This is a genomic window from Methylothermaceae bacteria B42 (assembly GCA_001566965.1).
Classification (GTDB): domain Bacteria; phylum Pseudomonadota; class Gammaproteobacteria; order Methylococcales; family Methylothermaceae; genus Methylohalobius.
On record LSNW01000034.1, the window covers coordinates 1 to 51572 of the forward strand.

The following is a 51572-nucleotide window of genomic DNA, read 5'->3' on the forward strand; positions in this document are numbered from 1 at the left end:
ATCATGAACGCCATGATTAAAAATAACACCCCTTGGACGCCAAAAATGGCTTGACAGGGAACACGGTTGCTCTCCCTGTGGGAGAGGGGAGTAATGTTTGGTTTTCCGCCACTTCTGTCGTTGGGCGGAGAACAACCCGCATCCCCCTTCCTCGCCGGCACGGCAGGGTCAGATAATCCACCCTTGCCCCCTCCCCCGCTTGCGGGGGAGGGCCGGGGAGGGGGAGGATAATGCGGAATGATCGTGCGTAACATCAGATAGTCAGTTAACAGTGGTTGATAGTGCCCCTTTTGCGTTGGAAACTCTGCAAATGCGGGTTCTTCCTAACCTTTTTCCCCCGGCAAAATTCTCCCAGCCGCGTAAGCCTGGTCGATGACCCGATCCGCCAGCCGTGAGAATGGCAGGCTTTGAATCCAGACGCTGCCGGTGCCCGAGAGAGTGGCGAGGAAAATGCCTTCGCCGCCGAACAGCATACTCCTGAGTCCGCCGGAAAGGGCAATGCGGTAATCGATATCTGCGGTAAATGCCACCAGGCAGCCGGTGTCGAGACGCAGGGTTTCATCTGCCAGATCCTTGCGAATGACAGTACCGCCGGCATGGAGAAAGGCCATGCCATCGCCGCTTAATCTTTGGAGTATGAATCCCTCGCCGCCAAAAAAGCCGGTTCCCAGCCGTTTTTGAAAGACCACATCCACATCGGTTCCCAGCGCCGCCACCAGGAAAGCATCGTGCTGGCAAATGACTTCGTTGCCGTATTCAGCCAGGTTCAAAGGGATAATGGAGCCAGGGTAGGGGGCGGCAAAGGCGACTCTGCGGGGATGACTGCCTTTATTGGTGAAGTGGGTGAAAAATAAAGATTCTCCGGTCAGCAGGCGTTTTCCCGCTTTCCATAATTTTCCCATGATACCCTCGGAACCGTCTCCCATCCGGGTTTCAAAGGCGATATCCTGTTCCATGTAGGTCATGGTGCCAGCCTCGGCAATGACGGTCTCGCCAGGGTCCAAGGTGACTTCCACCATTTGCAGGTCATGGCCGATAATTTGGTAATCCACTTCATGGGATTGCATTATTGTCTGTCCTTCTCCTCTCGCAGGTTTGATGGCGAATTTCAATAGCTAAAAACATAACCCAAGGTAATGTTCCTATTGAAAGCTGCTCTAATGACATAACTACTAATATACCATTGACCTTGGCCATGCATTAGCGCTTTAATTGTCAAAAGCGTCAAGATGGGGGAGGAAACAATGGCTGATTTAAATCCAGAAAAAGTAAACCGCCGGGGTTTTTTCCGGCGTTTGGCGGGTTTGACGGTGGGGGGCGTTGGTTTAACGGCGTTGGCGGGGAAGGCTGAACCAAGCAACACACCGCCTTTGCTGGAGAAAAAAAAGCAGGGTTACCAAGCCACTGAACATATCAAGAAATACTACGATACCGCCCGAGATTAGGAGAGAGTGAGCATGAAACTGAGACGGGTGGATCCCACAGAAACCGAAGACAGCGGCATTGACCGGCGCACCTTCCTTTACCAAACCGCGGTAGCTACCACCGGCGCGACCCTGGCTGGCGCGCTGCCCTTGAGATTCATGCGCAAGGTGGAGGCTCACGAGGGCCATCATCACGGTCCCGATGATTACCGTCAGGTGCGCACCATTTGCACCCATTGTTCGGTGGGGTGCGGGATTATCGCGGAGGTCAAAAACGGGGTCTGGATTGGTCAGGAACCGGCCTTCGATCACCCCATCAACCTGGGGGCTCATTGCGCCAAGGGGGCGTCGGTGCGCGAACACGGCCACGGGGAAAAGCGCCTGAAATATCCCCTGAAAAAGATTAATGGCGAGTGGCGCCGGATAACCTGGGAACAGGCTATCGAAGAAATCGGCGACAAGCTCCTTAAAATCCGCGAAGAATCGGGGCCGGATTCAGTGTATTGGCTGGGTTCTTCCAAACACAATAACGAGCAGTCTTATCTGCTGCGCAAGTTTGTCGCCTTGTGGGGTACCAATAATGTGGATCATCAGGCCCGCATTTGCCATTCCACCACCGTGGCCGGGGTAGCCAATACCTGGGGCTACGGGGCGATGACCAATTCTTACAACGATATCCACAACAGCAAGGCCATTTTCATTATCGGCGGCAATCCCGCGGAAGCCCATCCCGTCTCCATGCAGCATATCTTCCGCGCCAAGGAGCGGGGCGCCCGCCTGATTGTGGTGGATCCACGTTTCACCCGCACCGCCGCCCATGCCGATCAGTACGTGAGGATTCGTCCGGGGGCGGATGTGCCTTTCATCTACGGCATTTTGTGGCATATTTTCAAAAACGGCTGGGAAGATGAAACCTTTATCCAGCAGCGGGTTTACGGCATGGAAGCCATCCGCAAGGAAACCGCCAAATGGACGCCGAAAGAGGTGGAAAACGTCACCGGCATTCCGGAAGAGGAGGTGTTTAAAGTTGCCAAGATCCTGGCGGAAAACCGGCCCGGCACGGTGGTATGGTGCATGGGTATCACACAGCATCACCACGGCAACAACCAGACCCGGCTGCTTTGCATTCTGCAGTTGGCTCTGGGCAATATGGGCGTGGCCGGAGGCGGCACCAATATCTTCCGCGGTCACGATAACGTTCAGGGTGCGACAGATCTTGGTCCCAATGCCCATACCCTGCCCGGATATTATGGTTTGAGCGAAGGGGCTTGGCGCCATTGGGCGGCGGTTTGGGGACTAGACTACGACTGGCTTTCCAGCCGTTTTGACCCGGCCGAATACGACGATGGCAATGGCGGCAAGAAACGCACCATGTTCCAGTCCGGCATTCCCGTCTCCCGCTGGATAGACGGGGTGTTGGAGAAGAAGGAAAACCTCTCCCAGCGGGACAACCTGCGCGCCATGATCTTCTGGGGCCACGCCCCCAACAGCCAGACCCGGGGGCCGGAAATGAAGCGGGCCTTCGAAAAGCTGGATTTGCTGGTGGTGATTGATCCCTATCCAACGGTGTCGGCGGTGATGCACGACCGGCAAAACGATACTTACCTGCTACCGGCCTGTACCCAATTTGAAACCTACGGTTCGGTGACCGCTTCCAACCGCTCGGTGCAATGGCGCGACCGGGTGATAGAACCCCTGTTCGACTCCAAGCCCGACCACGTCATCATGTACCGGTTCGCGAAAAAACTGGGGTTTGCCGGCGAATTGACCAAAAACATCCAGGTCAACGGCGATGAACCGTTGATTGAGGATATTCTCCGGGAAATCAACCGGGGCGCTTGGACCATCGGTTACACCGGCCACAGCCCAGAGCGGCTGAAACTCCAGCAACAGAACTGGGCCAGCTTTGATACCACCACCCTCAAGGCGGAAGGCGGCTTTTGTGACGGCGAATATTATGGTCTCCCCTGGCCGTGCTGGGGTAAGCCGGAAATGGGCCATCCAGGCTCGCCCGTTCTTTACGACTTGAGCAAGCCGGTGGCCGAAGGGGGGCTGCCTTTCCGTGCCCGGTTCGGCGTTGAGCATAACGGCATCAGTTTATTGGCGGACAAATCCTACCCCAAGGGTTCTGAAATCCAGGATGGCTACCCCGAATTCGACGATAAACTGTTAAAGAAACTGGGGTGGTGGCATGAATTGACCCCGGAAGAACAAAAGGCCGCCGAGGGAAAAAACTGGAAGACCGATCTTTCCGGCGGCATTCAGCGGGTAGCCATCAAGCACGGCTGCGCCCCATACGGCAACGCCAAGGCCCGCTGTATCGTTTGGATCTTTCCCGATCCGGTTCCGCTGCACCGCGAGCCGCTCTATGCCAAGCGTCGGGACCTGGTGAAAAAATATCCCACCTACCCCGATCGGCAACATTATTTCCGCCTGCCAACCCGTTATGCCTCCATTCAGCAGATTAATTTCAGCAAGGAATTTCCCTTGCAGATGACTTCGGGCCGGTTGGTGGAATATGAAGGCGGTGGCGATGAGACCCGTTCCAACCCTTGGCTGGCGGAGCTCCAGCAGGATATGTTCATTGAACTGCACCCTGCCGATGCCAATAATGCCGGCGTGCGTCACGAAGAGATGGTCTGGGTGGAAGGGCCGGAAGGCGGCCGCATCAAAGTGATGGCTTTCGTGACCCGCCGGGTGCCGCGGGGAACGGTGTTCATGCCGTTCCACTTTGGTGGATGGTGGGAAGGGGTTGACCTCAAGGGGAAATATCCCGAAGGGAGCGAGCCTTATGTCCGGGGGGAATCTTGTAATGTCGTCTTTACTTACGGTTATGACTCGGTCACCATGATGCAGGAAACCAAAATCTCCCTGTGCCGGATCCGGCGGGCGGGGGATTAGTCATGGCACGGATGAAATTTCTTTGCGACGACGAACGCTGCATCGAATGTAACGCTTGTGTCACTGCCTGTAAGAATGAGCACGAGGTGCCTTGGGGCGTCAACCGCCGCCGGGTGGTGACCATCAACGATGGCCAGCCTGGGGAAAAATCCATTTCCGTGGCCTGCATGCATTGCAGCGATCCTCCCTGCGCCGCGGTGTGTCCGGTGGATTGTTTTTATATCACCGATGACGGCCTGGTGCTGCACGACAAGGATATCTGTATCGGCTGCGGCTATTGTTTCTACGCTTGTCCCTTCGGCGCGCCGCAGTTTCCTCAGGATGGCGCGTTTGGAGTGCGGGGCAAGATGGATAAATGCACCTTTTGCGCCGGGGGGCCGGAGGAAGATAATTCGGAAGAGGAATTCGAAAAATACGGACGCAACCGCCTGGCCGAAGGCAAGTTGCCGTTGTGCGCGGAAATGTGTTCCACCAAAGCCTTGTTGGCGGGAGACGGCGATGTCATTGCCGATATCTTCCGCGGCCGCGTGGTCCGCCGCGCCGACCGGGAGGAGGAACCTCCTAAACCAGCCGCCCCTTGGGGATGGGGGAAAGCCTACGGAGACATGTCCTCATGAAACAAGTGGGGTTGATGGTAATGGCAACGTTAGTGCTGATGGGATGCGGTGATCAAGCGCGGGAAATGCTCGATAAAAATCCCGAGTACGCGGGCAAGCGGGACAAGCACGCTAACGTCATCCCAGAAAAGGATAAGGTGCTGCGCCGCCGGGTTCTCATGGGACAAATGGACCGTTAGGGAGAATGACCACGGCGGCAACGATGGCAGCGGCGGATCACAGTAACAAAATCAAATGGCTGGCGGGTTTGCTTGCCCTGCTGCTGATTGGTGGGGCCGTTTGGGCTGCAAATGAGTTTGCTTTTCAAATCTCCCGTGCAGATTTGTGGCGGATGGTGCGGGAAGGGGTGGCAGGCTATAGCGCCGTCAAAGGCCAGGAAACGGGGGAGTTGATCCAGGCTTCGGGAGAAATCTGGCGCCGGTGGCGCAACGGGCCATTATTCAGCGGGGGCGCCATAGCACTGGGGGCAACCTTGGCCTTGTTGGCTTTGTTTTATCTTCTCCGCGGCCAAGTCAAGTTGGAAAAACCACGTACCGGCATCAAGATTCCACGCTGGAATCTAGGGGAGCGGGTACTCCATTGGTTTGTGGCGGTTTTGTTCATCCTCCTGACGGTGACGGGTTTGACGTTACTTTATGGCAAAGCCGTACTGTTGCCTTGGCTGGACAAGGCGCAGTTTGCGCATTGGGCTCAGTGGGCCAAGTGGCTGCACAATCTCTCAGGGCCTTTGTTTATTGCCGGCTTGGTGCCCATGATTTTGATTTGGTTCAAGGATAATCTTTGGCGGCCCGGCATCGATGGGGCCTGGTTCAAGGCCTTGGGCGGATTGGTGGGCCGCGCGCATCCCCCGGCGGGACGGATGAATGCCGGTGAAAAGGGTTGGTTTTGGCTATTGATGACGGTAGGTGGCGTGCTTTCGGTCACAGGGTTGCTGCTGGATTTACCCCTGTTCGGCCTAGAGCGGGAATCCATGCAAATCGCGCATCTCCTGCACGTGGTTTCTGCTTTTTTGGTGATCGTTGGGGCATTGGGACATATCTATATCGGCACCATTGGCACGGAAGGGGCGTTGGAAGGGATGATAACCGGGGAAGTGGATTTATCCTGGGCCCGTCAGCATCATGATTTATGGCTGGAAGAGTTGGAGAAAGCAGGAAAATTCACTTTATTGAAGGGTGAAACCGAAATTCAGCGGCCAGCTTCTTTTTTCAAACCGGAAACTTAGCGCTTGTCTCGATTAGTTGGAGATTTCCTATTAGATTAGAGATGGGTATGTAACTTGCTTACTTCTCTGGATTCCCGCTTTCGCGAGAATGACGCTCGGTTTCCCCCTGAATGGTCACGGTAGAAGTTCCGTCAGCGGAATCGGTTTGGCAATGCCGTAGCCTTGACCATAATCCAGGCCGATTTCCTTGAGCTTCTCCAAAATGGCTTCATTTTCCACATATTCGGCCACGGTTTTCAGCCCCAGGGAATGGCCAATGTCATTCATGGATTTCACAATCACGGCATCGGCGGGGCTGTTGACGATGTCCTTGATGAAGCTGCCGTCAATTTTCAGGTAATCAAAATCCATGTGCTTCAAATAGGCATAAGAAGCATAGCCGGTGCCAAAATCATCCAGGGAAAACTTGCAACCCAGGCGTTTGATGCGGCGTATGAACTTGGCGGCCTGGTGAAAGTTATCCACGGCGGCGGTTTCGGTGATTTCAAAAGTTAATTTTTTTGTCAGGTGATTGTAGCGGTAAAGCAACTTCTCAAGGGCAATCAGGAATTTTTCACTGGTTACTGTCTGGCCGGAAAGATTAATGGAAAACCCGCCAATCTTTTCCAGTTTATCTGGGTTGGTGAGCATCCAGCCCATGGTCTTTTCGATGACCCATTTGTCCAGCTCGGAGGATCGCTTGAAATGTTCGAGGGCGGGAATGAAGCCGTCGGGCGCCAGGAATTTACCTTCCTCGTCATTGGCGCCAATCAGAATTTCGTAATGACCCGGGCTGTCGGGATTGAGCGGGGCGATTTGCTGGCAACGGAGAAACAAGCGGTTTTCCTTGAATAGGCTGTTGAGCTTGCCCGCCCACAATAGAAGTTCTTGCTGCTTTTTGATCTGCGCGTCATCTTCCCGGTAAACTTCAATGGCGTTGCGTCCGCCGTCCTTGGCCTTCATACAAGCGGTATTGGCATTCAAAAGTATGTCTTTAACTACATCCTGCGGTGAAAAGACAACCAGCCCGACATGGGTATCGATGGTGTATTCATGATCACCGCACTTGAATTCAAAGGCGATAATTTCATCCCGGGCTCTGGTTATCACAGGGAGGGCGCTGTCGAGATCATAATCTTCCAAAACCAAACCTATGGTATTTTCCCGTAAACGGGCAATCTTGATGGTTTCGGGAAGGTGGGCATGGAGAATTTTCAGTATATGGGTGAGAAACGACTCTCCCGATGTGGCACCACAGACGGAAGCAATGACTCGAAACAAATCAAATTCCATTTGACACAATATATGCGTGCCACTCCTTCCCCGCGATTTGAGAAGTAATCCTTTGAGGTAGTGGTTGAAATTCTCTGAGTTAAGGAACCCTGTTCTAGCGTCGGGCTTTAGATCTTGCTCGACAATATTGTCATATAACTGGTGCAATATCCGGTCAGAGGCCCGGTCCATCAAGGGAAAGTCCCGGTTATGGGTTCTTTTCGCCCGCCCATCCGCCAGCATTTCCGCCAACTGCTGGCTATTCAGTTCCAACTTTTGGGTATTGGTGGCGTCGATAAAGACAAAAAGCGGGGGAAATTCGCCAATCCATAATAATTTATAGGGACGAACCTCGCCTTGATGTTTTATCTCCAGCCAATCACCAACGGCGACTTCCGTCAGCTCATCCGTTGAGGGCATGGCGATGTAGGCCGCAATGGAAGGATCGGCAAAATGACCTGGATCAAAGGTGACCAGTTTGGGTTGTTTTCTGATCATAGGTTCTCCCGTGCCAATCAAATGGGCAGAGAGTTCGTCCATAATTTCCCGGTGGCGGACAACATCGCCACAAACCCGGGCCAGATCATTATCAATATTTTCCAGCAAAGAGAGAATTTGCCGTTGTGGCAATTGTTTTTCTGAATCCGTGGAAAGCCATGCCAAAAGTTTGTCCAACGCACCCAGCCGGTGTTTCCATAGCTTGCTTTCCCTGCCATGACGCAATAATGTCAGTACCAGAAGATGCTGCCAGCCGGCATCGGAGAGATTGACCAGGATTTCCGGTACTGGTTGACCGGCCAATCTTTTGATAACTTCTTGATATACCTGGCGCTTGGAGAGGGCGATCTTCTGGCGGCCTTCGTAACTATTGATCAGGCGTTGGGTCAAGTGACGCTGTTTTTTTACTAGTGGTGCCAGTAAGCGGCGCAGTCTTGCATTGGTTTTTTCGAGGGTAGACTGGATATCCGAGTCTTTCTGCAAGAGCCGTTTTGAGGCATGTTCCAAAAGCTGGGTGATTTGATTGAATTTGACTGGGTTTTGGGCCAGATACTGATCGAGCCGCCCCAGATAATTGATCATTTCCGTGGCCGGAGAGTTTTCATCTTCCAATAGATCGGGATGGGTCAAGGCAATTTTGACCAGCGGCAGACGCAGCTGGCCTAGCTGGTTCTGAATGGTTTGGCTACGTCCTGCCTCGTCCACCAAAGCCTCGGAAAGCTGACACGATGCCTGGATGAATCCTTTGGCTTGTATGTCCAGATCCGGATTTTCCATGCCATTTTCGGCCGCCATGGCCAGAATTTGTTCTTCGAGCTGTTTCGCATCCCAATCCTGCTGAGCTAATTGTTGCAGTTTGGGTAGGAAATCAACCACTTGCTGAGGAGGGAGAAGTTGTCCGGGAGTGGTATTCGCCCCTTGGCTGCGCTGTACACTTTGTTGCAGTTGATGAGCGAAACTTTGCAGAATGCCCGAAGGCAGGTTCGACAAATTCTGAGAGGACGGTGCCGGTGTTTGCGGAGAAACACCGGGCATCGGGTTTGGGTCTTGGGTTGGAGACTGCGCTTCAGGCGCTGAATCATCGGTGTTTTCTTCGTCCTCTTTATTTTCCCCCTTAGCTGGAGGTTTGGAGGCGGTATTTTTAGCCGGCTTTTCAACAGGCGGCAGTTCATCCAGCGGAATGCCGAAGTTTTTTGCAAAAGCGTTAAGGGTATCTGTATAGGGTTGAAACAGAAGTTCGCTATAAGTGCGATAAATGACTTTTCTAACATTTTTATCCTGAATTTCCACCGACTCCAAGGCTTTGCGCAGGCACTCGAGCAGTGCCGTCGGTATCAAGGGGGCTCTGGCGCTATCCAGGCTGCGCTGGGTAGCAGCGGCGAAAATATAATCCAGCTTGCGTAAAACCTGTTGGTAATGGCTTTCTATGGGAGCGGCGCTTTCCGATAAATTTAACCAATCCTCAAAATTATTTTGATCAATCAGGCTTAATGAATAACCGGACGGAGCACTTTTATTGTTGGCATAAAACTTCAAAGAAAAAAATTCTTCAACCTTTTCCTCAAAAGCTCGCGTGAACTGTTGTTGAATTGTTTCTGAATGTTGCTTGCAAAGAGCGCTGGCATCGATGTAGGCGATTTTTTCCGTGTTATTTTCCGCCATATCAGATGCATCAAGCAGTTGTGCTTCTATGCCTTCCATCAGGCGTCGGGCTGTATTTTGGATTAACCCTTTTCCTGTGGAGAGGCAGAAATCCCTGAGGGTTTGGCTGTCCGGTATTTCCCCTGTTTTGGGAACGGGGCGTTGGGTGGCTTGAGCCAACTCATGAAATGCTTCAAACAGGGATTCTGATAACTCCTCAAGAAAGGCAATGCCCACGCCATTATCAGTGGCTCGTACTATCCGGGCCTCCAGGGTATGAACCTCTTGTCCCTGTTCGGATAGTGAAAATACTAGTTTCAAAGGAGTACCGCGTGGCGGGGTCGGGGACAGGGAATGTTGCAGCTGGCAGAAAACCCCGCCTTGGCAAAAGTTGCGAATCACGCAGGGCAAGGACAGCACTTCAGAAAATTGCAATGAAGCCTGTAATTCGATGGGATGCCGGGGATACCGCCTTCGATCCTGATTTTCCGCTTGTGACTGATCTGATTGGAGTTGGGTGGTCATTGACAAGAGTAATGATTGTTAACGAAGGCTTGTATCAAATAGGCAAAATGTTGAAATATCAGGGTATTACCTTATGTCAATGAAAGTACCAGTGATACAGATTGGCCCATGTCCCTTGCTATTTCAGGTAAATAGAAAGCTATACAGATAAATTTAGTAGATTTTGGTAATTTTGCCTTAGCTGAAATTGCCCTGTAAGGGTAATGCTACGTCCATCACAATTGAGAAACCCTACCGTTCAGCATACAATGGGCAGATTTTAAGAAAGGCAGGATCAGGGAGATTTCACGATGACTGAAGAGAGTCTGCATCCCCATATTTCCAAACAGTTTGACCAAGAGCTGGAAGACCTCCGCAATCGGGTGCTGGTGATGGGGGGAATGGTGGAAGAGCAAGTGGGAAACGCCATTCAAGCATTGTTGGAGAACGATGTAGTGCTTGCCGAGCAGGTGATTGCCAACGATTACAACGTCAATGCCATGGAAGTGGAAATCGATGAAGAATGCACCCAGATTATTGCCCGCCGCCAACCGGCCGCCCGGGATCTGCGTTTGGTGCTGGCAGTCATTAAGATGATTGCCGATCTCGAGCGCATCGGCGACGAGGCTCGCCGCATTGCCCGTCAGGCATTGGATTTAAACGCCCACTATCCCAAGAAAAATCAGCTCAGTGAATTGGAGCAACTGGCCAGGCACGTCAAAACCATGCTCCACGATGCCCTGGATGTTTTCGCGCGGATGGATGTGGAACACGCGCTGAAAGTGGTGGAGCAGGACGAGCAAGTGGACAAGGAATATGAAAGCATTCTACGCCAACAGATCACTTACATGATGGAAGATGCCCGCAGCATCCCCGTCGCCCTGGATATTATGTGGTCGGCGAGGGCCTTGGAGAGGATTGGCGACCGTAGCTGTAATATTTGCGAATACGTGATTTATTACGTGAAGGGCAAAGACGTTCGCCACATCAGCTTGGAACAGTTGGAAAAGAAAGTCAGAGAATAAAAATAACTTAAGTCTTCCTCCTCTTTACTCTCTATTCGAGGGGATCCTACCGGAGTCCAATGAAATTCCTCAATTGTTTAGTGTTGCTTGCCTTTCTGTGGGTTCGTATCGTCTTGGCGGATGAACCGTTTGTCATCGAAGACATCCAGGTACAAGGCTTGCAAAGGGTGACCGCGGGTACCGTTTTCAATTATTTGCCTATCAAGCCGGGTGAACGCTTTGATCGTCGGGTGGCCGCCCAGATAATTCGTCAGCTGTATAAAACCGGTTTGTTCAAGGATGTTAAATTGCTGAGGGAAGGCAATGTTTTGATTGTCGATGTGGTGGAACGGCCCGCCATTGCGGCGATTAAAATTATCGGCAATAAGGATATTAAGACCGATGATTTAAAGAAAGGCTTGAAAAGTGTCGGCCTTTCCGAAGGCAATGTCTTCAACCGCAAGTTGCTGGAAAAAGTGGAAAATGAGCTGCGGCGGCAATATTACAGCCATGGCAAATATGGGGTAGAGATCAAGACGGAAGTGACGCCGATTACTCATAACCGGGTAGCTATTTTGATAAAAATAGCAGAAGGTAAGGCCGCCAAAATCAAGCAAATTAACATTGTGGGCAACCGGGCTTTCAGCGACAAGGAATTGCTGAAGGTTTTTGAGTTGGGTACGACGGGTTGGTTGTCTTTTTATACCAAAAATGACCAATATGCCAAGCAAAAACTGGCGGCGGATCTGGAGCGTTTGCGTTCCTTTTATATGGATCAGGGCTACGTGAAATTTGACGTAAAATCGACCCAGGTTTCCATCACGCCGGATAAAAAGGATATCTATATCACCATCAACGTGGATGAAGGCGATGTCTATACCGTGGAAGAGGTGAAACTGACGGGGAAATTGATTGTGCCGTCTGAAGAGTTGATTTCCCTATTTAAGATCGGACCTGGCGAAAGGTTCTCACGCAAGCGGGCCACGGATACTTCCCAGGCAATCAGTGAAAGGTTGGGTGATGAAGGGTTCATGTTTGCCAATGTCAATATGGTGCCGGAAATCGACGACGAAACCAAAACCGTCAAATTGACTTTTTTTGTCGATCCAGGCCGACGGATCTATGTTCGCCGAATCCATATCAAAGGCAATACCCGCACCCAGGATGAAGTGATCCGCCGGGAAATGCGACAGATGGAAGCGGCGGTAGCGGCCACTTCCAAAATCCAGCGATCCAAAACCCGCCTGGAAAGATTGGGATATTTTAAATCAGTCAATGTGGAAACGCCCACGGTGGCAGGTACCCTGGATCAAGTTGATGTTAATTATACGGTGGAAGAAAAACCTTCCGGAAACCTCACCGCAGGGTTGGGGTTTTCTCAGGTACAAGGCTTGATCTTCAATGCCAGCGTGACGCAAGACAATTTCCTGGGGACCGGAAAAAGAATCAGCTTTAATTTCAACAATAGCCGGGTTTCCACCATTTACCGGGTGGCCTATTTCAATCCTTACTTTACCCTGGATGGGATCAGTGCCGGTTTTGATATCAGTTACCGCAAAACCGATGCCAGTCAAGCCAACGTGGCCAGGTATACTACCGATACGTTAACGGGGGGACTGAGTTCAGGCATTCCTTTAAGCGAATATGACCGTTTTCAAATGAATCTGGATTTTGAGCGGACCAAATTAAAAACTTCCAAAAATACCTCCGACCAAATTATCGATTTTGTCAAACAAAATGGCAAGATTTACAATGTCTTATCCATGTCTTTTGGTTGGGTGCACGATAACTTGAATCGGGCGGTTTTCCCCACCAAAGGCGGCAGGCAAACGCTGACTGCGTCCGCTTCGGCCCCCATAGGCGATTTGAGCTTCTATAAGCTTCGCTACAAGTTCCAGCATTATGTCCCGTTGGCTAAGGATCTGGTGTTTGCTCTAAAGTGGGATATTGGCTATGGTGACGGCTATGGCAGTACCAAAACGCTTCCATTCTTTGAGCATTTTTTCGCGGGCGGTGTTCAATCGGTTCGAGGATTCAGGCAAAATACCCTGGGTCCTAGGGATTCCCGTAATGACCCGTTCGGTGGAACAACTAAGCTGGTGGCCAGCGCGGAATTATTTTTCCCCGTGCCGTTTCTGGATGAAGAGCTGCAATCTTCTTTCCGGCTTGGGGTGTTTTTTGACGCCGGTAATGTATTTAACGACTTTGGAGCCAAAAAAGATAAACCAGATATAGGAGAGCTTCGTTATTCGGCGGGCATTTCCGCGCAATGGCTATCCCCTTTTGGACCATTGTCTGTGAGTTTGGCGCAGCCCCTCAATGCCCAGGGGAATGACAAGGTGCAAAAATTCCAGTTTTCTTTTGGATCTGGTTTTTAATTGTAATTAGGAGTTTGAATTTCATGTTGAATGTTATAAAAAGTTGTGTCGCTATAATCGCAATATGGGTGATTGCTGCTCCCAGTTGGGCGGAGGAGATCAAAATTGGCTTTGTGAACGTGGCGCGGGTGTTGGAGAAAGCACCTCAGGCCGCAAAGGCCAAGAAAAAGCTGGAACAGGAATTTTCTCCTAGAGACAAGAAGTTGGTGGCGCAACAAAAAGAGCTGAAAAAATTGGAGGAAAAACTAGCCAGGGATGCGGCGGTTATGAGTGAGTCGGAAAGGCGCAAAATCGAACGGGAAATTCTTTCCAAGCGTCGTGAACTGCAAAGGGCCCAGGAAGAGTTTCGCGAAGATTTCAATATTCGCCGTAACGAAGAACTGGCCAAGCTGCAAAAACAGGTCTTTGAAGCCATTAAAGCTTTGGCCAAGGAAGAAAAATATGATTTGCTTTTAACCGATGGCGTCGTTTACGCCAGTGACAAAGTGGACGTGACGGAAAAGGTACAAAAGAAACTTCAATGACAGATTAGTGTATAGACATATCATTTTGTAATTATCAAGATTTCGAAAAGGACAGGGCTTTTGGATATACAAAAAATCATGAAATTTTTACCCCACCGCTACCCCTTTCTATTGGTGGATAAGGTTATAGAGTGTATTCCAGGGGAGCGCTTGGTGGCGATAAAAAACGTGTCTTACAACGAGCCTTATTTTCAAGGCCACTTCCCAGACCAGCCAATCATGCCCGGTGTCCTGATTATGGAAGCGTTGGCGCAGGCCACAGGCCTGTTGGCTTCTGAAAGCGCCCCTGAGGCGCTTGGGGAGAAAGAGATGATTTATTACCTGGTGGGTCTCGACAAGGCGCGCTTCAAGCGCCCTGTTTCTCCTGGGGATCAGCTTCGCCTGGAAGTGAAATACCTACGCCATAAACGCAATATTTGGGCATTTTCCTGTCAGGCGGACGTGGATGGAGAATTTGTAGCCAGCGCAGAAATCATGTGTGCGGCGGCAGAGCGGGAAGTTTGATTGACCCAACGGCGGTGATTGCCGGGGACTGTGTCCTGGCCAGGGATGTCCAAATAGGCCCTTACACGGTCATAGGCGCCAATGTGGAAATCGGCCCAGGAACCATTATCGGTCCCCATGTGGTTATTCGAGGCCCAACCCGCATCGGTGCTTCAAACCGGATTTTTCAGTTTGCCTCAGTGGGTGAAGATCCCCAGGATAAAAAATACCGAGGTGAAAGGACAACCCTGGAAATTGGGGACTTCAACACCATCCGCGAGTATTGCACTATTCACCGGGGTACGGTTCAGGACCGGGGGAAGACTTCGGTCGGCAGCCACAATCTGCTGATGGCCTATACCCATGTGGCCCATGATTGTGTGATTGGGAATCACGTAGTGATGGCCAATGCGGCCTCTCTTGCCGGTCACGTACATCTTGAGGATCATGTGACATTGGGTGGATTTACCCTGGTTCACCAGTTTTGCCGGATTGGTTGCCATGCTTTTTCAGCCATGGGAAGTCATATCAATAAGGATATTCCGCCTTTTGTCATGGTCGGCGGTCAACCGACCCGGCCCCGTGGGATCAATCAAATCGGATTGGAGCGCAGCGGCATGCCTCCGGATTCCATCCGGGCCATTCGCCAAGCCTACAAATACTTATATAAATCCGAACTGCGCCTGGAAGAAGCTTTGGAACGTATCGAAAACTTGGCGAAAGAGGCGGACGTTATTCGGCCAATGCTTGATTTTTTGCATCATCGAGGCCGCAGCTTGTTGCGATGAAAACATCTTTAACCGCTGGCGTTGATGAGGTTGGCCGGGGGTGTCTAGTGGGGGCAGTAGTTGCCGCCGCAGTCATTCTGCCTGAGGATTGCGCCATCGCCGGGTTGGCGGATTCAAAATCCCTTTCCCCCCAGCAACGGGAACAACTCAGTCAAGAGATTCAATATCACGCGATAGCTTGGGCCACTGGCAGAGCGGAACCTTCAGAAATTGACCACTTTAATATTCTTCAGTGCACACTACTGGCCATGCAAAGAGCCGTAACAGGATTATCTGTCCGGCCCGACCGGGTGCTGGTCGATGGCAGGCACTTGCCTGCGTTGCCCATGCCTGTGGAAGCGGTTATTGGCGGCGATGGCCTTGTTCCTGTCATTTCCGCCGCTTCCATTATTGCCAAAGTAGCGAGGGATAGAGAAATGACTGTGCTGGATCGTTTAGCCTGTGATTATGGTATCTGGCGGCACAAAGGTTATCCCACGCAATTTCACCGTCAGCAACTTCAAAAACAAGGCCCTTCCTTGTGGCACCGCTATTCTTTTGCGCCAGTCAAGCGGGTGGTGGGGCAGTTGAGAAAGGGTTCGGGACGGGCGACGCCATAACCTTGGACATAGTCCACGCCAATTTCCCGCAGGACCGCGACGATGTCATTATTTTCCACAAATTCCGCAATGGTCTTCAGGCCCATGGCGTGGCCGATTTGGTTGATGGATTCCACAAACACCCGGTCCAGTGGATCGGTGGCAATATCTTTGACGAAATACCCGTCAATTTTTAAATAATCCACCGGCAACGACTTCAAATAGGCAAACGAAGACAGGCCGCTGCCAAAGTCGTCCAGGGCAAAACGACATCCCTTGTCTTTAAGGGAGGTAATGAAGTGGACAACTTTTTTCATATTGGCAATGGCGGCGGTTTCTGTAATTTCAAAACAGAGCTTGGTAGCGGGAATTTGAGAGCGTTGGATTTGATCCTGAATATGCTCGAGAAAATCCTCCTGACTCAGGGAGATGCCGGATAAGTTAATACTGTAAACAGGGAGCTGATCAAATTCTTCCGGTTCGAAATTATCAAGGTAACCAAATAGCTCTTTGATGACCCACTGATCAATGGCGCCCATTAAACTATACCTTTCCGCTGCTGGAATGAAGGCGCCTGGGGGTATCAACTGACCCTTCTGATCAAACATGCGAATCAATACCTCAACGTGGGGACTGATGCCTGCCGGGTCGTGGGTATAGGCAATATTCTGCAGAAACAGACAAAAGCGGTTTTCATCCAGGGCTTTTTGGATTTGCGCGGCCCATTGTAAGGTTTCGCGGTGGCTGCTTGAGGCTGGATCGTTGTTTTCAGGATCATGGACAAAGACCCGGTTGCGGCCAGTGTCTTTAGCGACGTAACAAGCCGAATCCGCAGCACTGAGAATTTCTTCGGCGGTACTGGTTTTATTGGTGATCATGGTGAGGCCGATACTCACGCCTATCCGGAAAATATTGTTATGCCAGGCAAAGCGGAAATCTTCCAGGCGCTTTCTGAGTAAATTGGCAATTCGGATGGCGTCTTTTTGCGAGCAGCGGGGCAGGAGAACGCCGAATTCGTCTCCCCCTAAACGGGCCAGAACGTCCTCCTTGCGTAAATCGGTTTTGAGAAGATCTGCCAATTGGCAAAGTAAATTATCGCCAGCGGCGTGACCGCAGGTATCGTTAACCACTTTAAATTGGTCCAGATCGATATAGAGCAGGCTGTGACTATGATGATTCAATTTGGCGTCATCCACCAGTTGTTGCAGACAGCGCTTGAATTCTCGCCGATTGGGCAGCGCGGTGAGCGGGTCATGGCTGGCTTGCCACGCCAGTTGTGCTGAAAGGCGGCGAGTATGGCTCACATCCCTGAACACCAACACCGCGCCCAACTGATTATGGTTGAAATCGAAAACCGGCGCGGCCGAGGCAGTGATGGCGAACTCGTCGCCATTGCGGGAGATCAGAATATAATCTTCATCGTTGGTGATGGTCTCTTTTCGTTGCAGGCAGGCTTGTACCGGGTTGGGCGCGGGATTTCGGCTTTGCTCTTCAATCACGTAGAAGATTTGTTCGATGGGACGCCCCTGGGCTTTTTTTCCGCTCCAGCCGGTCAAGCGTTCCGCCGCGGGGTTCAAGGATAGGATGCGCCCCGTTTCATCGGTGGTGATGACCGCATCGGCGATGGATAATAAAGTGACTTGGGCCCGCTCCTTTTCCTGATGGAGTTGGCTTTCTACCTTTTTCTGGACTGAGATATCCCTCAAGATGGCAAATTGGAGGGGGCTTTTGCCAAATTGGGTGGAATAGAAAGAGATCTCCAAAGGAAACCGGCTGCCGTCCAGGCGAATTCCCTGGGCTTCCAGACTGTATTGGGAAGGCAGCGCTGATAGCGAAAAGGCTTGGTTTTTATCGGATGGTTCAAATAATGATTGGATTGGGCGGTTGATCAATTCTGAGCTGGAACCACCAAACATTTTGCCGGCGGTGTTATTGCTAAGATAGATTGTGCCTTGAGCATCGAACTGGATGAAGCCTTCGTCAATGGTATTTAATATAATTTGATGTTTTTCCGCCATTTCCTTCATGGCTTTTGCCTGGGCGGAAAATTGGCTTTCCCTTTGGGTACTGGCAGTGACGTCTTCCACTTGAATCAAGCACAGGTTGCCCAACTGGGTATGTTCCAACGGTTTGACGGTGATTGATTGGATGATGGGCTTTTGATGTTTATCCATCAAAGGCAAAAGGGGTTGATCCATTGAGGAAGAAATCAGCGATGTCATCTTATGGTTGAGAGCGGTTTTGATGGCGTAGTGCAACCGGCTCCCTTTGAGCGCGGGAAAAAAATCAATAATAGAAAGTCCAATGGCGCTGTCACCATGAATACCGCAGCGCAGGCTCAGCCACTGGTTAAACAGCAAAATCCGTCCCCTTGCATCCAGGACAATCAGGCCAAATTCCACTTGGTCCAGTAGTAACAGGGACAGAAGGCGATCAAAATTTTCCGCTGTTAAGGTAGAAGGTTCGGCGCTGCTGTCACTTTCAAAGGAATCCATGAGCTCTCAGTCGCGTAGCCTGATTAAAGGGTTTTCCAAAAGAGATATCGCTGGCAAGCGGGTTTGCCATTTGGCCCAGGATGAAATTTTCCAAGCGTTAAATGGAAAGGCGATAAAATCATATGGCCAGGCAACTGCTTGGTTAGGATTGGCGTTTTGAATAGTTCAAATTGGTAACCACCAAGCACCGGATTGGTCAGTTTTTGCCAATGCATCAGCGATAAAAAATGTAGATGGTGCGTGAACCTGAGTTAAATCACTTGTTAAGTATAGACACAAACTTGGAATAAAACCGATGGCCTTTGAATTTATTCACCTGCGCCTTCATAGCGAATTTTCCCTGATGGACGGTCTGGTCAAAATCAAACCCTTGATCGCCCGGTGCTCGGCTTTAAACATGCCTGCGGTTGCCGTGACTGATCAAGGCAATTTATTTGCTTTGGTTAAGTTCTATAAAGCAGCGTTGGTTGGAGGCATCAAGCCCATTGCCGGGGCGGATATCTGGGTTAAAAATGGTGAAGATAATAATGCGCCGGACCGGATGACTTTGCTGGTGCAAAATCGCCAAGGCTATCGCAATCTTACTCAGTTGCTTTCTTTGGGCTACCAGCAAGGCCAATATCTTGGGCGGCCGATGCTGAAACCACAATGGATAAAGGATCATAGTCAAGGCCTGATTGCCCTGTCAGGCGCGCGTGAAGGTGAAATTGGCAGGTTGTTGCTGGCAGGCCAGTCAGTGCCCGCCAAAAAACGGTTACAAGAATGGCTGCACTTCTTTGATGACAGATTCTATTTGGAACTGCAACGCACCGGCCGCTCAGGCGAGGGGGAATATCTTGAACAGGCCTTGGATTTGGCGGTGGAAGAAGGGGTGCCGGTAGTAGCAACCAATGATGTACGGTTTTTGGATCAGCATGATTTTGAAGCCCATGAAGCGAGGGTGTGTATCCATGGCGGATGGATATTGGATGATCCCAAGCGCCCCCGGCCTTATAGCGAATCCCAGTATTTGAAAAGCCCGGAGGAAATGCGGGAACTGTTTTCCGACATTCCCGAGGCTTTGGAGAACGCAGTAGAAATCGCCAAACGCTGTAATCTGGAATTAGACTTGGGAAAACCTTGTTTGCCCATTTTCCCGGTGCCTTCCGGCCAGACCATTGAAGCGCACTTTGTCGCCGAAGCTAAAGAAGGGCTGGAGCTGCGTCTGAATGAAAACGCCGTTGCAGCGGAGAACCGGCAAAGTTACTACGAGCGGTTGCAAATGGAACTGGATGTCATTGTGCAAATGGGTTTTCCCGGCTATTTTCTGATTGTGGCCGATTTTATCCGCTGGGCCAAACAGCACGGCATCCCGGTGGGACCGGGGCGGGGTTCCGGGGCCGGATCGTTGGTCGCTTATGCCCTGCAAATCACCGATTTGGATCCCTTGGAATTCGATCTTTTGTTTGAGCGCTTTCTCAACCCGGAACGGGTATCGATGCCCGATTTCGACGTGGATTTTTGCATGGAACGGCGCGATCAAGTCATCGACTATGTGGCCGAGAAATACGGCCGGGATAAAGTTGCGCAAATTATTACTTTCGGCACCTTGGCGGCCAAGGCGGTGGTGCGGGATGTGGGAAGGGTATTGGGCCATCCCTACGGCTTTGTGGACAAATTGGCCAAGCTGATTCCGTTTGAATTGGGCATGACTCTGGAGAAAGCCCTGTCGGAAAGCGAAGATCTCAAACGGGCTTACGATCAAGATGAAGAGGTTCAGGCGCTCATTGATCTTGCCCGTACGCTCGAAGGCGTTGCCCGTAACGCCGGGACCCATGCCGGTGGGGTTGTGATTGCCCCTTCCGCGTTGGTGGATTTTACCCCGCTTTATTGTGAAGAAGGCGAAGCTTCGGTAGTCACCCAATTCGACAAGGACGATGTGGAAGCGGCGGGTCTGGTCAAATTCGACTTTTTGGGGCTCAGAACCCTGACCATCATCGATTGGGCGCTGCAAACCATTAACGCCCGCTTGAAAGAGAAGGGTGAGGCTGCCATCAATATCAACCAGATTCCCAGGAATGACCCTGACACCTTTGCCTTATTAAAAGCTTGCCAGACAACTGCCGTCTTCCAGCTGGAATCCCGGGGGATGAAGGATCTGATCCGGCGCCTGCAACCGGATTGCTTTGAGGATATCATCGCCCTGGTGGCACTGTTCCGGCCAGGGCCGTTGCAATCGGGAATGGTGGATGACTATATCAATGTCAAACACGGCCGGGCTAAGGCGAACTATGCCCATCCATTATTGGAGCCCATACTCAAGCCTACCAATGGCGTTATTCTTTACCAGGAACAGGTGATGCAAATCGCCCGGGACATGGCGGGCTATACCTTGGGCGGCGCGGATTTGTTACGCCGGGCCATGGGTAAGAAAAAGCCGGAAGAAATGGCCAAACAGCGGGCGATTTTCGTCAAGGGTGCGGTCGAGCAGGGTGTTAACGAGGAAACCGCCAGTTATATTTTTGATTTGATGGAAAAGTTCGCCGGTTACGGTTTCAACAAGTCCCACTCGGCCGCCTACGCCTGGGTGTCTTATCAGACCGCATGGTTGAAAGCCCATTATCCGGCGGAATTTATGGCGGCGGTACTGTCTTCCGATATGGACAATACCGATAAGCTGGTAGGCTTTGTGGAAGAATCCCGGGCGCTTAAACTGACCTTGTTGCCGCCGGATATCAATCGTTCTTGTTATCGGTTTACCGCGCTGGAGGATGGTGCCATTCTTTATGGCTTGGGCGCCATCAAGGGGGTGGGCCAGGCGGCCATTGAAATGCTGTTGGCGGAAAGAGAGGCTAACGGTCCTTTCCATGATCTGTATGATTTTTGCCGCCGGATTGATTTGCGAAAGGCCAATCGCCGAGTGTTGGAGGCCTTGATTCGCGCGGGCGCCTTGGATGGATTCAACCAACACAGGGCGCAGTTGTTGGAAGCGCTTCCCCTGGCTATTCAAACTGCGGAACAACACCATCGGAGTGTCTCGCTGGGGCAAAATGATTTGTTTGGATTGCAGCCCCAACAGCCAATGAATGACTGCGCTTCAACAACGCCGAAGTTATCTGTCCCGCCCTGGACGCAGTCCCAACAGTTGGCGGAGGAAAAAGCTGTTCTCGGCATGTATCTCAGCGGTCATCCCCTGGATGAATACCGGCAAGAATTGTCCCAATTCATCAGCGGCGATATCGCCAAACTGAATAAAAAATTCCATGATTCCAGGGCCAAGGATTCCGTTTCGGCGGTGACAGCTGGCTTAGTGGTCGAGTTGAGATCCCGGCAAAGTAAACAAGGCAAAAAAATGTTATTTCTTACCTTGGAAGATGGCAGTGGCCGCCTGGAGACGGCTGTGTTTTCTGAAGTATTAGAGCAGTACCATGACATTATCCACAAAGATGCCGTGTTAGTAGCAGAGGGCGTCATTGCCCGGGATGACTACAGCAATCAACTGCGTTTGGTGGCGGAAAAGTTATACACCGTGGCGCAAGCCCGGGAGAAGTTTGCCAAGGGTTTATGGATTATCTGGCAAGCTTCCGAAAAAGTTTCCAATCCCAAGCCCCAAATGGAACAATTAAAATCCCTGATTCTTTCCCGAAGAGGCTGTTGCCCGGTCTATGTGGATTATCGCAATGGCAAGGCCCAGGCGCGGCTGCGTTTGGGGGAACAGTGGCAAATTCAGCCGGATGATGAATTAATGAATCAGTTGACGGCGAAATTCGGGCCCGGGCGTGTATTTCTACGTTATCACTGACAACGTGGTTTTAAATCGATTACCGTATTTTTTCTCATCGCCTTGCTTGGTGTCTCGGGTGCGGGATTGTCATTCAAAAAACTATCCAGGGCTGCTTTTTGTTGGTGCAGGGAAGTCATCATCCGGTCATAAATTTTTAACAGCGCGCTCATAGGCGTGGCGCTGCGCTTTCTTTCCATATCAATTCGCCATTGTAATTTTTCCAGACGGTGACGTTGCTCGGGAGCGAGCTGTTCAAGGAATTGAGTGATGGTTTCGTGGCGCTTGACTTCAAAGGCTGCGGGATTGGCTTTGGCAAGTTGCTGCCATTCGTCGAAGTCGAAGGAGGTTATGTGAGTTGAATCGTTCATGGCTAAGACCCTGGATATTTAGTTGTGCCTTTGAATTTTTATTTACGCAGAAGTTATGCCGTTTTTTAATATTTATATATTTATCAATAAGTTATATTATGTTTCTGAATTCCAGGGCGGATGCCAGTGATTTATTTGTAAAAAAATATGACAGCCAGCTTTGAGTGCCCAAAAATTTTTACATGCCAGGGGTTGAAAATATTTTTGAAATCACTATATTTTTTAGCAGCCTACATTGGTGAGTGCTAACAATGTTGATTTTCAACGAAAGGAGATGAGATGAAGATTCGTCCTTTACATGATCGCGTCGTAGTCAAACGTTGGGAAGAAGAGAAAACCACGCCATCAGGCATTGTGATCCCAGATACTGCTGCGGAAAAGCCAATCAAGGGAGAAGTGGTGGTCGTAGGTAACGGCAAGTTGCTGGAAAACGGCGAACTTCGTCCCCTGGATGTCAAAGAGGGAGATAAGGTGCTGTTCGGCAAGTATGCCGGTACCGAAGTCAAGATTGATGGCCAAGAATATTTGATCATGAATGAAGACGACATCGTCGGTATTTTTGAGGCTTGATTGGATTGAATAGGAGGGTGTAGTAACCATGGCAGCAAAAGAAATTCTGTTTTCCGAAGATGCAAGACACCGGATGCTTGAAGGTGTCAACGTCTTGGCGGAAGCCGTTAAGCAAACCCTGGGGCCAAAAGGGCGCAATGTGGTTCTGGAGAAAAGCTTCGGCGCGCCTACGGTGACAAAAGACGGTGTTTCTGTGGCCAAAGAAATCGAACTGAAAGACAAATTTATGAATCTGGGCGCGCAGATGGTCAAGGAAGTCGCTTCCAAGACTTCCGATGTGGCCGGTGACGGGACGACCACGGCAACCGTGCTTGCCCAGGCAATTATTCGCGAGGGCATGAAGTCTGTCGCCGCTGGCGCTAGCCCGATGGATATCAAACGGGGGATTGATCAGGCGGTGCATGTCTGCGTGGAAGCTTTGCAAGAACTTTCCAAACCTTGCATGGATAATCAGTCCATTGCCCAGGTTGGCACCATTTCCGCCAACAATGACGAGGAAATCGGCAAGATCATTGCCGAGGCCATGGATAAAGTCGGCAAGGAAGGCGTCATCACCGTGGAAGAGGGTTCTGCCCTCGAGAATGAGTTGGACGTGGTAGAAGGGATGCAGTTTGATCGCGGCTACCTCTCACCCTACTTCATTACCAACCAGGAAACCATGAGCGCGGAACTGGAAGATCCGCTCATTCTTATTCACGATAAGAAAATCTCCAATATCCGCGATCTCTTGCCGATTTTGGAAAAAGCAGCCAAAGCGGGGAAGCCCCTGTTGATTATCGCCGAAGAGGTGGAAGGGGAAGCGTTGGCGACTCTGGTGGTGAACAATATGCGCGGTATCCTTAAAGCCTGCGCTGTCAAAGCGCCAGGTTTTGGCGACCGGCGCAAAGCCATGCTGCAAGATATCGCCGTTCTCACCGGCGGCAAGGTGATTTCCGAAGAAGTCGGCCTGAGTCTGGAAAAAGCCGAGTTGGAAGATTTAGGCCGGGCGAGAAAGGTCCGGGTGGACAAGGAAAATACCACTATCGTGGATGGTGCGGGCGATAAAGAAGCCATTGAAGCGCGCATCAAGCAAATCCGCGCCGAAATTGAAGAAAGCACTTCCGATTATGACCGCGAGAAGCTGCAAGAGCGCTTGGCCAAACTGGCTGGTGGCGTGGCCGTGATTAAAGTCGGCGCCGCCACGGAAGTGGAAATGAAGGAAAAGAAAGCCCGGGTGGAAGACGCCCTGCATGCGACCCGCGCGGCGGTGGAAGAAGGTATCGTCCCCGGCGGTGGTGTGGCGTTGATTCGGGTGCAAGGCAAACTCCAGGGCCTGGAAGGCAAGAATCACGACCAAACCGTCGGGATTAATATTCTGCGCAGGGCCATTGAAGAGCCCTTGCGCCAGATTGTCAGAAACGCCGGGGAAGAATCTTCGGTCGTGGTGCACAAGGTCCAAGAGGGTAGCGGCAATTTTGGTTATAACGCCGCAACGGGCGAGTATGGCGACATGATTGAAATGGGTATTCTCGACCCCACCAAAGTGACCCGTTCCGCCTTGCAAAATGCCGCTTCCGTGGCAGGGCTCATGCTCACGACAGAAGCCATGGTGGCTGAGTTGCCCAAAGAAGAGAAGGCGCCAGCATCTCCAGGCATGGATGAAATGATGTAAATCCAGCCAAACCTGATTGGCTGTCAATAACGTAGCCCCGCCAATGGCGGGGCTTTTTTATAACCAAAATTCTGCAAGTGTTTCGGCATTCGGCTGCCAAATCAAGTTTTTATGCTGCGTTGGCTGCGCCAATTTTGTGCTCGAAGTAGCGCTGCCACGCCTGCGCGAAAATTGGCATGCCGCCTTGCCTAAAGCCTTGCTTGACACCCTCGGTGCTCGAATCACTTGCAAAATTTAGGTGGAAAACTGTTTATTAAACATTGATTATTGGCAGTAAACAAGCCGTTTCTTGGCAAAAATGCTAGTGCTATACTCAAAGACAAGGTTGGTTTTGAAGAGGTAGCATTGATGAAAAACGAACAAGTCATCCCCCAGGTGAATATCCAAGAATATTTCAGGGAAGTGGTTGCCAGCGCATTGGCGAATCAAAAAAAGGAAGCCGACGAAGAAACGGTTTTTTACGTGGTCAATCTGCTGGCTTATTTTATCCGTACCGAGCGCCTGTTTATTGATACCGAAGAAGGTGTGATGTTGCAGCCATTGGCGCAGATTTATGCCGAGGCAGTCAATGCGGCTTCCACCGAGGAGCAAAGCCGCAGTCTGCAACGATTGGGGGACGTGGCGTTATTAATCGCCGGGGTTTTTTCCGATAGTCTGAATCGAAAATTAGTGGATGTGGATTATTACATCGCCATGGGAGGTAGCGCATATGGCCACCTTGCCGATTTGATTAAAGATTCTTTCCGGGGCAGGGCCTTGGGGGGGATATTTTCCGAGCTTTCGCATAAATTCGGAGATTTTGTCGAAGTACTGGGAGAAGTGAGTGAACGGGCCCATTTAACCTCATCCAGCGACGTGATGCGTTTGTATGAGGTTTGGTTGCGTACCGGCAGTAAAAGGGCGGAGGCGCGTTTGCGCCGCTTGGGGATTGATCCCATCCCTGGGTTGATCCACCAACATTAAAATCCTGCCATGTCCCTTTATCCTCTCCAGCGTTTGCTGGAACGTATTTACGCCATAGAAATCGGTTACCAAGTGGATGATTTTCTGGTGACCGATCCCGATTGGGTGGCGCAAGTGGATGCCAGCCCTGATGCCCGGTTGATCAAAGAAAAACTGCTGATTATGCAACAAGAAGACGCTCTGGATCTGGCGCTGTTTCTGGATCCTGAGGTGATTGCATGCTTGACCAAGCACGATCCCTTCGAGGCTCTCCATGATGAGAATTTGCAGGCTTTTTTACTGGCTTTGGAAGGGGTCAGCCATTTTCTTTATCTGGGCTGGCATGCTGGACTTGATCGCAATGTCACGCTTTTGGAGCTGGAGCTACAGGCGGAGGTGGACAAATATGTGTCCACTTTATCGCTGATCAGAAAGCAATTTAAGGGACGTATTCCAAGGGAACTGAGGGCCCAATTATTTGACCGCTGTGTTTATGACAAAACGCTGAAAGAGGCTCAACTTATCCGATACAAAGATGCCAATCGTTATGCGGGGAAATATTGTTGGCAACTTGAAAACCGCTATCTGAAACGAAAGCAACTGGCAGCCATGTGGCAGGATTTGCGCCACTTTTACCGGTTGCCCCAGGGGCAGAAGATTCGCCGGATTGATTATTCGTAACAACTGCTCCATATTGGAAGATGACCCTATGGGTGACTTGTTCCGAAAGACGCCGTTAATACTCCCGGTACGCTTGCCCAGCCAAAGACGTTTCCTTCACAGGCCGCCCATGGGGCCACGAGCAGTCACGATTGTTCTTGAAAATGGCTCAAAACGAGGGCTGGCTAATCTGGAAGCCGTGCTTTTCTAAAAGTTTGATAATACCCTCTTTCCCTACCATGTGTGCCGCGCCGACGGTGACAAAATAGGTTTTTCCGTCTTCCAATTGGAGCAATTTGTTGGTCATATTATGATTGCGGCGGGCGAAAACGGCTTGATAAAGTGGTTCCATGGCCGGGTCGGGAAAGGCTTTGCGGGTGAGCCGGTCCATTAAGTCGGTATCGCCGGTTTGCCAGGCTTCCATCAATTGTTGAAAGTCTCCGTTATATTGAAATTGATCCATTAGCTGCTGAAATAACAGCTCTCGGGGCAAAGTAGCTATTTGCCGGAGCAAGACTTGCTGGGATGCCAGGGTTTCCAGGGGAATTACCGGTTTATTATCTTGGCTTGCAAGCTGCAGAAAGTGACGGTCAATGCCCAGTTCCGGGCGGTAGCCTGCTTGCTGCAGGAATTTTTGCGTTAGGAGCATTGAGATGAGCCAAGGGTTCTGTCCTTTCAGTATTTCAAAGGGGATGCCTGCTTTTTTGGCAAAGCCTTGCAATGCGGTTTCAATTTGCGGAGGTAATGGCGGGTTTTGATGTTGTGAATTGTTCGCCGTTAAAGTTTGAGCCATGGATAATGCAGACTGCATCGGTGCATTACGAATATCGACTTCCACCACAACGGCGTCCGCTTTGCGGTAAGCTTGCATGATAGGGTCAGGCAAGGGATACAGGTCAGCCTTACCAAAATGAATCGAGCCCAGCAAATACAAGATTTTGTCTTGCTTGACCGCTCTCCAGAAAAAACGCCGGGAAGCGTTTTTATTCGATGTTTGGAGAACAGCACCAACTTTCGATTCGCAAGCTTTGTACTGATAGGAAACGCGACCGTCCGGATCTTTACAGCGAAAAATTGCGGCGTTCAAAGGTTGAACCAGCAGGAAAACGGTCAAAAGAGTAAAGATATATCGGGCAGTCATAGGCTAATAGGTAAATAGACTCTGAGGAAGGTGCTTAATAATAAGGATAGTCTATCAAAATCGGGAAAAAGGGCCGTGTCGCCGCAAATTTCTCAATATCTCCTATACTTTTGTTAAGTTGTAATTTTTGCTTGAGGTGATGAATGACCGACAAAAGGAGGGAGCCCAGGTTTCCGGTTTTAGTGCCACTGCGTGTATTGGACACAGGTACCGGCGAACCTATTGGTGAATTGGCCAATCTTTCCCGTCATGGAATGATGTTATTGAGTCGGTATATGATTCAACCCAATCAGATCCTGCAGGTTGAAATTGCCCTTCCGAGTAAAGGAGATTTGCCAGAAAGAATCAATTTGGGGATTGAAAGCCTTTGGTTTGAGGAAGATGACGAGGGGGATCAGTACTGGATTGGCTTTCAAATCATCGACCTGGCACCAGACAACACCCAACTGCTGGAAACTTTAATTGCAGAGTTTTGCTAGCTCGGGGCGGGCGTTAATTCAAGAATCACCGAATATCTTCCTTTACATTTTCCGTCAATCCACTTAGGACGTATCCCAAAAGCCGATTATTGGGAGAGAGATTTAATCCGGCTTGCTCAGCAAGTTGTGGATTTTCTGCAAAGTCCTTTCTACAAACGGTTTCTTTTCCAGTTTTAAAATTCTTGTTTGGCCGTCGAGAATTTCCTGGGCCAGCTTCTTCAATGGCCGGACAGCAACCTGGATACCTGCCTGGTTGACGAAAATATAGTATGAGGTTTTGGGGCTGAACCAGGATAGCTTGGCCCGGATGGTATGGCCGGTCTTGGGGATGTCAAACTCAAACCAGGTGCCCAGTTTTATTTTCTGCAGTTGTTGCAGGATATCCTCGAGCTCCATGGGAGGCGGGGTTTTTGCTTTTTTCTGGCCAGGCAATTCTTCTGGATCGATATCCTGGAGCAGGGGATATTGTTCGGGCGTGATTTCCGGCTCAGGCAGCGGGGTTTTTTCAAGGGCGGTTTCCAGCATTTTGTGGTGAACCGCAGCCAGCTCTTTCAAAAGTTGCTCGGTCGTATTTTCCGGATCGCCGAGAAGACCCAAGCCATCCCGGATGTCCTGTTCCAGCGCTGGGATTTTTTTTCTAAATATCTGCTGTTCTTCTGGCGTGTCTTTGGGTTGCACACTCCAGATGATATCTTCGGTAATCTTCAGATGCTGTTGCCAGATGTCGCTATCGGTACCCTTGCGCAAATAGAGCAGTACCAATAAATTGGCCCAAGGGCCAAAGAGCAGTTTTTCCGCCGCTTTGGGAAGATTTCTACCTTTGACAATTTTGACCAGATGGCGGGCTACCGTTTGCCGGGCTTCCCGGAGCCGCTCCTGGCCCTTGGCTTTTTCTATGGAGCGTTTTTCCGCCATACGCGCGCGCTGGTGGAAGCTGCGCATGAATTCATCAAACTCTTCCAGAACCTCGGAAAATAGCTCTACGTTGTCGTCAAAGTCCACCAGAATCCGATTGACCACATCGCGCATTCTTGAAAAAACCACTTGCTCGTTTTTATCTGTGGCATTGCACAGCGCGCCGGCTTGGGTCAAAGAATTTAACAAGCGGCGAGCTGGGTGGCGGCGTTTGAAGAAAAACTTCCGGTCCAGCAAAGCCACCTTGAGATACGGTGTGTGCAAGTGACTCAACAAAGCTTTGACAGAATCGGGCAGGTTGCCGTCATTGAGTACCAACTCAAATAGCATGCCCACCAACTCTATGACATCAGCGTCAGTATGACTGATATTGTGATGCTTGATAAGTTCTGCAAGTTGATCGAGTTGGTGAGTAAACTCTTCCTTGATCTGTTCCAGGGAATAAGTGGCAATATTGGCAGGCACCGTCGTTGTCTGGGAGCCGCCGGCTTGAGTCGATGCGTTAAGCGAGGAAATCAGCTCCTTTAGATTGCTCGATGGTGTCGTGCTGACTGGCTCGTTGGTACTTACGCCACGGCGCTGTCTGAGCAATTGACTGATATTTTCAAAGACTTTATGTTCCTGGGCTTCTTCCCGGGTTTCAGGTTCCGTGGTTTCATCTTGCGGAGGTGGCGGGGAAGGGGAAGCGGTTTTATTGAGATTTTTTAAAGCCTCGGCCAATTCATCTTTGGTTTTGGTATCCGCTTCAGGTGTTTCCTCAACTGCTTCTGGTGCCTCTTCAAGATCGGCTTCACTGTTATCCACCTTGGGCGGGGCATAGATCGGAGAGTCTTCTAAATTCGGGAGAATGCCCGCTTCAATTAAAGTCCGATTGTAATCTTGATAGATTGCGTCTGCTTGACGGAGAACATATTTATCAAAAATTTCGATTAAACCGATTTTGACGCCAGCATCAATTGGGATTTCCAGTATAGATAATGCGACGCGATAAGCATTGCATACGTGTTGCGGCCCACCCGGAAGTAGTTCGCTCCGCTCGCCGGGTTTAGACCCTCCGTTGATGACGGCCAGCCGGTGATTGAGGGTATAAATGTATTCGCTGTAATTGACGTAAGCGTTGTTGGCGACGGTGTCGAAGGCCAGTTCGATTTCAAAAGATTCTTTTTCAATCAGCGCCAGCTTACTACGCTTGGGTGAGCTTTCTTCCTCTTTCTTTTGGTTTTCCGTGTATTGATTATGCCCTAGCGTGAAGCGCTCAAACCCCGCTACTAATTCGTTATAAAAGTGCTGCCCCATCGCCTCGTTTTTGTCAGCAATTTCCTGCTTGACATCCAGGCAATGGGTTTGAAAAACATTGCTTTCCGCATGTTCCGCAAGCTGGGTCAGCTCTTCATCCATGGCTTCCAACATGCCGTTGAACAGTTCGGAAAACTCATTGACTACTTTTTCCCGGCAAGTGTGAAGTAAATCAACATATCGAGGAAGAACACCGGGATAACTGGAAGGTTGTGACTGCATGCAAAATTCCTGTTAGCACTTGAATAGCAGCTGGGGTTGGCTGAATTTGTAAAGCAAAGCTGTTGAATACTAGATACGAGTTGTGAAGACTTATTAAATAAGAAGATTATAGCTCATGCAGGCAACAAAATTCAGAGGTTGTCTTTGAACAAACGTAAAGGATAGACGTATGTATTTACTGAATGATAGTGCATTAATTTTTAAGTATAGCACCAGCCTAGAAGGCCATAGCAACTAGACGGAGAAGTATTTTTACAAAGTCACCATTGCTTTTGCACTTTTTAAAAATCAATTGAATAGGGAATTTAAAAAGATTTGCTAAATTTCTCCCTTTGTATGCAGCGTCTTGATTTTATTGGCAGCTTCCTTGCGTAAGGTGCGGCGGATCTGGGCGGCACGGTGGCGTCTTTTTTCCAGGTCGGTTTCCAGTTCCAGAGGGGGAACAGGAATGGAGCGCCCCTGTTCGTCCTTGGCCACCATCGTGAAGTAGCAAGATGTGGTATGACGTTTGCTGCGGGAAGTGATATCTTCTGCAATAACCTTAATACCCACTTCCATGGATGTGCGTCCGGTATAATTGATATGGGCCTTGAAAGTCACCAGTTCTCCCACATGAATGGGTTCTTTGAAGAACACCATGTCCAGTGCGGCAGTCACCACATAGCTGCCGCAGTAGCGTGCGGCGCAGGCGTAAGCGACTTGATCGAGCAATTTCAGCAATGCGCCCCCGTGGACCTTGCCGGCAAAATTGGCCATGTCTGGCGTCATCAAAACTGTCATGTGCAAGCTTTTTTCTTGATTGGGCATAACAAATTCAGGAGTCAGTGATGAGTTATCGTTTCATCCGCTTTTTTGCAGAGTTGAGTATAGATGATGTGCCACTGGTAGGGGGGAAGAATGCTTCCTTGGGTGAAATGTACCGGCAGTTAACCCCTAAAGGCGTCAAAGTTCCCAATGGCTTTGCGATTACCGCCGAAGCTTATCGGTATGCCTTGGAAAAAGCTGGCGCCTGGGAAGCTTTGCATCAGGCATTGGATGGCCTTGATCCCACCAATGTGGAAGACTTGAAACGGCGAGGACGCCGGGCGCGGCAGATTGTGTATGAGGCCGGTTTGCCCGAGGAGTTGCGGGAAGAAATTCTTGCCGCTTACGCTGAGCTGGAGAAAGAATTCGGACCGGAATTGAGCGTGGCCGTGCGTTCCTCTGCCACCGCGGAAGATTTGCCTACCGCCAGCTTTGCCGGCCAGCAAGAGACTTTTCTCAATATCCGTGGCGGGGAGGCGCTTCTGGATGCAGTGCGCCGCTGTTTTGCCAGTCTGTTTACGGACCGCGCCATTCATTACCGGATCGACCAGGGATTCGATCACTTCAAAGTCGCTTTGTCCGTGGGCGTACAAAAAATGGTGCGTTCCGATCTTGCCGCCAGCGGGGTGATGTTTTCCCTGGATACAGAAACCGGCTTCCGGGATGTGGTGTTTATCACGGGCAGTTATGGTTTGGGGGAAAATGTGGTGCAGGGAGCAGTGGACCCGGATGAGTTTTATGTCTTCAAGCCCACTTTCAAGCAAGGTTACAGGGCGGTGCTGCGGCGGCGGTTAGGGTCGAAAAAGATCAAGATGATCTATGCCGAAGGGGGGCGCAATACCACTCGCAATGTGCCCACGCCCAAGGCGGACCAAGAGCGTTTTTGTATTAGTGACGACGATGTATTTGTCCTGGCGGACTATACCATCATTGTGGAGGATCACTATGGCCGGCCCATGGATCTGGAATGGGCGAAGGATGGCATTGATGGACAGATATATTTGGTCCAGGCCCGCCCGGAAACCGTCGCTTCCCAGAAACGGGCCCAGATTCTGGAAGAATATCGCTTGACTGGGACCGGTAAAGTATTGATTGAAGGCCGCGCCGTGGGGACCAAAATCGCTACGGGCAAGGTGCATGTCATCGAGGATGTCTCTCAACTCCATCAATTTCGTCCCGGCGAGGTTTTGGTGGCCGATACCACCACGCCGGATTGGGAACCGGTGATGAAAACCGCCGCCGCCATTGTCACCAACCGGGGCGGGCGGACTTGTCATGCGGCCATCGTTGCGAGGGAATTGGGCATTCCCGCCGTGGTGGGGACTGGCAATGTCACCGAGGTGCTGACAACCGGTCAATTGGTGACGGTTTCCTGCGCCGAGGGGGATGTGGGCCGGGTCTATGAAGGCGAGGTGCCATTTGAAGTCATCACCACGGATTTGTCCCAATTGCCCCGGCCGGATACGGAAATCATGATCAACCTGGGCAATCCCGACTTGGCGTTCCAAACTTCGTTTCTACCCAACGACGGCGTGGGTCTGGCGCGGATGGAATTTATCATCAACGAATATATCAAGGTCCATCCCATGGCCTTGGTACATCCCCACCGCGTCAAGGACGAAACAGAGCTCAAAATGATCGCCAAACTCACTCGCGGCTATGACGATCCGGAAGAATTTTTCGTCCGCACTTTGGCGGAAGGGGTGGGGACCATTGCCGCGGCTTTTTATCCCAAGCCGGTAGTGGTTCGGATGTCTGATTTCAAAACCAATGAATACGCCTCGCTTGTGGGGGGGCGCTGGTTCGAGCCGGAAGAAGCCAATCCCATGCTAGGCTTCCGTGGTGCTGCCCGTTATGCCCATCCCGCCTACGAGGAAGGCTTTGCCCTGGAATGCCAAGCCATGAAGCGGGTCCGGGAAATGATGGGGCTTACCAATGTGATTTTGATGCTGCCGTTCGTCCGCCGGGTGGAGGAAGCCAAGCGGGTGTTGTCGAAAATGGCGGAACTGGGACTGAAGCGGGGGGAAAAGGATCTGAAAATCTACTGCATGTGCGAAATCCCCAACAATGTCGTGTTGATTGACGACTTTGCCCAGCACTTTGATGGCTTTTCTATCGGCTCTAACGATTTAACCCAGTTGACGTTGGGGGTGGACCGGGATTCCGAACTGGTGGCGTTCGATTATGATGAACGTGACCCCGGGGTAAAGGCCATGATTATGCTGGCGATTGAAGGTTGCCGCCGCAATCAGGTGCATTCTGGATTATGCGGCCAAGCGCCGTCGGACTACCCGGAAATGGCGGAATATCTCGTGGAGTGTGGAATCGATTCCATCAGTTTGAATCCAGATACCCTGCTGCAAACCACCCGTTTAATTCTCGAAGTGGAAAAGCGGTTGGGCCGGAGGCCGAGAATCCAATGACCCCGATTTCACTCCCCCCCATCACTACTTTGACGCTGAATCCTGCGGTGGATGTGACCTATGAAATCGACCACTTGGTCAAAAACCAAAAGGTTCATTCCAAAACCAGCCGTTTCGATCCAGGTGGCAATGGCATCAACATCGGCCGGGCGCTCAAGCGGCTCCAAGTGCCAGCCAAGAACTTTTGCATACTGGCCGGTGAAACCGGGCAGTTCCTGGAACGCTTGCTGGCCCGGCATGTGGAAGATTTTGTGTATGTGCGGGTTGCCGGGGAGACCCGTATCAACGGCACGATTATCGAGCTGGACAGCCAATCTCAATATGAAGTCAGCGGTATAGGCCCGCCGCTTGTGTCCGACGACTTACAACGCTTGTCACAGCAGTTCGTTGAAACTACCGCCGATGGTTATGGGGTTGTGACCGGCTCGATTCCCCAAGGGGTGCCGGAAGACATCTATGCCTTGCTGATTCATCAAATCCGCGCGGCTGGCGGACGGCCGATACTTGATGCCCATCGTGGGCTATTACGCAAAGGGATAGAAGCGAAACCGTTTCTGGTCAAGCCCAATCGATATGAACTGGAACAGCTGACCGGCAAATCACTGGAAAACATCGAGACGGTGGTGGCGGAAGCGCGCAGGCTGCACGCCGAGGGTATCGACTATGTCTGTGTTTCCCTGGGTAGGGAGGGCGCGGTTTTGGTGGGGGATGACATTGCCCTACACGCGCTTCCCCCAAGCGTTCCGGTGCGCTCCAGCGTGGGAGCAGGCGATTCCATGGTGGCTGGGTTGGTGGCGGGATTTGCCCAAGGTTTACCCGTAGAAGAGACACTGCGCTTGGCAGTGGCCTGCAGTGCTGGTACGGTAAAGCATCCGGGGACGGAATTATTTTTTGCAGAAGAATTGGCGGCGTTGAAATCAGAAATTCACATCCGGACGCTAGACATCCTGTTTGAATAGATTTGCAGGTACAAAAACGATGTCTAGAACCTCAGGGCGCTTATGAATTATTTTTCAGAATGTCGGCCAAGATTGCCCGTTGCCTCTGAGGATGGGGAAAGCCCATTGTCGTTGACTTGTGCGGACGATAATCCCCAAAAACGTCTCCTGTTGGGTTATCCCATTAACTTCAATCCCCCGCCGAAGGCTTTTTTCAGATGGCGCGAACACCTGTGGAACAAGGGGGTCGGAAGATTTGCCTGGAATAATGGGGGCAATCCCTATCAGCCGGCGCCAGTTTCCTATAATAGCCACGAATTTGAGCGGGAATTGATAGAGCGATTTGGCAAAATTTACCGGTTCCCCGCAGGTCGGCTATGGGGATTTTTATCCAACAGCGGCACCGACAGCAACATGCAAGGCATGTATATGGGGCGGACGCTGCTCAAGGGCAGGACGGGACGTTTGCCCAAGTGTTATTTCACCCGCGAAGCGCATTATTCGATTCAAATTCTAACGGATCAATTAGGTCTGGAACGCGTGTTTGTCGATACCTTGCCTGACGCCAGCCTGGACCCCCAAGACCTGGCCCGGAAAATTGCCGCGCATCGCAAAGACCCTGTGTTGGTGGTGGCAACGGTAGGCACTACTTTCAAGGGCGGCATCGACAGGATTGAGGCGATTCAAGCGGTGGTGCGGGAGTATCCCGCCTATGTCCACGTAGATGCCGCATTGTTTGGAGGTTATTTGCCGCATACCCTCTTTGCCCCGGCCATCCACTATTCCGAAGGCAGTGGTTGCAGGCCCCGTTATGATTCCCTGGCGGTTTCCTGTCATAAATTCTTCGGTTTTCACTCGCCGGCCGGGTTATTCATTACCACCCAAGCGACATTCGATGAATTTAATGCGCTTTTCAGCCGCATCCACAGTCCCGAATATATCGGTCATGTGCCCGGTACCATTGCCTGCTCGCGGGATGCGGTAAAACCGGCAGAGTTTTTTTATTACGCCAGTCCCGAAGATTTTGCGCGTCAAGCTGAAGATGTCAAAGCCATGCTGGATAATACCCAGTATTTTCTAAAGGCGTTGCAAGCTCACTTCACCCATCTCTTGCCCAGACGGGTTTGCGAGGCTTCCAATATTATTTTTTTCAAGCAACCCGCCCCGTGGATAGTCAAAAAATATTCCCTGGCGACCATGAAGCTGGAGGGCGTGGATTTTGCCCATGTGGTAGTCATGCCCCATGTCACGCAATCTGTCATAGACGAATTTTTATCGGATTTGGAGCGTTCCCATGGCTGATTTCGACGCCAGGCGAATCGGAGTATTAGAAAAGGCCGAACATTATATTTACATGACGGCGGGTTATATCCTGGTCGTTGCTGCGGCGGGACTGCTGGCAATGGCAGTAGTAGAAATGGTAAAGCTGCTTCTCGACGGCCACTTTACCGAAGCAATCGTTCAACTTCTGGATCGGGTCCTCCTCGCATTGATGTTGGCAGAGATTATATATACCTTGGGTCAAATTGCCCGGACCCAGAAATTACAGGTGGCGCCCTTCCTTATTGTGGGTATTATTGCCGCCATTCGCCGCATGCTGATTATTACTGCCGAAAGTGCCGGTAATGTCGATCTTACCGATCCGGGGTTTCAGGCCATTTTGGTGGAACTGGGCCTGCTTGCCGTGATTATTTTCCTGCTCACCGGCGCCATGCGTTTAATGCATGGGTGTGAAGATTGAATTCAAACCAAACTATAGCGTTGTTTCAGATTTATTGGATAGTGGGGTAATGGCTTCTCGGCACAGGATTCTGGTGATTGATGACGATCCCCATATCGGTGCCTTGCTGCAGGATTATCTGGGCCGTTATGACTTTCAGGTAACCCACGTCGCCCGTGGCCACGAAGGGGTTGAATGCCTGCAAAAAGAACTCATGCATTTGGTTGTGCTGGATATACGCCTGCCGGATGAAGACGGTTTCGCATTGCTCAAAAGCATACGGCAACGATGGGACATACCGGTCATTATGTTGACGGGGTTGCAGGAAGAAACTGACCGTGTCGTAGGGTTGGAGCTGGGGGCGGATGATTATCTCACCAAGCCCTTCAGCCCCCGTGAACTCCTGGCGCGAATCCGGGCAGTGCTACGGAGAAGTGGCAAGCCAGTCCGGTCGCGAGGGCGGATTTATCATTTCGAAAGTCACCGTTTGGATGTAGACAAAAGGACTGTCACCTTGGCTGACGGCAAAACCTTGAAACTGACCGCCAGCGAATTCCGTTTGTTGAAGATATTTCTCGACTCTCCGGGCAGGTTGTTTGACCGGGAAACCCTGCTTGAGCTTTGCCATCCTTATGGTGAAGAAGTTTATGATCGAAGTATCGATGTTCAGATCCTCCGCCTGCGGCGTAAATTAGAGCAGGATCCAGCCCATCCTCAATTGATTGTGACCGAGCGGGGAGCCGGTTATCGTTTTGCCGCTGACGTAGAAAAAGTGGAGGCCAGTCACCCCCAATGATTCAATGCTTTCCTGGCGCCAGCGGTACGCCCCGGCGTTCCCAGGTGATATAAGCTTCCAGAGCGATCATCTCGTCACTATCCAGGGGCAATGGTTTGCCTTGCAGCGGGTTTTTCAGACACCAGTTGATCATCTCCCGCAAGGTAGCGACCTTGCCCAGTTGCTTTTGGAATTTGGGATAACTTTCTGGGTGGGTGTTGGCGCCATTGGGGTGGCATTGGTCACAGGAAACCTTGTTACTGCCCAAGGTGGCGTGGAATAATTTTTCGCCTTTTTCCATCACCTTCATATACTCAGCCCGCCAGCGTTTGAGATCTTCTTCCGTGAATTCATCGCCATACGCTGTGGGCGCTAGGATCAAGACAGTCAAAACCGGTAACCAGCATTTGAGAGATGTCATTTTAGGGCCTCCTTCAATAGTGAAATTGGGGTGGAATGCGTTTATCCGGGTCTTGATATTTCAGGTCTACCGGGTGCTCTAGCTTAAAGTCGAATGCCACGGTACGGTTTTCGTTCATCCACAGTTGGTAATGGTTGGTGATGGCGCCGCTGTCCATGTCGAGAATATCCCAGCCGGTGCCGTCCCTTTCATGAAATGGATCGGCGCGGTTCATGAACACTGTCAACTTGGGAACCTGATTGGGTTTTTGCACATAACTGACCGGATAGGGCCAGGGCCAGGCGGTGGCCATCATGGCGTAAAAAGTGATATTGCCAATTTGGTTATAGAGTACCTGGTGAACGTGGCCGTGGAGAACGGTAACCCGCTGGAAACGCTGCAGCAGTTTTTGCACTTTTTCCGCATCATCGGTCCAGAAATTCCAGGGTTTGAAGATCTTGTACAAGGGCGAGTGCGACAACACTACAATTGGCATGCTGGCATCATACTTGGCCAGGTCCTGTTTGAGCCATTGCAGTTGGGACTCGCCCACCATGAAAGGCGAGCCTTGGGGATTGTCGAGGCGGGCCATATTCAGCATCCGTTCCATCGGCGTTTTCCAGCGCTTGATCCAGTCCTCATAGGTAAGGATGCTGTTGAGTACCACGAAATGCACGCCTTTGTGGTCAAAGCTGTAATGTAGGGGACTGATTTTGTCTTCCCAAAATTCACCCATGTCGAGATAAAAATCATGCTCGCCGGTCACCCAATGGACAGGCGGGCGAAGGGCGGACATTAATTCCAGCCCGTGGTCCAGTTCTTCCCGTTTGCCCAGTTGAGCCAAGTCGCCGCCGTAGATGACAAAATCGGGCCTGGGAGACATCAGGTTGACTTCCATGATGGCTTTGCGCAGTCCCTGGTCGAAGTTGCGGGTGAACTGATTGCCTTTGATATGGGTAAGATGAGAGTCAGAAATATAGGCGAAGGTAAATGATTCGTGCTCGACTGATGGCTTCTTCCCCATGCCCCAGCTAATTTCCACCAAACTGAAGGGGAGAGTGGCAGCCGCTCCTGCGGCAGCCATCTGTTTGAGGAACTGTCTGCGATTGACTGGCATGGTGATTACCTCGTGTTAGCTTGCAGTTTGGCGAAACGGCTGCTGGTAAGCGATTTCATGAACGTTACCAGATCGGATTTTTCCTGGGGTGTGAGATTCAGCGGTCGGATGCCGCCATCCAGCATGGGATTGTCGCGCCCTCCTTTGTCATAAAAATCCACGACTTCTTCGAGGGTCTTGAGGCTGCCATCGTGCATATAGGGCGCGGTGAGCGCAATATTGCGCAGCGTCGAAGTTTTGAATTGGCCGATATCCTGGGTATCTCCGGTCACGATGAAGCGCCCCAACTCTGATATTTCCACTTGGGTCAGCACCGTTTCATCTACCTCTTTGCCGGCCTGTTTCGCTTGGCGGAAAGTGGCAATGATTTCCGGCAGGCGGGCTTCGATTTTGTCAAAACCGACACCCAAATTGTGAAATTGATTATCGGTAAATAGCGCGGTGGATGCTTCAATGACGTGACAGCTAACGCAGCGTCCTTTATCCCGGAAAACCGCCAAACCCCGGATCGCAGCAGCCGACAGCGCCTTTTTATCGCCTCCGAATTGATACCGGTCGAAAGGGCTGTCGCCAGCCACCACCGTGCGTTCGAAACTGGCAATGGCCTGGGCCATGTGGTCAATGGTAATGCGATCTAGCGCCAAGCCAAAAGCCTGGCGGAACTGATTGCGGTAGTTAGGATCGGTGCGGACGATTTGGACGATGGGGTCGTGGCTTTTCAATCCATGTTCAATGGGATTGATGAAAGGATCCTTGCTTTGAGCTTCAAGGCTGGGACGACGGCCGTCCCAGAATTGCAGCTTGTAATAGGCGGCATTGATGACCGTGGGCGCATTACGGGTTCCTTTTTGGCCGCCAATGCCTTCAGAAACCGGCAGCCCGTCTTGAAACGCCAGCTCTGGTTTATGGCAATGGGCACAACTGATCGTGCCATCGGCGCTGAACCGCTTGTCTTCGAACAGTAACTTACCGAGACGGGCTTTTTCTATCGTCAGGGGATTGTCTGCCGGTACCGGGACGGGTGGCAAGCCGAGCAAGGTTTTTCCCTGGGGCAGGGTGATTTCCTCCGCGCACGCGACAGATAGACCGAATGCCAAGGTGGACATTACCAGAGCTGGAGTTTTCATGCTGTTTCCTATCGGTGATAAATATAAAGCGTGACTTCAAATCCCAAACGCAGGTCGTTAAAACTAGGTTTTTCCCAAATCATGGTTTTTTCTCCAAATTCCCGTTTCTGACAGAAAGGAGAATAATCCCAAAGTGTTACTGGAAAATTTCAAATTGGGCTGGAAATGTTACCAACGGTAACAATTAACCCGAATATTTCACCAGCCGACTTCGGGCCTTCAAGTAATTAATTGAGATGGTAAAAGGAAATTTTTCAATTTAATCTTATTCACGAAGTACAATTTGCACCTGGCCCGAATTCTATCCCGGCCCTGGCTTGTCCAGGCACGCCTGGACTTGGGTTTCCCTCAAGCCATAGCTACGGCTATGCCTTTCAGTCCAACCCGGCGTCCAGCCGCACCTGTCCTGCGCCATCATCCGGGATGCTGGTGAAATATTCGGGTTAAGGCATTGCTGAATAATTCAGCGTTGCTTATAGAACGATGTTGGGCGCGGCTGATTACTGGATTTTGTTTTTTTGCCGGGAATTGCCGGAAATAGTGGATGGGCAAGTCGGGAACAGGATTTTGATGGTGCAGCCACGGCCGGGCTGGCTTGTCACTTCAATCTGTCCATTATGATTGCGAACGATCCGGTCTACCATGGCCAAGCCCAGACCGGTACCGCCTTCCTTAACCCGGCTGCTGAAAAAAGGTTCAAAAATCAGCGGCAGGTGCTCCGGCGGGATGCCGCAGCCGCTGTCGGTGATCTGGATCTCAATTCTATCCGGAGCGGCAAATTGCAGCGTGATAGTTAGACACCCTTCATTGCCCATGGCGTGAATGGCGTTTTGGCAAAGATTCATCAACATTTGTTGCAGCTGGGCAGGATCACCGGCCATCGTGGTTGCCGGTGGCAAGTGATTTTCAAAACGCACCTGAATACCCGGGGGCGCCAAAGGCTGTAAAAGCTTCAATGTTTCTTCGGTTACAGTTGTTATATTGACAGGTTGCAGACGGCTTTTTTGTGGGCGGGCAAAGTTCAACAGCCTTTCCACCAGGGTTTGCCCCTGAACAATAATGGTTTGAATTTGCCGTAATGGCTTGTGGGCTGGATGATCTGGAGAAACATCTTCTTCGGCCATTTCCCCGTAGCCGCGCAGGGCGCCTAGCAGGTTGTTGAAATCGTGGGCAATGCCGCTGGCAAAGGTTCCCAGTGCTTCCATTTTCTGGGCTTGCAGAACCTGGCGCTCGAGCTTGGTTTTTTCCTGTTCTGCCTCAAGCCGGCGCTGCATTTCGGCTTTCAAATCCCGGTGGGTTTGTCTCAGTTGTTGCAGGGAACGGTATAAACGTGCTTGCAGAACCAACAAGCCGATAAGGAAACCGGCGGCGGCTAAAAATAATACAAGACGAAACCCAGTGGCGCGGTTTTCCAATTTGGCTAGTTGGGATTGATGGCGTTTCTCCAATTGGAGGGCGACTGTATAAACGGGCAGATCCAGTAACTGTTGCAAGTCTTTTTCCAGCCCTGGCAAGACTCGGATAATTAATCGGCTGTGGGCGCCCAAATGCATTACCGTGGGCTGGCGGCTGAGACTTTCCAGTTTTTGGAGTTGTTTTTGCAAGGCTTGCCGGTGGCGGTCATGGGGATGGCGGATAAAACGCAACATGGCAGCGCCCACGGCATCGGCGGCGGTGGCGGTTTTCTCTGTTTGATTAGCTAACGTCTCCTGGAGTTTCAAAAAATACGAGAGCGAGTTGCGTAACAGCGCGATACTGGATTTGTAATCTTCGAGGTGCTGACTTTTTTGGTCGAGCAAGTTGCTGAGCCTGGAAATCAATGGTTTGAGCGGGGAATGACCGGCATGATTTTGTAGTTCCGCCAAAGCCTGGCGGCAAGTGGTCATGGCTTGATTGAGAGAGTCATAATGGAGCAAGCTGCCGGTGCGCACTAACAGCACATTGCGGTTCAATTCCGTATCGCGCAATTGCAGGCTGCGGATGGCGGCTGCCGCCCGGGCCGCGGAAGTGACTTCCAGTGCCGCTGACTGATAAAGCAGGGTCAAGGGAATGGCCACCAGAACGAATATCAGCGTTAATTTGGAGGTGCTCATTTTCCCTTCACTGGCTGGCCGAGGTAAGTGCCGGTTAGGGTATGGAGGAAAGCGACAATCGCGTTAATATCCTCTTGGGGCAACTGAACCCCTAGTTGATACTCGCCCATGATAGCGACGGCTTTCTTCAGGGTAGTGACTTTGCCGTTGTGGAAATAGGGCGCGGTCACGGCGACGTTCCGTAGGCTGGGGACGCGGAAGACATAACGGTCACGCTCGCGGCCCGTTACCGCGAAGCGGCCGGGATCGTCGCCTTTGAAATCACGGAATACCCCCAGTTTTTGGAACAAGTTGCCGCCAATGTTGATGCCTTGATGACATGCGGCGCAGCCATAGGATTTGAATTTTTCGTACCCCGCGATTTGCTGCGCGGTCATGGCGTTAGAGTCTCCGCGCAGGTAACGGTCGAAAGGGGCGTCGGGCGTGATCAATGACAATTCGAAGGCAATCAGCGCATCCAACACGTTTTGCCGTTGTATGCCGTCGGAATAGAGCTCAGAGAATTGGCCGGCATAGTCCCTATCCGCCTCAAGCCTTGCTAGCAACTGAGGCCATTTTGCCTTCATGTCATGTTGTAGCGCCCGTTGTGCTTGCGCCTGCAACGTGGGAACGTCGCCATGCCAGTGATAGCGGAAATTGAAACGGACATTGAAAACCGTTGGCGTATTGTGTGGGTACGGGGTTGAAGCAAGGATGGGTAAAGGGCGATTATCGTCACCGCCTTTAGCCAATGCGTGGCAGCTGGCGCAGCTTAGGCTCCCATCTCCACTCAGACGGGGATCGTGAAATAGTTTTCTGCCCAAGGCAACTTTTGCCGGAGGTTGGAAGTGTTTCCGGGGCAGCGGGAGGATGGGTTCGGCCGCCTCAGGACTGCCAATGATGAACCAGAGGCAAGAATAAAGCGCGATTTTCCATTTCGGCATCGGTGGCATGGGTAGTTTCTAACGAAAGCTAAAGTAGGCTGCCAGTAGTTTTCGGCTGCTTTTGAGGCATATAACCCAATTATGCGCGATTTGGCGTGAAGGATCATGGATGATATTGGGGTCATTTTTATAAGAATATGATTTTAAAGGCAAATATATTCTGGCATCAGGATTGCAATAAGGTGTTTGTCCCTTTTTGAACAGGGCAAATTTTTTGTTTAATCCATAATGTTTAGGAGTCATCGATGAAATACCCTATTTCCATGATTTGGTTGCTGGCGGTATTAGTGGCCGGGGTGTCCATGCCGACGCAGGCCGGGGGGCGCTACCAGGATCCACCGCAATTCATAAATGAAGTCGTGGCGAAAGCCCAAGAAGCATTGAATGCCATCAATAAAGAGGATTACGAGACGGCGATGTCTGCTTTGTCCGAGGCGAGAAGTTTGGCCAAGGAATCCAATAAGATGAAAACCACCGCGCCCATGCAAGTTGCCAGTGGAGATCTGCGCATGGCAAAATCCGCGCTGCGTAAGAATGAACCTGACAAGGCAAAGCTGGAGGAAGTGATCCCTTATCTGACCAAGGTGATTGAGTCATATCAATAATTCTTTAAATCCTTGTATTAATAGACAATTGCGCCATTTAACCACCTCGCTCATTCGTTTCAGATGATTTGGAAAGGGACTAAATGCGGCCAGGGACTGGCCATTGGGGTTTTTTGTTCATTGGCGCAAAGTGTATTGGCCACCCCGCCGGTGGTGCTGGAGGAAATGGAAGTCGTTGGCCGGGCGACGGATTTGACAGGCATTTCCCGTTCCGCCTCGCAGGGTTTTGTTGGGCAGCCTGAATTTGAATTCCGCCCCTGGTTGCGGGTAGGGGAACTGCTGGAAGTGGTGCCGGGGATGATTGCCACCCAGCACAGCGGCGCGGGCAAGGCCAATCAATATTTTCTGCGGGGTTTTAATCTCGACCACGGCACGGATTTCGCCGCCTTTTTGGACGGGGTACCTTTGAATGTGCCAAGCCATGGTCACGGCCAGGGCTATTTGGATCTCAACCCCTTGATTCCGGAACTGATCGATTACATCGAATATGGCAAAGGCCCCTATTATTCGGACGTAGGAGATTTTTCCTCCGCCGGTTACGCCCGCTTTCACACGGTTTCCCGCCTGGAAAAAGGCTTTGTCAGCCAGACTTTCGGCCAGGATAATTTTTACCGCACGGTGGCCGCCGATTCGGTTGATGTTGGCCTTCACACTTTTTTGGCGGGGGGAGAAGCCAGTTTCTATGATGGTCCGTGGCAAGAGTCCATGGACATGCGGCGCTTCAAAGGCTTGCTGAAATGGAGCTTTGAAGGCAATGGCCAAGGGTTTGCCGTTACCGCCAACGGTTATTACAACGACTGGACCGCCACCGATCAAATCCCCCAGCGTGCCGTCAAGGCGGGTTTGCTTTCCCGCCTGGGTACCATTGACCCCAGCGACGGCGGCCAGATTCACCGCTTTGCCTTGACGTTCAATGGCTGGAAGGATTCCCGATGGGGCAATACCCAATTGACCCTGTATGGCTATTATTCGGATTTGCGGCTATATTCCAATTTTACTTTCTTTCTCGACGACCCAATCCACGGCGATCAAATTTTCCAAAAAGACCGCCGTCTGGTAGCGGGCGGGACGTTCAACCATCACTGGCATTGGCAGTGGCGGGGGGTTGACAGCGGATTCAATCTGGGCGCCCAGGTGCGCCATGACTTTATCCCCAAGGTAGCGCTTTACCATACCCAGCGGCGGCGGATTATCAATCCGGTGAGAATTGACCGGGTGGATGAAACCAACGTGGGGCTGTATTTGGAGAATACCACTCAATGGCACGAGAAAGTGCGGACCACGGCAGGCGTGCGAGGGGACCTGCTGTTCTTTCGGGTTGAGGGCCGTTTCGCCGGCATCAATTCCGGCGACGCCTCCGATGCCATCGTCAGCCCCAAGTTTGGAATTGTGCTGGGGCCCTGGTATGACACAGAGCTGTATTTTAATTATGGCATGGGTTTCCACAGCAACGATGTGCGGGGCGCTAAGACCCGCATCGATCCTATCACCGGCGAGTCTGTCAAGCCTGTGGATCCCCTGGTGCGTTCCCGAGGTTTCGAGGTGGGACTGCGCACAACCTGGCTGCCGGGGTTGACTTCCACGCTGGCGCTGTGGCAACTGCGTCTGGATTCGGAGCTGGTATTCGTGGGAGATGCCGGCACCACTGAGCCCAGCGGTAATAGCAAGCGCTACGGAGTCGAATGGAGCAATTATTATCAGCCCCTGGACTGGCTGACCCTGGATTTCGATTTAGCCTTGACCAAGGCCCGGTTTGAAAACAGCGGCGGAGAGCATGTTCCTAATTCAGTGGGACGCGTGATTACCGGTGGCGTGACGGTGGATCTGCCCAACGGGCTTTTCGGTTCCGCGCGGGTCTGCCACTTCGGCGCCGTCCCCTTGAATGAAAAAGGTACCGTGGAGGCGGGCAGCACCACCTTGCTCAATTTGGGATTGGGTTGGCGCTGGCGCGACCGGTTGCGGGTGGAGCTGAATATCCTCAATGTCACCGATAGCAAGGATAACGATATCGCCTATTTCTATGCTTCCCGCTTGCCCGGCGAACCTGCCCAGGGCGTGGAAGACGTCCATTTTCATCCCGTTCTGCCCCGCCAGTTCCGGGGCACCCTCCGGGTGTTTTTCTGAAATTGCGGGAATTGTGTCGTATGCCCGGTTAATACGGCAAATCCCGCACTTTCAAAGACTTGCCCGCCTGTAGGCCGCATGATTGCGATGCCAAATCTGGCACGTTTTTGGCACCTAAATCCATTAAGAAAACCAGAATCAGGAGCCTGTTCATGCGAAAAAGTCTTTTGACGGGTGTGTTGATACTGTTTTCCCAGGCGGTTTGGAGCCACGCGATTTTGGTGGAGGCCGAGCCGGGAGACAACCAACATCTGGCCAAACCGCCCAAACAGATCAAACTGCGTTTTGATGCCGCCATCGGCAAGCGTTATCTGGCGCTGGCGGTGATTGATAAGGATCGCCACCGGGTCGACGCGGGAGATGCTTCCCGCGATTTCCTTGATCCCAGCATTGTCACCGCAACCCTGGCGTCACCGTTGCGTCCAGGCGAATATCTGGTGCGTTACCGGGTGCAGTCGGCCGATGGCCATATCGTGACCGGGCGTTATCGTTTTATTGTAGGAGAACAGCCATGACAGTATTACACAGGTGGTTATTGCTTGCTTTGTTGCTTCCATTGACAGGCCATGCGGCGCCGCCCAAAGGCAGCGGCGGGGCGGACTGCATGGCGACGAGCGGTTTCTATATTGTGCATTTCAATGCCTTTCAACCCGGTGTCAATAAAGACAAAGATTCCGGTAATCAACGCAAGCGGGATTTTCAGCCCTACTGCAGGGAACTGCCGCAAACCGGCAAAACCTATTTTGGCATTGATTTCATCGACCGGGATGTGCGCAAGATGCCCATTGTCATGCGGGTGGTGGAGGAGAAGACCAGCGATAACAATGATCAAAACAATATCACCCGTACTTTGGTGAAAACCCCGGCGCGGATCTATAGCAACGGCGTGGCGGAATTGGCGGTGGATTTCGACAAGCCAGGAAATTACGCCTTGCTGATCCAATTTGGCGAGGAACCGGGATTTGGCGATGATATTCTCCGGATTCCGCTGCAAGTCGCCACCAATAATGTGCAGATTCCTTTCCTGGCTTACGCTGCGGTGGGCGCGGGCGGCATATTCTTCGCCATGATGTGGTTTTTCCTGCTGATGGCGTTTCGTGGCGGGAAATTGGAACTGGAAAGAAAGGCGTGAGCAGCCAGGCTGCTTCCCGTTGGCTAACAGGGAAGCGTGCAAGAACCAAGACCAGGATGCATGGGCGGCGGTTATGGGTTCAAATTCATATTTGGATCGCCTTGTCCCTGGGTTGGCTCATAGCCTTGGTGGGCATGAGTGGCAGTGTATTGATCTACAAGGCGGAGCTGGATCAGCTTTTCCATCCCTCAGGTCAACCGCCGTCACGTTCTGGCCCACCGGTGGAAATCAGCCGGATCATGGCGGTGGCTTATTCCCTGTTTTCGAAGGACTCTGGCAGTTGGTCGCTGACTTTTCCACAAGAGACAGGCGAACCGTATCGGGTGACTTATTTCAACAATGATCTGACCCTGGATGCGGCAGAACCGGTGGACATCTGGATTGATCCTTATCAGCCCAGATTGTTGCGCCTGGAGCAGGCGGGTGGCCGCTGGCTGGAGGATTGGCTCTACCGGTTTCATTCGACCTTGCTATTGGGCGGCCAGGGAAAAGGCTGGATTGCTGTCTTAGGTGGCGTGTTTGGCATTTCGGTGATCAGCGGCCTGTATTTGTGGTGGCCCTGGCGAAAGGCGAAGTTCCGCGGGAAACTATTGGATTTTCATCATTGGGGCGGGATGCTTAGCGCGCCGGTATTGCTTTTTAGTATTGCCACAGGCCTGTATTTGGCGATTCCCCCGCAGTGGGTGCCCTGGTTGCACGAAGAGAAAACAACGGTTCAACAGGATTCAAGCCAAAGTCCTTATGCCGGCAAACGCCTGCCATTGTCAGTGGAAACCATCATAGACAGGACCTTGGCAGTTTTCCCTGGGAGCCAACCGAGGCGCTTGTCCTTTCCTGAAAATCTGGATGATTTTTATCTGCTGGAACTATATTGGCCAGGCTATGCCGATACCCCAAAGGGCTGGGTAAAGGTAGCGGTGGACGCCTATCTCGGGAGGGTGATTTCCTATCAATTACCGCCCCATCAAGGAGTCCGGTCGTGGCTGGAACAATGGATCTATTTACTGCACAATGGTTCGGCCATGGGCTCCTTGGGCAGGGTGGTGTTATGTCTTGGCGGATTGTTTCCCAGTCTATTGATGGTGACAGGCACTTTAACCTGGTGGCGCCGCTATCAGCGCCGGAAAAAAAGGCGCTATGAGTTATTACCTGGCTAAGCTGGTAATCAGTGCGATTTTAATTGTTATCATCTCGGAAATTGCCAAGCGCCATGCGTTGATCGGGGCGGTTTTGGCATCCGTGCCCCTGGTATCAGTCATCGCCATGATATGGATCTATTGGGAAACCCACGATACACAGCGGATCATCGCATTCTCCCACGAGATTATGAAATTGATGCTGCCATCATTGGTGCTTTTCCTGCTGCTGCCGGAACTACTGGAAAGAAAGGCAGGGTTCTACTTGAGTTTGGGGTTGTCGATCGCCGCTACTGCCGCTGCTTATGGTCTGACAATCTTTTTGCTTAGAAAAACGTTTTCTTGAACCAGGACCACGTTATTTAAATACCTAAAGGATTGAATGGAGGGGCAGGGGGTCTGCTTCGGCTTGAATAGATGACGGAGACCTGTGTTTTGAACCTATCCTACTTGCAGACTGAATTGGATAAGCAGACAATGGCAACTATTACCTGGGGGCAGTTTTTGCATTTTTTTACGATGTAGGAGGTGGTAATGATGAAAGGTTTGTTTGGTTCCATTGCGTTAAGTAAGTTTAATGGATGGCAGGTTACTGGCTTTCTGATCCTTTGTGCTTTCTTCTCGGCTAACGCCAATGCTGTGTTATTCAAAAAAGGCGATGTGGTGATGGGGGAATGCGGGGATATCTATCAAAAAGGCACAATTAAAGCCATCAAACCCAATGGCTATGTGCTCAGTTTTGATCCCAAGGAAGCCAGGCCGCTGAAATGCGTGCCCTATGTCTGGAAAGATGGATTTTTGCATCGTTATAAACCAACCCAATCTTTCGCCATTAAAGGCCACGGCGGCTTTTTATGGATTCGCGAAGCCCATCCTGACTTGAAATTCCAGCGGGGAGAGGAAGTTGGTTTTGATTTCCGGGTCGAGCGCAAGGCGTTGCCGGATAAAAAATACAAGCTGATGGGCGTGATCCGGGATATCACTTCCGATGGTTTGATTGCCATAGAAATCACCGGCGGCGATCCCAAAGGCCGGGAAGAATTTGAAAAGCGTATCGGAAGAAATTATATGAAACTGGAAGACCACGACATGTTTCATGGGGAAAAGGTTAGGCGATTGGGTTTTAATGACAAATGAATACAACAAACAAGGTTCTCTCCTGGAATACGAGAGCACTACAGACTATTGCCTGCGCGGCTCTGGCTTTTTCTTGTATTGATTTTTCTTGGGCGGACGCCGTGATTGGCGTATTTTCGGATAAGACAATCCATCAGCCGGGAACCCAACCCCCTGGCCTTTGGGTGGCGGGACAGGGGGATCAAAAGACCATGCTGGTCGATGTCCATGTGGGATTAATCGCGCCAGATGGCACGGTCTATGAGTATCCTGATTGGAATAGGGATTTGAAGCCGTGGTTGCCCTCTTTTACACTACCTTCTAGGGCAAAAGTCTCACCTATAAAATTAACTGATCTACGGAATTTCCCAGCCCCTCTAACCCCGGGGCGCTGGCAAGTGGCTGCGGCATTGACTGAACCGGGGACACTGAAACTTATCTCTCTGGCCACCCAGCCCCTGTTAGTAACAGGAACGAAAGCAACCGATGCGGCTGGCGATAGACTGCGATTTGGGGTCTTGAGTCTGTCGGAATTTAATAGCCATGCTGGATCGAGAGAAAGGGCCGGGAACGGGACAATGAGTTCCAGAGTGGCCTCGGGTTCTTTTATGGAGTTGTGTGCAGATGAAAATTTGGGGAATTTGCCAGACGACCTCACTGATTTTTCCCTGGATGGTCAACCTGTGGATGAATGCCGCATACAGATCTCAGAAAAACCCGGCAGCGGCCCAGACCTTCCAACGCCGAGTGCCAGTTGTTCCACAAGTTTGCCACTTGATGCAGGTGATCCACTTGTTGTGACTTCAGATCAAGGTGTTTCCCTTCCCGTACCCCGAATACAGCCACGGATTTCTGATAAAGTTGAAAGAAAACAAAGGCCAGGTGTTTCAGAGGCCAGCGACTTTTTATATCAAGCCCTGATGCCAGATAATTTCTTCCTGTCCAAGGCGGTTTATACCTTTTCTGGTCAGGGAGGAAGTCAGATTGGCCCATTTTCTGCGTCATTGAAGGCACCGGCCTCTCTGCAACTGGTTTCGCCTGATTTGAGCGCAAACTCCGCTGTGCTTGATCCTAATTCGGCAATGACTATACAGTGGAACGGAAATGACGGTCAGGGGATTGTCAATGTTTCATTGGTGGCTAGTAAAACCGAAATAGACGGTGATATTCCAGATACAGGAGGGCGGGTAGTTCGGTCGCCACGGGGGAGAGGCATTACCACCAAGATAACCACCCGCATCGTCCATTGCCGGTTTGCCGATGATGGGGAAGGCAGGGTTCCAGAAAATCTTATCAAGCAGTTAACGGATGGACTGGATAATGCTTTGTCCATGCCAATCGTCATGACGGTCTTCAGAAGTCAAACGGCATTTTTTAATACTGACCGTAATGATCTGGATGTTGGAATATTTTCTATTAATTCTGGCGTAAGCGGGTCATTGTCATTGCAATAACCTGTGGTGTGTTCGGAAATTTCAGGATGAAAATAATTGCCGGGGTTTTATATCAACAGATAAAGAAGATATTTACTATGCTTGGCAATAGGAATTATGGATTAGTGGGGTTTCCACATGAATGCCAAGCAGCCTTGCTTTACTCAGTTACATATTGATACAGCCCGTTTTGCCAGTGATGATTTCAATCTTTTCCATGATCCTGTCAAATGGCGAAGACTAAAGAATAATCCTTTCGAAGGTCCTATTGTATTGGGATTCCAGACCGAATGTTGGTTGGCTGAAGCGCTGCGGGAAATACAAGAAAGTTATACCAATCCCCAATTAATTCGTGAATTGCGTTGTAGTAATTTTCAGATCAATTTTGCCGGGGCGCTCAAACCCGGCCAATCCTTTAAGCTAATCGTCAAAAAACCCAAGTGGGACCATGACAAGGGAATACTGAGCTATCGGGTCATGATCAAAAATGAGAATGGAATCGTATTAATGGGATATCACCGTCTTTCCCGCCAAGCGCTTACTTTGGGGAAAGAGGATTTAACGTTAATACCAAATCTGGACTCGTGCGTGGATCGGAAACCGGTGACAGGCACACCGTATTTTCTCAAGCGAAAATACATGATGACTGCCAATGCAAAAAATTTTCTGCTTGGGTCACTGGTGGATCCAAGCCATTATTTTGATGAATTGGAAAATAAAGTGATATTTCCGGAGCTATTTCCCGTGAGTTATATTTCTTGCGCATTATTGGAACGCGCCCATACGCGTGGCCACGACTTTGAAACAGATCCTATGGTATATACCCAACACCACATTTCCCTGGATCGGGTTCTGACCGAAAACCTAAAAAGTAATGACATCCTTAATATATTGGTAGCCCCGGAAGATAGTAATCCAGAGGATGAGATGCAAACCAATAGCCAACAGGAAAAATACCATTGTTTTGGAATAGTAGATGGCCAAGTATTATTCCGTGCCAGGATTGCTTTGGCGCCACTGTCTGAAGTCGTTAAAGCGCACGCAAAGTGTAAAGGTTAACATTCGATTGGACAATCATCGGTTTTTCGAGCGTCAAATGATAACGGCAAGTGATTCTATTTCCTCGCCAGCAAATGCTCCCCCTTGGTTATACCATGCGATTCCAACGATTTTTTAACGAATTGGTTATTTCATGCAGTACAAGACGAATCTTCCAACCTTACCGCCGGGAGTGGATTGAAACTTATTTGGGAGTGTGGTTTTCCCCTTGCGTACGCCGCGAACCACGGAAGCCAAGCGCCGCCTGGAAAAGCGGCGCTGTCATGTTGACACAAGGAGTCAGATTCCTTTCTGAGCAGGAGTCAACTCTTTGAGCCAGCCTTCCACTT

General features: G+C 51.0%; 43 protein-coding genes and 1 pseudogene. 31 read left to right on the forward strand and 13 right to left on the reverse strand.

Annotated features, from left to right (window positions below):
* Positions 1–323 precede the first annotated feature (323 nt).
* On the reverse strand, positions 324–1067 hold the full coding sequence (locus tag AXA67_01060; GenBank protein ID KXJ39561.1) for a hypothetical protein: 744 nt from the start codon (positions 1065–1067) through the stop codon (positions 324–326).
* Positions 1068–1244: 177 nt separating this feature from the next.
* Here AXA67_01060 and AXA67_01065 point away from each other — a divergent pair, with 177 nt between their 5' ends.
* The 5 genes and pseudogenes from AXA67_01065 to AXA67_01085 all read left to right on the forward strand — a co-directional run bounded on the left by AXA67_01065 (position 1245) and on the right by AXA67_01085 (position 6092).
* Positions 1245–1445 carry a hypothetical protein gene (locus tag AXA67_01065; protein ID KXJ39562.1) on the forward strand — a complete coding sequence of 67 codons (201 nt, stop codon included), beginning with the start codon at positions 1245–1247 and terminating at the stop codon, positions 1443–1445.
* A gap of 12 nt (positions 1446–1457) precedes the next feature.
* On the forward strand, positions 1458–4325 hold the full coding sequence (locus AXA67_01070; GenBank protein ID KXJ39563.1) for a formate dehydrogenase: 2868 nt from the start codon (positions 1458–1460) through the stop codon (positions 4323–4325).
* 2 nt (positions 4326–4327) lie between these two features.
* A complete protein-coding gene (locus AXA67_01075) occupies positions 4328–4942 on the forward strand; it encodes a formate dehydrogenase (protein ID KXJ39600.1) in 615 nt (204 codons plus the stop codon).
* Entirely contained in the window at positions 4939–5121 is a 183-nt protein-coding gene (locus AXA67_01080) for a hypothetical protein (protein ID KXJ39564.1), read from the forward strand. Before AXA67_01075 ends, AXA67_01080 begins: the two co-directional genes overlap by 4 nt.
* A 23-nt stretch (positions 5122–5144) precedes the next feature.
* Positions 5145–6092 (forward strand): annotated as a pseudogene (locus AXA67_01085) (hypothetical protein).
* 189 nt (positions 6093–6281) lie between these two features.
* On the opposite strand, the gene AXA67_01090 reads toward AXA67_01085, so the two are convergent.
* On the reverse strand, positions 6282–10082 hold the full coding sequence (locus AXA67_01090; GenBank protein KXJ39565.1) for a hypothetical protein: 3801 nt from the start codon (positions 10080–10082) through the stop codon (positions 6282–6284).
* A 290-nt stretch (positions 10083–10372) separates the two neighbouring features.
* Here AXA67_01090 and AXA67_01095 point away from each other — a divergent pair, with 290 nt between their 5' ends.
* The 5 genes from AXA67_01095 to AXA67_01115 all read left to right on the forward strand — a co-directional run bounded on the left by AXA67_01095 (position 10373) and on the right by AXA67_01115 (position 15238).
* Complete coding sequence (locus tag AXA67_01095) at positions 10373–11086, forward strand: transcriptional regulator PhoU (GenBank protein KXJ39566.1); 714 nt, start codon at positions 10373–10375, stop codon at positions 11084–11086.
* Positions 11087–11145: 59 nt separating this feature from the next.
* Positions 11146–13443: an outer membrane protein assembly factor BamA gene (locus tag AXA67_01100; protein KXJ39567.1), complete on the forward strand. Its 2298-nt coding sequence runs from the start codon at positions 11146–11148 to the stop codon at positions 13441–13443.
* A 23-nt stretch (positions 13444–13466) separates the two neighbouring features.
* Positions 13467–13967: a hypothetical protein gene (locus AXA67_01105; protein ID KXJ39568.1), complete on the forward strand. Its 501-nt coding sequence runs from the start codon at positions 13467–13469 to the stop codon at positions 13965–13967.
* 78 nt (positions 13968–14045) lie between these two features.
* The gene (locus AXA67_01110; protein ID KXJ39569.1) at positions 14046–14471 is read left to right on the forward strand and encodes a 3-hydroxyacyl-[acyl-carrier-protein] dehydratase FabZ; all 426 of its coding nucleotides are present in this window, start codon (positions 14046–14048) and stop codon (positions 14469–14471) included.
* Positions 14468–15238: an acyl-[acyl-carrier-protein]--UDP-N-acetylglucosamine O-acyltransferase gene (locus AXA67_01115; protein KXJ39601.1), complete on the forward strand. Its 771-nt coding sequence runs from the start codon at positions 14468–14470 to the stop codon at positions 15236–15238. The genes AXA67_01110 and AXA67_01115 overlap by 4 nt, the downstream gene beginning before the upstream one ends.
* 529 nt (positions 15239–15767) lie before the next feature.
* On the opposite strand, the gene AXA67_01120 is transcribed toward AXA67_01115, so the two are convergent.
* Positions 15768–18311 (reverse strand): hypothetical protein, encoded by a 2544-nt coding sequence (locus AXA67_01120; protein ID KXJ39570.1) that lies wholly within the window; start codon positions 18309–18311, stop codon positions 15768–15770.
* Between the two features lie 295 nt (positions 18312–18606).
* Between AXA67_01120 and AXA67_01125 the strand changes: the two genes are divergently transcribed.
* Entirely contained in the window at positions 18607–22092 is a 3486-nt protein-coding gene (locus AXA67_01125; GenBank protein ID KXJ39571.1) for a DNA polymerase III subunit alpha, read from the forward strand.
* Here AXA67_01125 and AXA67_01130 read toward each other — a convergent pair.
* Positions 22086–22442, reverse strand: a complete 357-nt coding sequence (locus tag AXA67_01130; GenBank protein ID KXJ39572.1) for a hypothetical protein — start codon at positions 22440–22442, stop codon at positions 22086–22088. The genes AXA67_01125 and AXA67_01130 overlap by 7 nt on opposite strands.
* A 279-nt stretch (positions 22443–22721) precedes the next feature.
* On the opposite strand from AXA67_01130, the gene AXA67_01135 reads away from it, so the two are divergent.
* The 5 genes from AXA67_01135 (at position 22722) to AXA67_01155 (ending at position 26286) form a co-directional block, all read left to right on the forward strand.
* Positions 22722–23012, forward strand: coding sequence for a co-chaperone GroES (locus AXA67_01135; protein ID KXJ39573.1), 291 nt, complete (start codon positions 22722–22724; stop codon positions 23010–23012).
* Between the two features lie 28 nt (positions 23013–23040).
* Complete coding sequence (groEL, locus tag AXA67_01140; GenBank protein ID KXJ39574.1) at positions 23041–24663, forward strand: molecular chaperone GroEL; 1623 nt, start codon at positions 23041–23043, stop codon at positions 24661–24663.
* Positions 24664–24706: 43 nt separating this feature from the next.
* Complete coding sequence (locus AXA67_01145) at positions 24707–24901, forward strand: hypothetical protein (protein ID KXJ39575.1); 195 nt, start codon at positions 24707–24709, stop codon at positions 24899–24901.
* A gap of 110 nt (positions 24902–25011) precedes the next feature.
* Entirely contained in the window at positions 25012–25626 is a 615-nt protein-coding gene (locus tag AXA67_01150) for a hypothetical protein (protein KXJ39576.1), read from the forward strand.
* A gap of 9 nt (positions 25627–25635) precedes the next feature.
* Positions 25636–26286, forward strand: a complete 651-nt coding sequence (locus AXA67_01155; GenBank protein KXJ39577.1) for a hypothetical protein — start codon at positions 25636–25638, stop codon at positions 26284–26286.
* 148 nt (positions 26287–26434) lie between these two features.
* On the opposite strand, the gene AXA67_01160 is transcribed toward AXA67_01155, so the two are convergent.
* Positions 26435–27406: a hypothetical protein gene (locus AXA67_01160; GenBank protein ID KXJ39578.1), complete on the reverse strand. Its 972-nt coding sequence runs from the start codon at positions 27404–27406 to the stop codon at positions 26435–26437.
* A 143-nt stretch (positions 27407–27549) separates the two neighbouring features.
* Between AXA67_01160 and AXA67_01165 the strand changes: the two genes are divergently transcribed.
* Positions 27550–27885 (forward strand): hypothetical protein, encoded by a 336-nt coding sequence (locus tag AXA67_01165; GenBank protein ID KXJ39579.1) that lies wholly within the window; start codon positions 27550–27552, stop codon positions 27883–27885.
* 102 nt (positions 27886–27987) lie between these two features.
* Here the strand turns inward: AXA67_01165 and AXA67_01170 are convergent, their stop codons facing one another.
* A complete protein-coding gene (locus tag AXA67_01170) occupies positions 27988–30318 on the reverse strand; it encodes a hypothetical protein (GenBank protein ID KXJ39580.1) in 2331 nt (776 codons plus the stop codon).
* Between the two features lie 318 nt (positions 30319–30636).
* Positions 30637–31125: an acyl-CoA thioesterase gene (locus AXA67_01175; GenBank protein ID KXJ39581.1), complete on the reverse strand. Its 489-nt coding sequence runs from the start codon at positions 31123–31125 to the stop codon at positions 30637–30639.
* A 20-nt stretch (positions 31126–31145) separates the two neighbouring features.
* Between AXA67_01175 and AXA67_01180 the strand changes: the two genes are divergently transcribed.
* From AXA67_01180 to AXA67_01200, 5 genes are all read left to right on the forward strand, one after another.
* Entirely contained in the window at positions 31146–33545 is a 2400-nt protein-coding gene (locus tag AXA67_01180) for a phosphoenolpyruvate synthase (protein KXJ39582.1), read from the forward strand.
* Positions 33542–34504, forward strand: coding sequence for a hypothetical protein (locus AXA67_01185; protein KXJ39583.1), 963 nt, complete (start codon positions 33542–33544; stop codon positions 34502–34504). The genes AXA67_01180 and AXA67_01185 overlap by 4 nt, the downstream gene beginning before the upstream one ends.
* Before the next feature lie 111 nt (positions 34505–34615).
* Positions 34616–35785 (forward strand): histidine decarboxylase, encoded by a 1170-nt coding sequence (locus AXA67_01190; GenBank protein KXJ39602.1) that lies wholly within the window; start codon positions 34616–34618, stop codon positions 35783–35785.
* Entirely contained in the window at positions 35778–36224 is a 447-nt protein-coding gene (locus AXA67_01195) for a hypothetical protein (protein ID KXJ39584.1), read from the forward strand. Before AXA67_01190 ends, AXA67_01195 begins: the two co-directional genes overlap by 8 nt.
* 49 nt (positions 36225–36273) lie before the next feature.
* Positions 36274–36999 (forward strand): hypothetical protein, encoded by a 726-nt coding sequence (locus tag AXA67_01200; protein KXJ39603.1) that lies wholly within the window; start codon positions 36274–36276, stop codon positions 36997–36999.
* Between the two features lies 1 nt (position 37000).
* Here the strand turns inward: AXA67_01200 and AXA67_01205 are convergent, their stop codons facing one another.
* From AXA67_01205 to AXA67_01230, 6 genes are all read right to left on the reverse strand, one after another.
* Positions 37001–37399, reverse strand: a complete 399-nt coding sequence (locus AXA67_01205) for a cytochrome C (GenBank protein KXJ39585.1) — start codon at positions 37397–37399, stop codon at positions 37001–37003.
* A gap of 13 nt (positions 37400–37412) precedes the next feature.
* Positions 37413–38501, reverse strand: coding sequence for a serine/threonine protein phosphatase (locus tag AXA67_01210; GenBank protein KXJ39586.1), 1089 nt, complete (start codon positions 38499–38501; stop codon positions 37413–37415).
* Positions 38501–39622 (reverse strand): cytochrome-c peroxidase, encoded by a 1122-nt coding sequence (locus AXA67_01215; GenBank protein KXJ39587.1) that lies wholly within the window; start codon positions 39620–39622, stop codon positions 38501–38503. Before AXA67_01215 ends, AXA67_01210 begins: the two co-directional genes overlap by 1 nt.
* A 500-nt stretch (positions 39623–40122) precedes the next feature.
* Positions 40123–41715, reverse strand: coding sequence for a hypothetical protein (locus AXA67_01220; GenBank protein KXJ39588.1), 1593 nt, complete (start codon positions 41713–41715; stop codon positions 40123–40125).
* Positions 41712–42647 carry a hypothetical protein gene (locus AXA67_01225; GenBank protein ID KXJ39589.1) on the reverse strand — a complete coding sequence of 312 codons (936 nt, stop codon included), beginning with the start codon at positions 42645–42647 and terminating at the stop codon, positions 41712–41714. The genes AXA67_01220 and AXA67_01225 overlap by 4 nt, the downstream gene beginning before the upstream one ends.
* A 9-nt stretch (positions 42648–42656) precedes the next feature.
* Entirely contained in the window at positions 42657–42881 is a 225-nt protein-coding gene (locus AXA67_01230) for a hypothetical protein (protein KXJ39590.1), read from the reverse strand.
* Between the two features lie 2 nt (positions 42882–42883).
* On the opposite strand from AXA67_01230, the gene AXA67_01235 reads away from it, so the two are divergent.
* The 9 genes from AXA67_01235 (at position 42884) to AXA67_01275 (ending at position 51243) form a co-directional block, all read left to right on the forward strand.
* Positions 42884–43243 (forward strand): hypothetical protein, encoded by a 360-nt coding sequence (locus AXA67_01235; protein ID KXJ39591.1) that lies wholly within the window; start codon positions 42884–42886, stop codon positions 43241–43243.
* Positions 43244–43306: 63 nt separating this feature from the next.
* Positions 43307–45367, forward strand: coding sequence for a TonB-dependent receptor (locus AXA67_01240; GenBank protein ID KXJ39592.1), 2061 nt, complete (start codon positions 43307–43309; stop codon positions 45365–45367).
* 152 nt (positions 45368–45519) lie between these two features.
* Positions 45520–45882, forward strand: coding sequence for a hypothetical protein (locus tag AXA67_01245; GenBank protein ID KXJ39593.1), 363 nt, complete (start codon positions 45520–45522; stop codon positions 45880–45882).
* The gene (locus AXA67_01250) at positions 45879–46499 is read left to right on the forward strand and encodes a hypothetical protein (GenBank protein ID KXJ39594.1); all 621 of its coding nucleotides are present in this window, start codon (positions 45879–45881) and stop codon (positions 46497–46499) included. The genes AXA67_01245 and AXA67_01250 overlap by 4 nt, the downstream gene beginning before the upstream one ends.
* A gap of 56 nt (positions 46500–46555) precedes the next feature.
* Positions 46556–47656, forward strand: coding sequence for a hypothetical protein (locus AXA67_01255; GenBank protein ID KXJ39595.1), 1101 nt, complete (start codon positions 46556–46558; stop codon positions 47654–47656).
* Positions 47637–47981: a hypothetical protein gene (locus AXA67_01260; GenBank protein ID KXJ39596.1), complete on the forward strand. Its 345-nt coding sequence runs from the start codon at positions 47637–47639 to the stop codon at positions 47979–47981. Before AXA67_01255 ends, AXA67_01260 begins: the two co-directional genes overlap by 20 nt.
* 188 nt (positions 47982–48169) lie before the next feature.
* Positions 48170–48772, forward strand: coding sequence for a hypothetical protein (locus AXA67_01265; GenBank protein ID KXJ39597.1), 603 nt, complete (start codon positions 48170–48172; stop codon positions 48770–48772).
* A complete protein-coding gene (locus AXA67_01270; GenBank protein ID KXJ39598.1) occupies positions 48769–50205 on the forward strand; it encodes a hypothetical protein in 1437 nt (478 codons plus the stop codon). The genes AXA67_01265 and AXA67_01270 overlap by 4 nt, the downstream gene beginning before the upstream one ends.
* A 117-nt stretch (positions 50206–50322) precedes the next feature.
* Positions 50323–51243 carry a hypothetical protein gene (locus AXA67_01275; GenBank protein ID KXJ39599.1) on the forward strand — a complete coding sequence of 307 codons (921 nt, stop codon included), beginning with the start codon at positions 50323–50325 and terminating at the stop codon, positions 51241–51243.
* Positions 51244–51572: the final 329 nt, after the last annotated feature.

Coding starts and splice junctions, on each gene's coding strand:
- AXA67_01185 (KXJ39583.1), top strand. CDS start 33,542: ATGACCCCGATTTCACTCCCCCCCATCACTACTTTGACGCTGAATCCT.
- AXA67_01120 (KXJ39570.1), bottom strand. CDS start 18,311: ATGGATTCCTTTGAAAGTGACAGCAGCGCCGAACCTTCTACCTTAACA.
- AXA67_01135 (KXJ39573.1), top strand. CDS start 22,722: ATGAAGATTCGTCCTTTACATGATCGCGTCGTAGTCAAACGTTGGGAA.
- AXA67_01230 (KXJ39590.1), bottom strand. CDS start 42,881: ATGACTCCTAAACATTATGGATTAAACAAAAAATTTGCCCTGTTCAAA.
- AXA67_01270 (KXJ39598.1), top strand. CDS start 48,769: ATGAATACAACAAACAAGGTTCTCTCCTGGAATACGAGAGCACTACAG.
- AXA67_01170 (KXJ39580.1), bottom strand. CDS start 30,318: ATGCAGTCACAACCTTCCAGTTATCCCGGTGTTCTTCCTCGATATGTT.
- AXA67_01090 (KXJ39565.1), bottom strand. CDS start 10,082: ATGACCACCCAACTCCAATCAGATCAGTCACAAGCGGAAAATCAGGAT.
- AXA67_01160 (KXJ39578.1), bottom strand. CDS start 27,406: ATGACTGCCCGATATATCTTTACTCTTTTGACCGTTTTCCTGCTGGTT.
- AXA67_01250 (KXJ39594.1), top strand. CDS start 45,879: ATGACAGTATTACACAGGTGGTTATTGCTTGCTTTGTTGCTTCCATTG.
- AXA67_01100 (KXJ39567.1), top strand. CDS start 11,146: ATGAAATTCCTCAATTGTTTAGTGTTGCTTGCCTTTCTGTGGGTTCGT.
- AXA67_01165 (KXJ39579.1), top strand. CDS start 27,550: ATGACCGACAAAAGGAGGGAGCCCAGGTTTCCGGTTTTAGTGCCACTG.
- AXA67_01180 (KXJ39582.1), top strand. CDS start 31,146: ATGAGTTATCGTTTCATCCGCTTTTTTGCAGAGTTGAGTATAGATGAT.
- AXA67_01130 (KXJ39572.1), bottom strand. CDS start 22,442: ATGAACGATTCAACTCACATAACCTCCTTCGACTTCGACGAATGGCAG.
- AXA67_01200 (KXJ39603.1), top strand. CDS start 36,274: ATGGCTTCTCGGCACAGGATTCTGGTGATTGATGACGATCCCCATATC.
- AXA67_01195 (KXJ39584.1), top strand. CDS start 35,778: ATGGCTGATTTCGACGCCAGGCGAATCGGAGTATTAGAAAAGGCCGAA.
- AXA67_01275 (KXJ39599.1), top strand. CDS start 50,323: ATGAATGCCAAGCAGCCTTGCTTTACTCAGTTACATATTGATACAGCC.
- AXA67_01065 (KXJ39562.1), top strand. CDS start 1,245: ATGGCTGATTTAAATCCAGAAAAAGTAAACCGCCGGGGTTTTTTCCGG.
- AXA67_01215 (KXJ39587.1), bottom strand. CDS start 39,622: ATGAAAACTCCAGCTCTGGTAATGTCCACCTTGGCATTCGGTCTATCT.
- AXA67_01105 (KXJ39568.1), top strand. CDS start 13,467: ATGTTGAATGTTATAAAAAGTTGTGTCGCTATAATCGCAATATGGGTG.
- AXA67_01220 (KXJ39588.1), bottom strand. CDS start 41,715: ATGAGCACCTCCAAATTAACGCTGATATTCGTTCTGGTGGCCATTCCC.
- AXA67_01145 (KXJ39575.1), top strand. CDS start 24,707: ATGGCGGGGCTTTTTTATAACCAAAATTCTGCAAGTGTTTCGGCATTC.
- AXA67_01265 (KXJ39597.1), top strand. CDS start 48,170: ATGATGAAAGGTTTGTTTGGTTCCATTGCGTTAAGTAAGTTTAATGGA.
- AXA67_01155 (KXJ39577.1), top strand. CDS start 25,636: ATGTCCCTTTATCCTCTCCAGCGTTTGCTGGAACGTATTTACGCCATA.
- AXA67_01150 (KXJ39576.1), top strand. CDS start 25,012: ATGAAAAACGAACAAGTCATCCCCCAGGTGAATATCCAAGAATATTTC.
- AXA67_01060 (KXJ39561.1), bottom strand. CDS start 1,067: ATGCAATCCCATGAAGTGGATTACCAAATTATCGGCCATGACCTGCAA.
- AXA67_01110 (KXJ39569.1), top strand. CDS start 14,046: ATGAAATTTTTACCCCACCGCTACCCCTTTCTATTGGTGGATAAGGTT.
- AXA67_01255 (KXJ39595.1), top strand. CDS start 46,556: ATGCATGGGCGGCGGTTATGGGTTCAAATTCATATTTGGATCGCCTTG.
- AXA67_01080 (KXJ39564.1), top strand. CDS start 4,939: ATGAAACAAGTGGGGTTGATGGTAATGGCAACGTTAGTGCTGATGGGA.
- AXA67_01075 (KXJ39600.1), top strand. CDS start 4,328: ATGGCACGGATGAAATTTCTTTGCGACGACGAACGCTGCATCGAATGT.
- AXA67_01070 (KXJ39563.1), top strand. CDS start 1,458: ATGAAACTGAGACGGGTGGATCCCACAGAAACCGAAGACAGCGGCATT.
- AXA67_01260 (KXJ39596.1), top strand. CDS start 47,637: ATGAGTTATTACCTGGCTAAGCTGGTAATCAGTGCGATTTTAATTGTT.
- AXA67_01245 (KXJ39593.1), top strand. CDS start 45,520: ATGCGAAAAAGTCTTTTGACGGGTGTGTTGATACTGTTTTCCCAGGCG.
- AXA67_01125 (KXJ39571.1), top strand. CDS start 18,607: ATGGCCTTTGAATTTATTCACCTGCGCCTTCATAGCGAATTTTCCCTG.
- AXA67_01095 (KXJ39566.1), top strand. CDS start 10,373: ATGACTGAAGAGAGTCTGCATCCCCATATTTCCAAACAGTTTGACCAA.
- AXA67_01175 (KXJ39581.1), bottom strand. CDS start 31,125: ATGCCCAATCAAGAAAAAAGCTTGCACATGACAGTTTTGATGACGCCA.
- AXA67_01225 (KXJ39589.1), bottom strand. CDS start 42,647: ATGCCACCGATGCCGAAATGGAAAATCGCGCTTTATTCTTGCCTCTGG.
- AXA67_01235 (KXJ39591.1), top strand. CDS start 42,884: ATGAAATACCCTATTTCCATGATTTGGTTGCTGGCGGTATTAGTGGCC.
- AXA67_01205 (KXJ39585.1), bottom strand. CDS start 37,399: ATGACATCTCTCAAATGCTGGTTACCGGTTTTGACTGTCTTGATCCTA.
- AXA67_01240 (KXJ39592.1), top strand. CDS start 43,307: ATGATTTGGAAAGGGACTAAATGCGGCCAGGGACTGGCCATTGGGGTT.
- groEL (KXJ39574.1), top strand. CDS start 23,041: ATGGCAGCAAAAGAAATTCTGTTTTCCGAAGATGCAAGACACCGGATG.